Below are 57671 nucleotides of genomic sequence, written 5' to 3'. Positions count from 1 at the left end.
GGCTGTTTGAGATCTCGCTGTTTCACTGCAGCTTCTGCCTCGTGCACAACTTCTGCATCGCAACTAGAAGCAGGCATTCGACTTGCATCAAAAAGTAGCTTTATACCAAAGGCAAAAAATAAAGCTATCTCCGCAAAATGAATATAAACTTTTGGAAGTGCGGAAACTGCGTGTCCTACGACAACAGAAAGTATTGTCATTGCAGCTAAAGCCGCTATCACACCTGTGAATACAAGCACCCGTGAGTTACGCATCGCTAAAATCACGGCGATAAAGAATGTTTTATCTCCTAGTTCCGAAACCGTAATCAGCAACAAAGCTGCAGTAAAACCTGTTAACACTCTCTCAAGCTCCTTTAAGAATCTTTCTCTTGTGTGAGCTTGATGCGAGCAGTGAGACTCCACCAAGCTCACAGTTGTACTGTGTGAACTTAGTGAAAGTCTCACTTCCAAGAAGCTAATTGCTTACTTGTCACCTGAACCAGGCTTATTGCCAGTATGTTGATTCAAGTGTACTGGTCAGTCTTCTGCCAGCAGCTACTCCCTTTCTTTTAAGTAATTATACATCTATCCAGAGTTGTAGTAAAGCAATGGTTCACTTATTCAGTTATCAGTTTCCGTTAACCCACGCCAACTCTGGTACAACGCCGCAGCAGCAACGCCAGGTGCTGCATTTTATGTTGGCTATTTCCATCAGGGGCGCTTTAAACAAGCATTATGCTGGGACTATTGCACCACTATAGATGAGTTGAGGCATAAGTTAAGGCAAATCCTTAATTCCATCTCTGCGGAAGCGATGCTCTGAAGGGAGCAACCATCGGTGATCGCTTCTATTTGTGTAGCTGAACACCTAAAATAGTTATCTCAATTGCCTAGGAACTTGAATAAGTAGCCAATTTTCTGGCGATGATTATGCACCATCAGTTGATGCATTAATTGCAGAAAAAATTGATGAGTAATCTGCATCAGAAAATGACATTTTCATTGCCATATCTATGATGTCGCGTACACCCTCGATGCTGCTGAGATTTAAACTAGTAGATCTCGCCTCTGAGATGAACAAATCTATATCTTTCATCAAGTGTTTTGTCGGAAAATTCGCATTAGCATAATCGCTGTCAAGCATCCGTTGCAATTTTTTGTCAAAGGTGGGTGCGTAAAGAGCACTCTGGCGCAAAACGTACATAAACAAATCCACATTGATACCTTGATGCTGGGCAAAACCAACACTCAGGGCAAAAGCTGTTGTTAGGGAAGCAATGAGTTGATTTAACGCCAGTTTCAGCGCCGAGGCAGATCCTACAGGACCTACAAGTAAAGGTTCTGGACCAAAATGTTTGAATAACTCCAGGTGGCGTTGATATTGTTCTTGGTGTGCGCCTACCATCACAATCAGTTTGCCATCTTTGACCTCTGGAATGCTACCCAAAACAGGTGCTTCTAAATACTCACCACCAGCAGCAACAACTGCATCTCTAATTTCTTTACTTTCTGTGGGAGTAATTGTCCCCATTTGAATAATGCTATGTCCGGGAACAGTTTGCCAAGACCGATCCGAAAGCAAAACACTGTATATAGCTCCAGCATTACTCAGCATAAGAATGCTACAATCAGCAGCATTAATTGCTTGGTAGGGGCGTTTTACCACTTGAGCACCAGCTGCTTTGAGTGGTTCTAACTTTTCTGGGGTGCGGTTGTAAGCAATAACCTCTATATTCGCCTCTAACAACCTTTGAGCCATCGGTAGTCCCATCAATCCAGTCCCCAGAAATGCTACCTTCATTTTTTCACCTTCCTTAATAAGCGATCGCTTTTTCTGATAATTCGTTTTCAGAATTATTTCTTGCAAAAATCCGATTTGGTGGGTATTTACAACCACGCAGAATTTATTTCATTTCTAAAAATGACTTTTGCAAGACGTCTATTCTTTAGAAAGTGGGGAATTGGCTTGAGTGAAGCAGTCACCAAAACAAGACTTGTCTCCCTTGTTGGCTTTCTCACTCCCTCCCTCAAGAGTGTCCCCGCTTTCTCCATCAGCCACCTGCTGCAAAAGTCACCATAATCATCACTGAGAGTAAAAGACCTGGACTCAGTAGCAACACTAACATCAAAAGATCATGAGAACTCATAATTATTACTCTCCAAAAGATATAATTGCGAATGTAATCACTGCTATAGTAGACCAACAATCACCAACACACTGTTAATAGAGCTTAATTTTTCATGATATTTGCATTTGCTCTGGCACACTCAGTCCTTTTAATGGTTGTGTAGCTTCTTGCTTGGTTAGTCCTTTGGCTTGAACCAGGACACCAAATCCACCAATACCCAAAGGATCTAAAAGCTGATGCAGGACATCCCGACGGTGCAGCAACTGTGAGATGGGTTGCTGTGTGTAAGAGAGGGCAGCAATTCGTTCTCCCAAGCCCAAAGCCATCAAAAACAACGCCTGCTGCGTAAAACCAACTTTATCTAATCCGCAGCGATCGCCCCATCTTTCCAAAGCAGTAAAATCTATATGAGCCGTGATATCTTGTTTCCCAAGATTGATGTACGGGTCATTATGGCGTTGATGATTGTAGTAACACTGTAACGTACCTTGCGATCGCATGGGATTATAATAACGACTAGCAGGGTAACCATAATCAATCGTCAACAGAAATCCACGCTGCAAACGCTCTGCCACTAAACTCAACCAATCCAATGCAGCTAAGTTAACCTCACTACGATAACCATCAGCGTAAGAACTGATATTTATTCCTACAAGTTCAAAATATTCCTCAAGTTTGGTTGTTGAAGGTGTATCTGCAACTTCCACAAATGATGCTACAGGAGTAGAAATAGATACGGGAATTTTTGACTGCTCCCTGCTCCCTGCTCCCTGCTTCCTGCTTCCTGCTCCCTGCTCCCTGCTTCCTGCTCCCTGCTCCCTGCTCCCTGCTCCCTGCTTCCTGCTTCCTGCTCCCTGCTCCCTGCTCCCTGCTCCCTGCTCCCTGCTCCCTGCTCCCTGCTCCCTGTTAAGCGTTCCCTCTTCCTGTGTAGTGACAAAAATCTCCTGCAATTGTCCTTCTTGCAAAACAAATTGATGCACAGGTAAAGCATCCACCAACTCATTAGAAAAAAAGCAGCCAGTGACAGAGTGAGTTGGAATCTCCTCCAAATTGAACCAGCGTACAGAAAATTCTCGCAGCTGTTGCTGTTGTTCTTCCCTTAAAACTGAAGATTTTTCAACAATCACATAATCTAGAGCATTGAAAAAATCAGGATACTGCTGCTTAATATACTTAAGAATATCTAAAGCCAACAGTCCTTGACCTGCTCCCATTTCTACCAGAGAAAATGGTACAGGTTGCCCTAAAATTTCCCACATTTGGAAAAATTGTACCGCCAGTAACTCACCAAAGTCAGCACCAAGGTGAACAGAAGTAAAAAAATCACCTTCCTTTCCCAGCTTCAGCGCCTTTGTGGAATAGTAACCAGTTTGCGGATGATATAACACCATGTCCATATACTCAGCGAAAGTGATTCGCTTTTGGGGACTTGTCGTGATCCGGTGTGCGATCGCTTTACATAGTTCTTGATTGGAAGGCATAAGATTTTAAGGGAACAGGGAATAGGGAATAGGGAACAGGGAGTAGGGAGTAGGGAGTAGGGGGCAGGGAGCACCGGAGAGAGGGAGAAAATAATTCACATGGATTAGTCTTCTGCTTGGCACCCTGCCCGCAATCGCAGCGTGCCTCTTTTCTTCTTCTCCCCCTACACCCCTACACCCCTACACCCCTAATACATACAGATAAACGCCAATAGAACAGAAAAATATCTGCGTCCATCGGCGTCCATCTGCGGTTCAAAAGTCCAAATTTTCCTTATCTATCTACAGAACCCATAATGATGTCAATACTACCGAGAATGACGACAACATCCGCCAGCTTCACACCTTTGAGTAGATGAGGCAGAATTTGCAGATTGTTGAAATCTGCTGCACGAATCTTCCACCGCCAAGGAAAGACGTTATCATCACCAATCAGATAAATTCCCACTTCACCTTTACCGCTTTCGATGCGAGAGTAAATTTCACCTTTAGGAATTTTGAAGGTGGGGGAAATTTTCTTGCTGATGTACTGGTAATCAAAGGCATCCCACTCAGATTTTTTGCCTGCTGCTAAGCGCTTAGCTTCCAGGTTTTCGTAGGGACCACCGGGAAGTCCTTTAATGGCTTGTCTAAGAATTTTGACAGATTCGCGCATTTCCCGCATCCGTACGACATAACGGGCAAAGCAGTCACCAGCGGTTTCCCACTGGACGTCCCAGTCGAAATCATCGTAACATTCGTAGTGATCAACTTTGCGTAAGTCCCACTTCACACCAGAAGCACGCAACATTGGACCAGAAAGTCCCCAGTTAATTGCTTCTTCACGAGTGATAGTGCCAATACCTTCAACACGACGTCGGAAGATGGGGTTATCGGTTACTAAGCGCTCGTACTCATCTATTTTAGGCGTGAAGTAGTCGCAGAAGTCGAGACATTTGTCAATCCAACCGTAGGGTAAGTCTACCGCCACGCCACCAATGCGGAAGTAGTTATTGTTGACCATGCGGTAACCTGTGGCGGCTTCCCACAGATCATAAATCAGTTCCCGTTCACGGAATTGGTAGAAGAAGGGAGTTTGAGCGCCCACATCAGCTAGGAATGGACCAAACCACAGTAAGTGGTTAGCGATGCGGTTCAACTCCAGCATGATGACGCGGATGTAGCTGGCGCGTTTGGGGATGGGAATGTTTGCCAGTTTTTCTGGGGCGTTCACAGTCACGGCTTCGTTGAACATCCCCGCTGCGTAGTCCCACCGACTCACGTAGGGGACATACATAATGTTGGTGCGGTTCTCCGCAATCTTTTCCATTCCCCGGTGCAAGTAGCCGAGTACTGGTTCACAATCAATAACATCCTCACCATCCAGAGTTACAATCAGTCTCAGCACCCCGTGCATTGAGGGATGGTGGGGACCCATGTTCAGCACCATGGGTTCAGTGCGGGTTTCTAATCTTGCCATAAAAAGAGTGTTCTCCGGTTTGGGAAAATTTTAAAATGGAACCGCGTAGCAGCAAAGAGCGCGAAGTAAGCAGTAAGTTGGAGAGAGGTTGGCAGTTGAGCGTTTTCGTTTGATGTTTCGTTTTATTGCACTTGTTCAACTATTATTATATGAAGCGTGAGATAGAGAGAATGGAGGTACAAGATTTTTTTCATGTGCCTGTTTTAAGTCGCCAGGTAATTGAGGGTTTGGCTGTCCGTCCCGATGGGCATTATTTGGATGCAACGGTAGGCGGTGGCGGTCACAGTCGCCTGATTTTAGAAGCTGCACCCGATGTGCGAGTAACGGCTATTGACCAGGATGAGGACGCTTTGGCTGCGGCGCAAAAGATATTAGGCGCGTTTGGTGAACGTGTAAAATTTATTCATAGCAACTTTGCGGCGTACGATTTTCCACTGAGCAAGTATACCGGAATCATTGCTGATTTGGGCGTTAGCTCTCATCATCTGGATACATCGGAACGGGGTTTTAGTTTTCGCCAGCAAGCAAATTTGGATATGCGGATGAACAGGCGACAATCTCTAACGGCGGCTGATGTGATTAATGATTGGGATGAAGCTAAATTAGCAAATATTTTCTTTGAATATGGTGAAGAAAGGTTGTCACGGCGCATAGCCAGACGGATTGTTCAACAACGCCCATTTAACACGACAACAGAATTAGCACAGGCGATCGCCTCTTGTGTTCCCCCAAAATACCGCTACGGCAGAATTCACCCAGCTACCCGCGTTTTTCAAGCCTTGCGAATAGTCGTCAATAACGAGTTAAAATCCCTGGAAACTTTTTTGAGCAAAGCACCACAAGCCCTTGTACCAGGTGGCAAAATTGCAATTATTAGCTTTCACAGCTTAGAAGACCGCATTGTCAAGCATAGTTTCAAAGATTCGCCCTTATTGCAGGTTTTGACGAAAAAACCAATAGAAGCACAAGAAGAAGAAATTGTCAATAATCCCCGCGCTCGTTCTGCAAAGTTGAGGATAGCCGAGAGGGTTGAGGAGTAAGGGAGCAGGGAGCACCCTGCTATACTAGTTACACAGATGCCTGCTCCAAACTATTAATAGTAATATGATTAGGCTGGGTTCTAACTAACTCAAGCCAAGTTTTAATAAACCGATAGTTAGTCAAATCAAAGCCACCCTCATCAGCTACATGAGTATAAGCGTAGAGAGCAATATCTGCTATTGTGTAACGGTTTCCTAGAAAAAACTGCCTAGTTGTCAAATGTTTTTCCATGATATCGAGAGCCACGTAACCTAACTCTGTTTTGGCAGTTAAAGTTTGTTGGTATTCGGATGGTGCGCCAAGATAGCGAGTTATGTAGCGAGCGATCGCAAGATTTGGCGCGTGGCTGTACTGCTCAAAGAAAAGCCATTGTAATGTTTGAGCATGTTCGAGTCGGTTATTTGGTAATAAATTAGTGCCTTCACTGAGGTAACATAAAATAGCGTTTGACTCCCAAAGAAATGTTCCTGTCTCAATTTCTAACAAGGGGACTTTTCCATGAGGATTCTTAGCCAGAAAATCAGGAGTGCGATTCTCTTTTTTCAGAATATCAATATTTACCCATTCAAATTGTCTACATAACTGTTTCAATAATAACTTGACCTTGTAACAGTTACCTGATTCGTTAAACCCATAAACCCTAAGCATCTAATTTTCTCCAAAAATTTATTAATCGTCATTGAGATTGAAGCAATGAGACAGTCGTTTACGACTTCAAAACAGGTAAACGTTTAAGCATCTCCTTGTATGAAGTTCTGTCTCAAAAAACTCTATCCTGCGATGGCAATCCGATTTGATTCGGAGAATCGCTCGCGCAGACGCTTAATAGGGAACGCTTAACAGTGAACAGTGAACAATTGATCACTGGTAACTGGTACTGCGGGTACTTGATAACTGATAAAGGTGTACGTAGCTTCGCAAAAACCAAAGAAGAATTCTATCTTTTGGCGCAGTATACTTTAAGATTAACGTACCGCTATTAATCTACCTGCTGCACCTCCGGTATAGGTATTCGTATTTGTTACTTTTGCACCGCTACTTTCTATTAATTGGATAAAATCAGGCATTTTTAACTGATTAATAATGCTTTGGGCTAAGTAGCGATATGGAGTTGTATCGGCAATAAAAGGACGTACAATCTGGGGTACAATCTTACTCATCCAGATAGTATAAATGTTTCTCCACAGCACAGGTTTTTCTGGATAAAAATGGTCGAGTATGAGTAAACGTCCTCCTGGACGTAGGACTCTTAACATTTGTGCAAGTGACACTTCACGATTTGGAAAGTTACGGAAAGTAAACGCCGTTACCACTACGTCATATGTGCAATCGGGGCGAGGAATAGAACACACATCACCTTCAAAATAGTTACTATCAGCGTCCATGCTACGAGCTACGCTCAGCATTCCAGGGGAAAGATCCATTCCCTCAATTTGTATTCCAGGATAGAAGCGATTCAAACATCTGGTAGACTCTCCAGTACCACAACCAACATCTAGTATTTTTTCACCTGGTTGCAGTTGTAAATCGCGTAAAGCTTGTCGATACCATAAACTAGTGTGCCCAAGAAAAACAAGAGTTCTTAAGAAATCATAACGAGTAGCAATATCGTCAAAGAGATTACGAATATAGTTGCGTTTGTCATCTCCTTCTAATTTGGTTGCTTGTGTTGGAGTGACAGAAGAGTAATTTGTGTTTTGGGACATTCTAATTTTCTCACTGATGTTGACTTGGTTGTTAAGTAGTTGGATAAAAATATTATGCGTCCGCCGCGTGAGCGCAGCGGGCAAGGGAGGGCATACGAAGCGTAAGCACTCCGGGCATAGTGAAGTTTATTTATGTCCACTTACTTAATAGTCATTAGACACTCGGAAGTAAAAATCCGATTCCTAATAAGAATCCAAGGCTTAAGTACATGGATATAGCAATAAACTTACAGTTACTCACCTGATTAGGCTGGTCATGATAATTATTGACATGACTAAATAATTTGAGAGCGTAAAAAAGACTTAGAAAACTTAGCAAGCTCAGCGGTGGAAATATTTTTAATAAAACGAAGACAGCAATTAAAAAATATATTCCATATCCCCACCAAGATAAAACTTGCGCAGATTTTGCGGTACCCAAACGTACAACAGGTGAATACTTCCCTCCAGCTAAATCATCTTCAACTTGGTGAAAATGCGAGCAGAACAAAATTAAGCAGGTTACTAATCCTACAATGACTGAAGCAGCTAAAGCAGTTAGGGACCAAGTTGGATTTTGATTGTAATAAGCTGCACTAACAGACAATGGACCATAGGTGATGAAGCAAATTATTTCACCTATACCTTTGTAGCCCAATCGAAAGGGAGGTCCTTGGTAACTGTAACCTAACAAACATGCAAGTAATACTAAGATAAGAAGCGTTACATCTTTTTGCCAAAAAGCTAATAGCGATGTTGTTAATAAACCTAGAATTAAAAAAGAATTACCAAACCACAACCAAAAATTTGATGTTTCTTTGCCTGTCAAATTAATAAGAGAGTGTAGTTTATTGACATCTACCCCTGTTTCAGCATCAAACACATCGTTACTAACATTCACCCAAATCTGAACGCAAATAGATGCAAATAAAAAAATCAAAAAATTTGTGGGATTAAAGTTTCTAGTCTCTGCGATCGCTACAGTTGTACCCACCCACAGAGGTATGAGAGCAACACTGTAAAGAGGAAGCTTAATTGCAGCACGCCAAAGTTTACTTCTAGATGAATTCTCTATTACTGTTGTCATTTGCAAAAAGTTTTATCAAAAGGAACTTAACTAAGTGAACCGGAATAAACCAGGGTAAATTACTTCAGCTAAATTGCTCACTCGTAAATGAAATGAGACTTTTGGGAACTTTTAAAGATATTTCAATAATTTATCCCTAGAGTCGTATTTCTACAATTGTTCTGATGGTAGTTGTTATTTTTTCTTATGATAAGTGAAAATGGTAAATTACAAAAAGAAAATTAACTTAAGTTCAAAAGATGTTTTAAGGGTTCCTTCCAACGAACTCTGGTGGGCACATACTGGGCGATGCTCCCAAAAGGGCAATTGCCGGATGGGCAAACTTATGGCAGGATATCGCATTTGTGCATAATTAGCAACTTGGGTTATTAAGGCAATCAATCAACAACTGTTTTGCATTGTCATATTGGGTTTCATCACCCGCCACAAGACTATCGAGTTGGCGTTTCATCAACTGCAACAGGTAGTCTGGGTTTGGCAACATCTCCACTGCGAACAAAAAGACTTCTCGCCAGCGTTTCTCACTCATATGGCAGACAAGGTTTTGAAAAGCTTCTTCAGCATGTGATGGTGGACTAGCAACAATTTTTCTGGCAGCAAAGTATTTCTGAAAGATGATGTGCGAAAAGGAGTAAATACCTCTTGCTCGCTCAACCAGTAAACCATGCTGAGCTTCTATAGATTTCAAAATATCTTCGCTGTCAACTTGAAGTGTTTCTAAAAAGGTGCTATTCTCAGGGGATGTATGGATATGATGGGATATTGCTTGCTCAATTGCACTTAGCTTGAAGAAGTACTCGCCACGTTCAAAGGTCGTCCAAGCAATTTGACTTAGCATATCTTCTTTATGCTGCCGAGATTGTTTATAAACCTGATTTCGCTCAATACCGCGTTTGGCATCCCATTTTTTCAGTAATAAATCCACTGCTTCTTGATAAAGCTGCAAACAATGAGTTGGAAAATCTGCTGTTTCCTCAAACACCAAGCATAACAGAGTCAGCAGCAAGGGATTACTTGCTAGTTCTTTAAGTGGCTGACTTGCTTGCAGCTTTTGCACAAAGCGTTGTGCTTGTAGCGTATCTTGAGTTTGAAACCATTTGGCGGCAAACTCAGCGATTTGTTGGTCATCAAAATCGGCAACTTCTACTTCGGTGAATTCTTCAAAAGTATATTCCAACGCTGCAATCCGGCAAGTTATAACTATGTAATTGGCACAAAACCGCGTTGAAACGTTGTGAATCTCCTGTAGCACTCGGTTAAGCTCAGTTTTCCTGACTTCATCTAATCCATCTAATAAAAGTAGCGATCGCCCTTGAGTCAAAAGCGTGAGAACTGCTTGAGGTTCAACAACTCCACATTCCTCAAATTGTACTGTGATGTAGTCCAACAAGCTTGGTTGCCCTTTAGTTTCAGCAAAGTCCTTTAGAGTGATAAAAATTGGAACCAAATTTGACAAAAATTGACCGGAATTACATTGAGTTGCTACCCATTTCAAAAACACCGTTTTACCCGAACCTGGTTTTCCCCACATTATCAGCTTGTTGTAGCGTTCTACCCTTTCGAGTCCTGAGATCCGTTTTTGGTAAATGTTGTTCTTGTCACAACTCTCATACAATTGAGCAAGGGAAAGCCGCCTGCGTCCAGTGACTCGCTCTAAAATATTGATATCGGTGTATATACTCTCCAACCTTACTGGCTGCTCTTTATCTAGCAGCCGGATTATGTTACAACGTCTGGCAATACTGTCGTGAACTTTTTCTCGTACAGTCTGCACCAGACTCTCTATCTGGGAAATACTTGCTGTATCATCTACCTCTGGAAGTGAGCAGAAACTCGCAATCTCATCCCATTCCAATCCTAGTTTTTCGCAGATTGTGACAAAAATATAGCGATCAACTGGTTTACCTTGAAAAAACTTGCTAACTGGCTGACGGCTAATACTCAGTTCCTCAGCTAACGCCTGCTGCGTTAGTGAATTACGAATCAGGGCAGCTTGCGCTTTTTTCATACCCTCAGCAGATGCTTGAAGCGAACGCCTGCTCATTATACTTCATCATAAATAGTTATTATACGTATATTAGCTGTTTTTTAGATAAGTCATGCATAAGTCATACAATACTCAATCTATACTCTCACCTTAACTCACTCAGGAACATAGAATACTGGAATTGTAGTTACTTGACATCTCTTACATCAATTCAATTTATCGGATAACAAATGATGAGAATGTCAAACGAGGTGAAATAATGACTGGAATTAACGTGACAATAGATGCCCCTTGTGACAACGACGTAATGCAACCGCTGTTGCGGATAGCAAGGGGGTTTCAAGATTATCTGAATTCACTACACCCGGACGAAATTAAATATTTGGCGGAACAAATGGAAAGCACTTCTAGTAAGGCAAAGTACTCTAAGACTGAAATTGAGTTTGCTGCCAAACTTGGTGCCAATAAAATTAGTGATGAAGAGCGAGGTAAATTAGAATTTGCTGCACTAACTAGGAATTTTCACTGGAGACAAGAGTTACTTAAGTCTTCATTAACTGCTCCTCAAGTCGCCCAAATGCTCAATACAACTCGTCAAACTCCGCACGATCGCCTAAAAAAGAATAGTTTAATTGCAGTTCAAGACAATGGAGTTTGGAAATTTCCCACCTGGCAATTCGATCCTCAAGGACCAGATGGCGTCATTGCTGGACTACCTGACGTTTTAAATGCTCTCAATGTTCCTGCTATGTCCAAAATTAGTTGGTTAACTCGACATAACAAAGCTTTAAACGGGCTTACGCCGATAGAAGCTTTGAAAAGCGGTCAAAAAGAGGAAGTTATTGCTGAGGCATGTTCCGTGGGAGTCTTCTAGCTATGTATTAAAGTTCATTCATCAAATGGCACTAAACTTAGAAACCCAGGTGTTCCCAGCCACCTGGGTTTTCAGTATTTTTATTTATCAAAATGATTATTGAGAAAATTACTGAAGTTATACTAAAAATTTTTCTAGAACTTACAAAAAATTTCCGGAATCACATGGATAGCTTGTGAATCTTCCAGTTGACAGAGTTTATAACTTTGGGTTTTGCAACGTTTCAAGGCTGATGGAACGTTAAATCTCCGAATTCTGTCAATCAACCAGAATAGGAGTAAAAAATGTGGTAAAAATAACACCCCCGCCTCCTTGGTTTGGGAAGCCGAAACCAAAATTTTATACCTTAAATAAAGGTACTGAACTTTTAAGAATTTTTCGTCCTGACGAATTTAATACTGCTGCCCTAACCTTTCGTTTTTGGGGTCCACTTCATCGCTTTGACCATCATCTGGGAGAGTGTCCCTGTGTTGGCGTTGCACAAGAGAATAATAATACTTGTGGGTTGTGGACTCAGGAGGCGTCTTGTGGTGAGGAGATGCCTATCCCACAAAAACATTTTACTGCTCCTGCTTGCTATAAACCATTAGAACGCGAAGCATGGAATGATCCAGAACGTGGGATATACTATGCTGCGCCTGCGCCTCTACTTTCGAGCTGTTTAGTGGAAGTTTTTGGTGACACAGGCTGTATAGAAATTGAGGATCACCAGATTGCTATCATCACTTGCACAAGTCGCATAAAATTATTGGATGTACGCGGTTCTGGTGCAATGCGAGCTGGTGCGAATGACGCAACTTTAGCAAAAACAGACAAACGTGGTATGAGTCAAGCTTGGTCGCGCTACTTTTATGAACAAAAACAAATATACCCTGATATTCAAGGGATTATTTACCACAATGCTCATAATGGTGAAGAGGCGATCGCAATTTATGAACGTGCAAAACATCTGCTCACCTGTCCACCAGAAAACGTTTTGTCACTCAAACATGAATTGTTCAGGGGTTTGATTCTAAAAGCTGCAGACGAAAACAATCTTGAAGTGGAGCGTTATTGGTAATTCTCAGCCTCTACGAAAGCTAAAACAACACAAACAAAAGTATGGATAGTAAATCCGATAATTCTGAGTCTGGTAAAAGTATAATTGCTAGGGAAGCAGTAGATTGGCTACTGCAACGCATCTTCCAACTTCCTAAAAAATGGTTAATTATTAGTATTATTCTTATTCTTCTGAGTACTTGTGAAATCGGTTGGAGCAAGAAAGAATTATTTTCATTTAAATTTAAAGTTACGAATACAACAGCTATTTTTTTGTCGCTGGTTTGGTTACCATCTATATTAAAAGTTTTTGCTTTGAGCGGGGGAGCACTCAAGACACCCTTAGGAGAAATTGGTGGCTCAGGTATGAAGACAATGCTAGAGTCATTAACTGGTGATTCACTCGGATTTCTTATTGAGCAGACTAAGCGAGCAGAAGAAGTTGCTCCACCGAAACAGCAAGAAGAAATGCGTCAAATTCGTCGAGAATGGCAGAAAGTTTACGCCTCAACAGTTCCTGTGTCAGACGCCAGACAAGAAATGGAGCGGTTAGCCGAACGCTATAAGGAACTAAGAACGACAATGCCTTTTGGAGCACAGCGAACATTTGAGATGGAATCTCTGAGTGGACGCATGCGTGCTTTAGCTCCAGAAGTGAAATATACTGTACAGGAAGTAAAAGATCTTCTGCAATCAGATGACCAAGGTAAACGTTTATTAGGACTTTCTGTTGCTGAGTGGTCTAGTGATGCAATATATTTTGATTTGATTTTACATCTAATTAGTCATTCAGAAACAGCGTTTGAGCAAACAAGTGCATTGCGAGCAGTGGGAAAAATGGTGTCTAAATTGGATGCTCACCAGAATAAAAATTTACAAGCAGCAATCATTGAACAGCGTAACTTCAATGAAGAAGAAAAGCGTTGGATTAAGCCTAATTCTAATCGTTGGGTATTGAGCGATCGCATACTATCAGCGCTCAATGAATTAGTGTGACTTGCAGTATTTTAAGGAGACAAATTGGTAATTCATGTAAACACACAAACACTGCCGTGTTGGGATATGAGTGGACTCTATCCCGATGGGGGAGGCGTGGTCGTGGAAGCGATCTGTCAATTTAATTATTGAACAATTCACAGCCTATTCGCCTCAGCTTGGTCAAATGGCTGAGCGAGCATTTCGCGATAAGTGGATAGATGCTCTCCCTCGTGCTGGGAAAGATTCCAATGGCATCTGCTTACCTCAATGCGGCGACGAGTCGCGCATTCTCGTCAACTACACGCCAGTTTTCAAAACTGCTATATATAAGTCCTAATTTCCAAACTCTCAAATTTTCTACCTTTCCTACTTTTTTTATAGAAATAACCTAACTTTCTCACTTTTAATAAATACAGAGACCTGCTAGTATTTAGGGTGATTTGTAAATAAAAGAATACTTTTGAATGTAAAAATCAATTTATATTTTGTCACTTTTCCGAAAAAGTTAGCGCTTTAAGCATTCTTTTTCAGATAAAGTTAGCTTGAGGAGTGCCTACCGTGGACAAAATTCAACTGGCTTTGGTTGTTAGTTACCTACTGATAACCTGCTATTTTTTTGTGAATTGGTTAATTTTTTCTATTCGGCATCCAAACTCTTCTCCAGAAGGAAAGTTTTTAACTTTGGTAATCCTTGTTATAACAACTGGCTTATGGTTTCTGATTATTCCCATGTCTTGTCTGAAAATCTTGAAGACACGGAAACTAGAGGTTAGCATTGTGATACCTGTTATCGTTGCGCTTTTTGCGTTTAGCATGTATCTGTATGCATTTTTGACAAGTTAAGAAAATTGCTTTGACCAACTAACAACTAACAACTCACACATTACAACTTAGGCAGAATCTCCGGCAACAATTGACCAGGAACTTTAGACAAAGCTAAATTTTGCCCCTGTATGCCTAATTCACTGTGGAAAGCACGAATCGTCTTGACCACATAACCAAAAGTTGTTTGATAAGCTTCAGGTTGTTTACTCATACCATTCAAAGCTTGCAAGTGATTATCTAATGCTGCTTCTAAATGTTTAGAACGAGTTGCTTTATCCCCATCAAAATACTGGTCTGTTGCTAATTGAAAATGAGCGAGTCCGAGATTATTGTGAGTGGCCAATACATCAAAATTCAAAGGCATACCGCTCAGTGAATGAGCAAGGGCAAGCGCTTCTTCATATGAACTAATGCACTGTTCTAACAACTTTTGCCGCTCATCTTTGGAAGTTTGTGATTGATTTGCTAGGTGCCAATAGGCAGTTCCAAGGTTATTTTGGGTGGCGGCGCAAGCGGGAGGAACATTAGTAGGAGTTCGATATTTCAGTGCTTCGCGGTAAGCATCAATAGCTAAGTGCAGATTTTCCGCTGGCTGTTCGTACTGTGCAATATTCCAGTATGCCGTGCCTATATTGTTTTGAATCATCCCATATTTAAGCGGTTCTTCCTCGGGATTGTAGTAAGCAAGCGCGAGTTTGTAAGCTGCAATGGCTTTCTTGAGATGCTCAACTGGTTGATTGTATTGTGCTAGATGCCAGTAAGCTGTCCCTAAATTGTTTTGGCAAGCAGCATACTTTAATGGTTCTATTTGAGCCGTACGCAGGGAGAGTGCTTCGCTGTAAGCTAAAACTGCTTGTTGCCAGTTTTCAGCAGGGTTAGTAAAACGAGCCAAATCACCATAAGCTGTCCCTAAATTATTTTGTACACGACCGTATGTTTCAGGGTGGCTTTCTGGTGAAATCAGCTTCAACGCCAAATGATAAAATTCAATTCCTTGCTCTATGTAAGCTTGTCCCTCCTCAGAATTGGGTGGCGTGCGGTAAAGCATCCAGTAGAGTGTACCCAAATCATTTAAGGTATCAGGAACTTGGGGTGAATCGTCATCATGAGTGATTGATTCTTGATAGGTAAGAATTGCCACCATCAAGTTTTCTAAGGTAGGCTGTCCTTGTTCAATACGAAGGCGATATAAGTTTCCTAGGCGATGATAAGCTGCTCCTAGCTTGACGTTTGAGGCTTGTTGGGCGTGTAATTCTTCTATCTCCTCCAGAATTTGCTTCACTTGTAAGCTGTGCTCATCGTCTTGAGCAATTGTCGTGTTCATCGTCGCTAGTACTAGCTCTGCTAACTCTTTGCTAATATGAGATGTCTGCTGAGGCAATGAGCTATCGTTGGTACTGACTTTATCAGTGGATTCCTCTTGAAGAGGTTTGTTTGTTAATTTTTCCGATTTTGACGGAGGAACCTCTTGCGGTTTTTGTCCACTATTCACTAATGTTTGTGTTGGAAAATCGAAATCATCTTGAATGACTGATTCTTCTAAAATAGGTTGCTCAACATTGCCTAACTCCAAACTTCTAGAACCAGAAAAACGTTCTGGTGAGGTTTTGTTTTGAGTTGTCGGTGTGGGTTCTCCAGCGAACACGAAAACACCAGTACGGTAACGCCAAAACTGTGGTGCTGATTGCTGGATAGCATATAACCAAGGACGCGGCACCCACAACAGTAAACTGGATTCAAAGCTAGACAGTTGTTGTTCAGTCAAACGCAGATAGTGCAAAAATAGCCGCTGTACTGCTACTGGTTGCCTAGTGAGATGTTCTACACCTACAATCTGAAACGCTGGTACTGGTAATGATCGCGCTGCATTGTCTTTTGATGCTCCAACAATAGGTGGTGGATAATTAGATAACCACTGATTTATCTGAGCTATAAGATTAGGATCGCTTAAATTCAGCCGTAAGGTGACTAATCGGGGATAGGCTGGTGTGCTAGCTTCCTGTGTATTTGATGGCTGATACAGCACTTGCCCAACAGGATAAGCCAAAGTTGAATGCAAACGCGCTGCCACCTGATTTCTCAGGTTCAAATCGTCACAAACCGCCAAAAAGATTTGTCGTCTTAAACCGAGACTAAGAGCAAGTTTTAGGCGATGATACACTTGCCGATTCCACGCAAAATTATCTGAGTGTGTACTTTCATTTACGCTCATGGCGGCTAGAGAGCCAAAACGCAGTGGATATACCCTCTTGGGGTGCATGCAAACAGCCAGTAAATCTAACCATGACTAGAATTTTCAGGTCATTGTTGCTTTGCTCAGGATAAATCTATTCATGGAAAGATCAAAGAAGCTAAGTATACAATTACACTTTAAACCTAAAAAATATTTGAAATAACTTATTATAAATATTTATTATATATAACAATAACCCAGGCTCCGATAAAACCCTGAGCCTGAGAAAGCTTAAAACATGAAATTACTAAGTTTCTAATATAACTCTTTATCAACCAAGGCTGGAAACAGAGAAAGCGACAAAAATCAAGCCACTAACTAAAATTATAGCAGTAATTCCCAGGATAACGTAGTTTCGCTTTTGACCATCCGTAGGAATTTCTGCTTTATAAATTTTGGGTTCACGGGCAAAGTTATTCAGACGACCACCCTCTTCTGTTGTGTAAGGCATGAGTATAATTCCTTATTATGTTCATTCATTTAATTTAACATAAACGTTACATTCGCTCTTAAACATATGATACAAATCGTTATTTTAGTCATTAGTCAGAAGTAGGGAACAGGGAACAGGGAACAGAGAACAGCGAACAGGGAACAGAACCATCAAAAATCTCACTTTTGCGCATTGGTCTATTAGTTACAAAACACTACTGTTATGAATGAAAGAAACACCTTTTTCCCCCTACACCCCTACACCCCTACACCCCTACACCCCTGTCTTTCTTAAGAGTTTGATTCAGGACTAACTAGTAATCGTCCCAGTCAAGGGTGAACTGGCAATAGCATAACTTTTGAGAGGCATTCTGCCAGCAAGATAAGCCAAACGACCTGCAACTGTTGCCAAATTCATGGCATGAGCCATTGCAGGTGAGTTTTGTGCCAGGGCGATCGCACTATTAATCAACAAAGCATCTGCGCCCATTTCCATTGCTTGCGCCGCCTCTGAGGGTGCTCCAATGCCCGCATCTACCACCACTGGCACCTTAGCATTTTCAATGATGATTTGAATATTTGCAGTCGTTTTCAATCCTTGTCCAGAACCAATAGGTGAGGCTAAAGGCATCACCGTTGCACAGCCAGCGTCTTCCAAATGCTTCGCCAGCATAGGATCTGCATTGATATAAGGCAACACAGCAAAACCTTCTTTAACCAACTGTTCTGCTGCTTGTAAAGTACCAATCGGGTCTGGTAGCAAATACTTGGGGTCAGGAATCACTTCTAATTTTACGAAGTTATTATCTTCCTGTCCTAAAAGTTTTGCCATTTCCCGTCCCAAACGCGCGACACGAATTGCCTCTTCTGCTGTTTGACAACCGGCGGTATTAGGCAACATCCAAATTTTTGTCCAATCTAATGCTTCGGCTAAACCTTCATGTCCAGGGGCATTGGTTTGTACTCGCCTTACCGCAACAGTGACAATTTGACAACCACTTGCAGTCACACTTTGCTGCATATCCTCGATGCTGCGATACTTGCCAGTTCCCGTCATCAAGCGAGATTGGAAAGTTTTTCCGGCTATTTGGAGTGGTGAATCTTCTATAGTACTGAGTTCTAAATTCTGAGTTCTCAGTTCTAAGTTGTGAGTTCTGACTGTGGGGTAAGTAAGCATTGGGGTAGTAGATGACTTAGTGTGGAAGCGTGAGTAGTGGAAATCAGAGAGTAAAGGGTCTATTTTTTGTTCGAGAATCAAATCAGCGAGCAATCTTGCTGTTATGGGTGCTAAAAGAATACCATTGCGATAATGACCTGTGGCAATGGTTAAGTTTTCACAGGGACTGGTGCCAAGAATAGGTAATTCATCTGGAGTTCCAGGACGAAATCCCCACCAGAACTCCTGAATGGGATAATTTTGTATTTGGGGAAATAGACGAATAGCTCTTTGTAGTAAGGTTTGAATTCCTGCTGGCGTGTTGTGGGGAGTCAGACCAACATCTTCAATTGTCGCACCAATAATAATTCGTCCGTCGCGCCTCGGTACGATGTAAATTTCCTCTCCATACAAAACCCGTGTCAAGGGCAAATCTGGCACAAATTCTGGTACTTTCACACTCAAGATTTGACCTTTGACAGGACGCACGGGCAAAGGAAACAATGAATTTGACCAAGCACCTGCTGCCAAAACGTAATGTTGTGCATGAAGGACTCCAGCACTCGTTTGTACGCCAACAACTTGTCGTTGCTGCTGTTGAATTCCTTCAACGACAATACCTTCTTTGAGTTCAACACCAAGAGATTTAGCAGCTGCTAGCAGGGCTTGCGCTAATGCCCTATTATCTACTTGTGCGTCTTCAGGATACCACCAACCTCCAATGACTTCTTCTGCCAATCCTGGCTGATATTGATAAATAACTTCTTTTTCTAACCAGTAAGCAGGGGAAGAGGAGGGAGGTGTAGATTTTAGTTCTACCTTGCTCCCCACCTCAACAGCTCCACTGCTCTGCTGATAAACTGGAGCCAGGATACCGCAGGACCAATAACCAGTATTGATACTAGTAAACTCTTCGAGCTTACGCGTCCAGTCAGAGTATAAATACAGAGAGCGCGTGCATAACTCTTGCATTGGCTCGTTTGAGATTCTTTCAGCACCAGGTGCTAACATCCCAGCAGCAGCATGAGTAGCAGCAGTATGAATATCGCGGCTGACCACTGTTACTTTGGCACCGCGTAACTTTAATTCAATGGCGATCGCCATACTGATGACGCCGCCACCAATAATTAAAACGTCACTAGTCATTAGTCATTAGTCATTAGTCATTAGTGATTAGTCAAGAGTCAATAGTCAATTGTCAATGGACTTTGAACTAATAACTCGTGACTTATAACTCATAACGCATAACTCATAACTTGTAACTCATAAGTTGCAACTTCTAACTTATGAGCTACTACCATAAGGCACGAATTGGTTCGTTGCTCTGATTCTGATTTGTGTCTTTAGGTGATTGATTGTTACCTGATGTGTTACCTGATGATTGACCACCTGTTGGCTGGTTGTTGGCACCGTCTGTGTCATCATCTTGTTTTTGGTTATTATTCGTATCGCTGTTCTGATTTGTCTGAGCAGCAATGTTATTTTTCCTCTCTGCGGGGGCATTCCCAGCCGCAGTGCTATTAACATTAATATTAGCTGGGAGAACTTTTGATTCTTTCCCTGTCTGTGTAGTTGTGGGTGCAGGTGCTTGTGCACTGTTTTGTCCACCCATTGGAAAACTAATGCCTAGCAATGTCCCAAGCAAAATTGCTAAGCCTCCAGCCATAAGAATAAGTGGTGTCCATCTACCCATATCGTTAATTTCTCCGTCTTAAGCTTGTGATGTCCAAAGTCTTTTAGAACCTGGGGTTCCGCCGAAAATTAATCAAATCTTGTCAGTTTCACATTGCCCAAAACCTTGGTTTGACATGGCTTACGCACCCAAGATAACCGAAGAATGGGGAGGTAGTGACCGCCGCGTTTTTTGCGCTTGAGCTATTGACACTTTACCTTCTAGAAGAACTGCACAAGGATCGCAGCTACCAAGGTTCCAATAGTCTACTACCTTAGCATCGTTATTGTAGAGGTCAACACCTTTTTGCAGCAATATTTGCGGCAGATTGGCTCCGCGTTCGCCCGTATAGTGCCAAGGCGTTTCTGAATGAAACTCTTCTGGTTGTCTGACAAGGGCGAGTAGCTCAGCTGTCTTACCTTGAATTTGTGCCTTGGGCATTTGTGATCACTAAATTAGCTTTTTGTTGTATTGTAACAATTCATTTCGATGCCAAAAAATACAGAAACAATATATAATCGATAACCCAAGACTCGAAAAAACTCAAGTCGCTTGTCCATATTTCTGTTGGCACTATACAATTGGCGGTAGGGAGCAGGGGCGCTACACTCAACACCCCACTTTACAATGATGGGGAATCCTGCCAAAACCTGAAAAAAACGATGCTTGACTTACCAGTTCTTCGTTTCAACCAATGAGTCCGGAAGTATTTTCTCTTAATTTTTCTTATTGGACTCAGAACTCTGATTTCGCCTTAGGAAAGGTATTTGTACTCTTGTTAAATCCTCCAAACTGTTTTATTAGGATATTCTAAAGTCTGTGTTCTGAATTATCCTCAATAAAGAAGTGCTCTGCGTAACTTTGATTGTCCTATCCTTAAGTATACTTACACATTACCTTGAAAGTTCTCTCCAAGAGTTCGTATCTTATGACCGCAAATTCCTCACACCAACTTTGGATCTATGACACAACGCTACGGGATGGCACTCAACGTGAAGGGTTATCGGTGTCCATAGAAGATAAGTTACGCATTGCCCGGAGGTTAGATCAACTGGGAATTCCTTTTATAGAAGGAGGTTGGCCTGGGGCAAATCCCAAAGATGTACAATTTTTCTGGCATCTCCAAGAAGAGCCGCTTCAACAAGCAGAGATTGTTGCCTTTTGCTACACTCGACGTCCTCAGAAAACAGCAGCAGATGATCCAATGTTGCAAGCAATTCTTGCTGCTGGGACTCGGTGGGTGACAATTGTTGGTAAGTCTTGGGATTTACACGTCACAGAAGGACTCAGAACAACCCTCACAGAAAATTTGGCGATGATACAGGATACGATTGAGTATCTTCGCTCTCAAGGGCGTCGCGTTATATACGATGCTGAACACTGGTTTGATGGCTATAAGCACAATCCCGATTACGCTTTACAGACCTTACAGACGGCAATTTCTGCTGGTGCTGAATGGATAGCTCTTTGTGATACGAATGGTGGCACTTTACCCCATGAAATGACTCAAATTGTCACAGATGTGGTAAAGTCAGTCCCTGGTGATACTCAGCTAGGAATTCATACTCACAACGATTCTGATACCGCAGTTGCCAACGCCTTGGCTGCTGTCATGGCAGGGGTGAAGATGGTACAAGGTACCATAAACGGGTATGGTGAACGCTGTGGTAATGCCAATCTCTGTTCGTTAATTCCCAATTTACAACTGAAGCTGGGTTACACGTGTATTGAAGATAGTCGATTATCGGAACTGACAGAAACGAGTCGCTTCGTGAGTGAAGTTGTTAATCTTGCTCCTGACGAACATGCTGCCTTTGTAGGACGTTCAGCTTTTGCTCACAAAGGTGGTCTTCATGTATCGGCTGTGGAACGCAATCCTCTGACTTACGAACACATTCAACCAGAACAAGTCGGAAATCATCGCCGCATTGTCATTTCTGAACAGTCTGGAATTAGTAACGTTTTGGCAAAAGCTCGCACTTTTGGTATTGAACTGGATAAGAACAATCCAACAACAGGGCAAATTCTCCAACGCCTCAAAGCTTTAGAGAGCGAAGGATATCAATTTGAAGCAGCAGACGCAAGTTTTGAGTTGTTGATGCGCGAAGCGTTAGGGAGTCGCCAGTCTTTCTTTGAAATCAAAGGTTTTCAAGTTCATTGTGATTTGGTTGAGGGGAAACAAACGACTAACGCTCTTGCCACTATAAAAGTCGCTGTCAAAAATAAGGATATTCTAGAAGCTGCGGATGGAAACGGACCGGTTGCAGCTTTGGATGCAGCTTTACGCAAGGCTTTGAGGAATTTCTATCCCCAGATAGCTGACTTTGAGTTAACAGATTATAAAGTACGGATTCTGAATGGACACACGGGGACTGCAGCGAAAACCCGCGTTTTGGTAGAGTCGCGTAATAGTCATCAACGCTGGACAACAGTGGGTGTTTCCACAAATATTTTGGAAGCTTCTTATCAAGCTGTCGTAGAAGGTTTAGAATACGGTCTTCTGTTACACTCTCAAACTGAGGCAGCTTTGAGTACTTCGAGTGGAAACTGAACCATCATTGATGATCAGTTCTGAGTTTATTGTCAAGATTGCCAATCCCAGACAATTTATTAAAGCTCCCACACCACGAAGGTGATTGGCAATTTGGCTTTGCGAGTTGACTGTATGATTAGTTGTTAGTTGTTTGATCACAACTCACTTCTCGCGCGCAAAGAGTGCGACTGACTAACCACCAAACCTCTGTTACGAGAAATTTTCCCAAGCTTGAGCAACGACTTGGCTAAGCCAGCGTCTTTGTTGTAAATCTAGCAGGCTGTCGTCGGCTAGCACTTGGGCAGTTAAATCTTCTAAGGATTGACCTTGAGCACGAACAATTTTGATGACACCAGCGATCGCAGCAGCAACCATTTCTTCATCAATCGGTTTTTGTCTCAAGGCAACAATTTCTTGTGGGCTGTCTGGAATGGGATAATTCATGGCGTGTGTTTACAAAAACAAAGAATGAACAAGAAATCTGAAAAAGTCTTAATATTTCTTTACTAAACAGGAATGAGACAGATAGGGCGGATATTACTATACTCTATTCCTTTATGAAATCTGTCTCAATACATAGATTTATCGGAGATTTGACAAAAAAATGCAAGAGATTCTTTACCTGGAAATTTCCACTTCTGATACAACCGCTGTGTGTAACTGGTTGCATACTGATTTTGAACCGGGAACTGGTGAAAAAGTCCTAACTGCGCAAGGCTTTCGCCTAAGAGTTTCTAATACTACAACTAGCACGGAAATTATTTCGGAAAAGTTACCTAGTGAACTTTCCGTCTTTATCTGGTCAGTGCAGCGAACTACGTATTTAAAAGTATTCCGTTGGGCAGATAAAACCTTCCCCAGAGAGCAACAAATTTTGCAAAAGCTCACTACTGGGATAAGAAGCCGCTTTCCCCATGAATACCCTGAACCTCCAACGATTAATTTATCTGAGCAATCGATTTTTGAGGCACTTGCTCCATACTATCCTTTAAGTGTCAAATATTTTCAAAAAATGCCCAATGGCGAATATGACCTGAAGCGAGTCTACTGGTGGGAGCAACGATGGCGTGAAGGTGTGCGCAATCCTCAGCAACCGCGTCAGGTAGTGTTCTCCCATAGAAGTAAAGCACAAGAGCAGGGAGAAGACTTTTCTCCCTTGCCTGAGCAATACGACCTCATCTACATCGGTGGGGCGCTTGGCGTTATCCATGCAGCAGTCATGGCAAGACTAGGTTACCGAGTGCTGCTGATCGAACGGATGCCCTTTGGACGAATGAACCGAGAATGGAATATTTCCCGTGATGAGATTCAAAGTTTGATTAACCTAGGTTTGCTAACGACAGCAGAATTGGAATCAATCATTGCGCGGGAGTATAAAGATGGATTTAATAAGTTCTTTGATGCCAATAACCCCAAGAAGCTAAAAGCACCTGTTTTGCATACGCCCACAGTACTAAACGTGGCTTTAGATTCCGAAAAATGGTTGCATATGTGTGGGCAAAAGCTACGAGCAGCAGGCGGTGAAATCTGGGATGAAACAGAGTTTATCCGGGTAGATGTGCATGAAACACAAGTTTTGCTCACTGTCAAGGATTTAACTAGTCAAACACAGAAGCAAGTGAGTGGACGATTGTTAGTGGATGCGATGGGAACCGCTTCACCAATTGCATGGCAATTGAATGGTGGTCGTGCATTTGACAGTGTTTGCCCGACTGTAGGAGCAGTGATTTCGCGTGGATTTGAGCCTGGAGTATGGGATTCTCAGTACGGGGATGTTCTCTACAGTCATGGCGATATTTCGCGAGGACGACAGTTGATTTGGGAGTTGTTTCCTGGAGCTGATCAAGAACTGACGATTTATTTATTTCATTACCACGAAGTTAATCCCAAAAATCCCGGTTCCTTATTGGAGATGTACGAAGACTTTTTCACAATTTTGCCAGAGTATCGGCGCTGCGATATGGATAAGCTGGTGTGGAAAAAGCCGACATTTGGGTATATACCAGGGCATTTTAGTGTGGGGAGTCGCGATCGCACAGTAGCTTTTGACCGCTTAATAGCCATCGGAGATGCAGCATCACTCCAGTCTCCCCTAGTTTTCACTGGCTTTGGTTCTTTAGTTCGCAACTTAGAACGCCTGACAACTCTTTTGGATACAGCTCTCAAACACGACTTGGTGAGTTTCCGGTATTTGAATCAAATTCGCGCCTTTCAAAATAATATTGCCGTCACTTGGATGTTTTCCAAAGGGATGATGGTTCCTACTGGAAAATTTATACCACCGCAGAGAATCAACTCTATGCTCAACAACTTTTTTGGGCTGTTGGCAGATGAACCCCGACAAGTGTCAGATAATTTTATCAAAGATAGATTTGATTGGTTGACCTTCAATCGACTGGCGCTGAAAGCAGCTCGCAATAACCCAGCATTGCTTCTGTGGATTTGGGAACTTGCAGGTGCCAAGGATTTACTGAGATGGACTAGAAACTATCTTGACTTTAGTCGCCATGCTCTTGTCCGCGCTTTGCTCAATGGATGGTTCCCAGGCTTCCTTCGTCGAATTGGTCCAATGCTGGAACAACGATATCCAGCATTATGGTTACAGCTATTAGCGATTAACTATTCTCTCACAGCAGGCATTGCACGTCCGCAAAATCTAGTCCCTCAGGTGACATCGCAAGCCAGACTTGAGAAGCCAGAAGTTATTTAGTCAAAAACTAGGGGTGTAGGGGAGCCAGTACTGAAGGAGGGTTTCCCTCCGTAGGTATCTGGCGTGGGTAAGGGTATAGGGGTGTAGGGGAACAATTCATTAGCAGGGGCACAGAACCCAAATGGCGCAGGGGTAGGGGTGTACAACAATAGAATTTCCGCGCGTTTTCACGCCAGATGCCAACTCCTGCGGAGACGCTCTTGCAACAAGTCGGGGAACCCTTTCGGCAGTCGCCTGGCTGTCGGGAAACCCTCCCGCAGCGCTGCCTCATCCCAGCACTGGCTCCCCTACACCCTTACACCCCTATACCCCTACACCCCTTTCTTGCTAATGACTCTTGTGTTGAAAATTTGGTAGCTCAACAGATGCTAGAGACTTTCGCTTTTTGGATGGACGCTGCGGATAGAGTAGTGGGGAAGGGGCGTTAGTAGCGTAATCGGTGAAGGCTTCTGAAGAGTCAGGAGTTTCTTGCAATTCGAGGGATGATGATGATTGTCCTACCTTTATCCAGTAGTCCTCAGTTTCTTCTGAAGAATTGTTAGTCGTCAATATTTCAGTAGTTTTTGGTTCATCTTTGAGGGGTATTACAGGAGTTTCCCAAATTGCTTCACCTACTTGGATGTTATTTGCATCTTTTTCAACAGGAGGCTCAACAGATGTCGATACAGGAGGATTGGCAACAAAAAACATTTGGATAACGCCATCCAACTGCTCTTCTAAGCCTGTTAATTCCAAAGATGAAACTGTTTGAATTTCTGGTTCTGGTGTGTCAACTGATTGCGTTTGTGTAAGTGTTTCTTCTGTATCTAAATCGCCAGTAGATGATGGATTTGGTGTGGAGTTATCCGATTGATTTATGGGTGACGCTGGAGTTTCTTCATATGCATTCTCCACACTGTTTGTCAAGGATTCTGATTCCACCGACCAAGGTCGAATTGGTTGTGCTTGGCTAAACAAAACGCTCTTGTGTCTAGAAGGTCTTGTTTGACTACTGCTGGTGTCGTTATTCTCAAGGCAGTCGTAGCTAGGAACAGGTGTCTCCAGACACTTTTCCAGAGCAGCTTTGAACTGCAAAGTCTGACGTTGTTGTCGCATGAGCCTTGTTCGTAGCTCCCGACAAGCACTTTCTGATTGCAATAGTTGGTGAGACTGATCGTTGTAGCTAGATTTCATGAAAGCACATTCTCGTTCTAACTGTGCAAGGCGTTGTTGACTTATTTCTAGCTGGGTTTTATAGTTTGAAATCAAACTTTCTTGGTGCTGAACAGTTTGTACAGCAGTTTCCAATTGTTGAAATAAGGAATTTACTTGCTCTTGAGCCCCAGTCAGTTCCTGAGCTTGTTGGTTAAGCATTGACTCTGTCACACTTGAGCGTTTTTTCTGCCACTGCAAAGCCATCTCCGACTCAGTTAAGGCACCTTTTAGCTCCTCTACTTTGTCATATAATTCATTGTTTGCAGAACGTAATTCTTCATTCAATTCCAGCAATTTCTTGAACTCAGCGTCTACGAGTTGTTGTTTTTCGCCCTCAGGTTCTGCAACCCAGTCTTGCTGGGGTGCATTTTCTTCTGATATAATCTGGCTTTCACGCTCCTGATTTTGGGTTGGTGCCAATAGTGGCACTAGTGGCACTTTCACAGTTTCAGTGTTTTCACCTTTGCTAACTGAGTAAAATGGACAACTCACCTGCTCAGGTTGCAGTGAATTGCTATCTAGGGGTTGAACAAAATCCCCATTGTTTGGGGTGTCAGCTTCATTGATCACTCTCTCTTCACCCACCAGCTATAAATAAAGAAGCACTTGAAGTGCTGTAGCATTATATATAAATCCTGTCTTACCAAAATTTACTATAGAAGGCAAGTTTTACTCCTTCTAAATTAGATTAATAAACATGAATGAATTGTAGCTTTTCCTCGCTGCTGTCTGCAAAAGCAGTGGAGGTTGAAAAATATTCCCGTTTTTGATACTGGTATGAAAAAAAATATAAGCATACCTTACTGCAAGCACGGCATCGGATAGAGGGGGGAACAGTAATGTTACCCCTCGTCGACCCTATTTAACGTACAGACTCAAGAATTATTGCGATCGCCATTAAACACAACACTAGAATTCCCAACCGCAAACACCAATCTCCTACTATCGGTAGCAGCATCGCCACAATCTGTGATGCACCGAAACTGACTGACACTAAGTAGACGACTGCAAAACCAAACAGCATCAGCAAAAAGTATTTGAGGAACCGAGACACTAGTCTCATCAAACGACTATCCTGTTTTGTGATCATAAAGTCATTCCTTGCTATTTCATGTTTAAGCGAAGATTTATACAAAAACAGGGTTGATGCAGTAAGATTTACTGCCCAACCCTGTCGTAGCCTATTTCCAGACTCTCCTTGGTTAGAAAATATTAAGATATTTAAATGACTCACTCAGGACGAGAACAGTTTTTCCACTGCTTCTTCATTCCTTGATATTAGATTATTGACTCAGATGAAACCTTAATAAGCTTGCACAATTCAATCAACATCCAACAACTCAGTCACCATCACACCAAAGACTGGTGCTGTTCTTCCCTTTTTAGATTTTGAAAAGTCCAACTGGAGTGAGCCAAATCCCTTTGACAAAACATCTATTAACCCGGAGCGGAAACGGTTGCGATAAATGGACACTTGGTTGTGTGTATCCGGAGGAAACTGCTCTAGGTAGCTTTTTAGATCGTCATAAGGACAGCGGAAGCAACCTCTAAAGGAAGATACACGCACCTCCAATTCTTCAAGACCTATTTTTCTAATACTTACCTCTATTGTTCCATCTCTAAAATCGTGACAAACGTGAATGCCTTCTTCGATAGAAGCAAACAATGCCTCAGCAGAGCTAGGAGAATCTGGTAACAGCATAGTATTGGAAGCCTCAGTGCTGGTTAGTTCAGTTGTCCCCGTTCACACCAAACTTATCAAACAGTTGTCTATTCTTATTTATACTTTTTTTTATCAATATTGTCAAATATTAACATTGCTATTTTGATAAATTGATAAAATTAAGGAAGACGTGTAAAGTATATTGCTTATGTCTAATGGATTTTAGCTATGAATCCGGAAATAATTTTTCGGGTTGCTTGCAGCGTTCTTGGTGATAAGGCTTTTTCTTAATATACCAGGTATTGAGGGTTTATCCCTCTCCACAGCGCATATAGTTAACCAATACATTGCAGAATAGTCTACTTCTACATAGAATAACTAAGGATAACTAGCTTCTCACACTATACCTCACATAATTATCAACTCTCCTTTTGTGGAGTGATTCACTCTTATGACTGATTTTCCCGAAAGTTTTTTGAGAGCAGTGGCGAGCGAACGTAATGTGTCTGAAGCTGAGCTAGGCGCTTTAATCCTGGCTTTAGGTGGTCAGACAGCAGAGTCGATAGCTACCATTCTCAACATTAGTGCGCCAGCAGTGCGTAAGCGGCTTGGCTCGGTTTATCAAAAGTTTGGTCTTGCTGGGGCTGTCCCAGGAAAATTAGAGGTCTTAAGAAATCTCTTACAGGAGAGATACCAGTTATTAGCGGTCTTCAATGCAAAATCCCGACGTGATTTTGGAGAAGCGCCTGATGTCCCCGTTTTTTTTGGACGAAGGTCGGAGTTAGACACGCTAGAACAATGGATTGTCAAACAGCGCTGCCGATTGGTGGCAATATTAGGCATGGGGGGAATAGGCAAAACGACTCTGTGTGTGAAGTTAGTTCAGGAGATTGAGGATCAATTTGAGTATGTTATTTGGCGATCGCTGCGTCATGCTCCTTCTGTGACGGACATTCTTTGTGATCTGCTCAAGTTCCTGTCCAACAACGAAGCAAAAACTGATTGGGACAATCTAGAAGTTGGAATTTCGCAATTAATCGCACGGTTGCGGAAACACCGTTGTTTGCTGGTACTGGATAATGCAGAGTCAATTTTACTTAAAGGCGATCGCGCTGGGCATTATCGTAAAGAATATGAAGGATATGGGGAACTGTTTAGACAAATTGGTGAAGTCCCTCATCAAAGCTGTTTAGTATTGAACAGCCGAGAAAATCCGAAAGAAATTTCGCCGTTGGAAGGAGAAAACCTCAAAGTTCAGGCATTGCAATTAGGTGGTTTGGAGCGACAAGAAGCCAAGAAAATCTTTGTGGGTAAGGGTGATTTTTCCGGAACAGACGAAGATTGGGCAAACTTAATTAATTTCTATACTGGGAATCCCTTGGCATTAAGAATAGTTGCCACTACAATTCAAGAGGTCTTTGGTGGTAATATTTCTGAGTTTCTCAGGCAAGGCGCTGCCGTTTTTATCGGTAATATTCGGGATATTTTAGACCAACAGTATGAGCGCTTGTCAGCCTTAGAGAAGAATATTCTCTACTGGCTCGCAGTCAATGTCAAATCAACTTCTTTATCAGAATTACAAGAAGATATTATTTCCACATTATCAAAGTTAGAAATTATAGAAGCGTTAGAATCTCTGAGGCGGCGCTCACTGATTGATAACGAGAAAGGAACAGCAAAATTTACTCTACAACCTGTGGTTATGGAGTATATCATTAATCTATTTATCCAGCAAGTCTGTGAAGAGATTACCTCAGAAATCGCTATAGAAAATATTGTCGTTTTTAAAAATCATGCACTGATAAAAGCACAAACCGAAGTAAAAATTCGTCAGACCCAAATTCGTTTTATCGTTGAACCCATTGCAGAACAACTTATTAATACATTTGGTAATCAAACTAGAATTAAAGAACATCTCATCCAGATTTTATCAGTATTACGAGAGAGAACTCCTCTAAGATCAGGGTATGCGGGTGGAAATGTTATTAACTTACTTTCTCATCTAGCAATTGATTTAAAAGAATGTGATTTTTCTCATTTAAAGATTTGGCAAGCATACCTTAGAGGCGTGGACTTGCATAATGTGAATTTTACTAACTCTGACTTAGATAAGTCTGTCTTTACTGGAATATTACATAGTATTTTATCAGTGGCATTTCACCCACTACATGGAGAGCTTTTAGCTACGGGTGATGCTGATGGCAGAATTAGCTTGTGGCAAGTCACGTACGGAGAACAGCGTTTTAGCTGGAAGGGACATGCCAACTTGGTAAGATGTGTTGCTTTTAGTCCTGATGGGAAAACACTTGTCAGTAGTAGCGATGATCATACTGTGAAAGTATGGGATGTGGAGAGTCAACAATGCCTCAAAACTTTTGCCGAACATACTAATTGGGTAAGGTCAGTTGCCTTTAGTCCTCAAGGTAATATCTTTGCCAGTGGTAGTAGTGATGCCACGATTAGACTGTGGGATATGCATAGCGACCATAGCCTGAAAATATTCCGGGGACATAGCTACTTTGTACAATCCGTTGCCTTTAGTCCTCAAGGTAATATACTTGCCAGTGGTAGTGCGGACAAAACAGTCAGGCTGTGGGATGTAAACACGGGTGAATGCCTGAAAATCCTTGAGGGACATACCAAGTTAGTGCAGTGTGTTGCCTTTAGTCCACAAAGTAATATACTTGCTAGCGGTAGTGCTGACCAAACTATCCGGTTATGGGATGTGAATACGGGTGAATGCCTGAAAATCCTTGAGGGACATACCAAGTTGGTGCAGTGCATGGCTTTGTGTCCTCCAGGGACAAGTGAGACACCTGTGCTACTAGTCAGTGGTAGTGTTGACCAAACTATCAGATTATGGGATTTGAATACTGGTCAATGCCTAGATGTTTTTGAGGGACATATTAATTCCGTACGATCTGTGGCATTTAGTCCTGATAGTAAAACGCTCGCCAGCAGCGGCTATGACAAAACCGTAAGGTTCTGGGATATTGAGAGCCGTAATTGCACCCAAGTTTTGCAAGGATACAGCAATTGGGTTAACGATATCGCTCTTAGTCCTAATGATAAATTGCTTGCTAGCAGCAATGATGATAAAACGATACGCTTGTGGGATGTCGAAACTGGTCAATGTATCCAAATTTTGGAAGGACAAGCCAGTCGGATATGGTCTATTACTTTCAGTCCAGATGGTCAACTTCTAGCCACCGGCGGCGATGACCAAGCGATTTATCTTTGGGATGTACGTACCGCAAAGCCTGTCAAAACTCTACCTAATACAGAGCGAGTACGATCAATTGCTTTCAGCCCAGACGGTCAAACTTTAGCTACTGGTAATGTTGATCAACGCATCAGGTTCTGGAATATTCGTACTGGTGAATGCTTTGAAACTATAGAGGCGCATAATAATTGGGTGCAGTCCGTTCGCTTTAGTCCGGATGGTGAAACTTTGGCTAGCGGTAGTGATGATAAAACGATACGGCTGTGGAATGTACACACAGGTAAGTGTATCCGCACTTTGGAAGGACATACGATGCGGATATGGTCGATTGATTTTAGTCCAGATGGTCAAACTCTTGCCAGTGGAAGTGATGATAAGACTGTGAGGCTGTGGGATGTACGTAGCGGACAGTGTTTAAAAACTTTCAACAGTCAAGACGGGGTGCGAGCTGTTGCCTACTCTCCAAGAACGCCTGCGGCGTACAGTCCTCAAGGTCAGATGATTGCTAGCGCCAGTCTTGACCAGACCGTTGAAATTTGGGACGTGACTAAAAGTCAACGCTTCAGAACTCTCAAAGGGCATAACAATGGGGTACGCTCTGTTGTTTTCAGTTTCGATGGTCGAAATCTATACAGTGCTTCTCAGGATGGAGCAATTAAACAGTGGGACGTGACAAGCGGTGAATGTTTGAAAACTCTAATAGCAACAAGACCTTACGAAGGAATGAACATAAAGGGCGTTACTGGTTTAACTGAATCACAAAAAAAGACATTGAAAGAGTTGGGTGCAATAGAAAATTAAATTGTTTTAAATTATACTTTTTTTAAGTAAATGCCACAACCTAAACCTAGAAAAATTCGCTTCTATGGAGCTAAAGACATAGATCAGCTCCCCCAACTCCAACAACTGTCACCAGCAAACCGCATGGCAATGAAAGCAGTTGCCCAAGTTCTTCCTTTCCGTGCAAACAACTATGTGGTAGAGGAGCTTATTGATTGGGAGAACCTTCCTGATGACCCAATTTTTCGTCTAACCTTTCCCCAAGGAGAAATGCTGAGTGCCGAACATTTGGACAAGTTAGTTTGGTATCTTAATCATTCTGCACCAGAAGACCTGCATCAGGTTGTGAGTGCAATTCGTTCTCAGCTCAACCCTCATCCAGCAGGGCAGGTTGAATACAATGTTCCTACTCTCAATGGCGATAGCCTTCCAGGGATTCAACACAAATATCCTGAGACAGTCCTGATTTTTCCGACAGCGGGTCAAACCTGTCATGCCTACTGTACATTCTGCTTCCGTTGGCCCCAGTTTGTGGGAATGGACAGCATAAAATTTGCGACTCGTGAATCGGGTCTTTTCCAGGAATATCTCCGCCAACACAAAGAAGTCACAGATGTTTTGATTACCGGAGGAGACCCTATGACTATGAAAGCTAGGCATCTTTCTCTGTATATCGAACCTCTTCTAGGTTCCGGCTTTGAACATATCCAGACTATCCGCATTGGAACTAAATCAGTAGCTTATTGGCCCTACCGGTTTGTTACTGATGAAGATGCTGATGATGTCCTGCGTCTATTTGAGAAGGTAACTCTTGCAGGTAAGCATCTCGCCATTATGGGACACTACGACCACTGGAAAGAAATGGATACCGAGATTGCTCAAGAGGCTATCAAGCGCATCCGCTCAACAGGAGCACAGATTCGCACCCAAGCACCGCTCATGCGTGGGATTAATGATTCAAAAGAAGTATGGATTCGGATGTGGCGGGAACAGGTTCGGCTAGGTTGTGTTCCCTACTATATGTTTATGGAACGAGACACGGGGGCAAAACACTACTTTGAAGTTCCAATCATCCAGGCTTGGGAGATTTTTCAGGAAGCGATTCAAAAAGTGTCTGGGTTAGCTCGAACTGTTAGGGGTCCGGTGATGTCAGCCTTACCAGGTAAAGTCCTTGTGGATGGGGTTGCGGAGATTTTTGGCGAGAAGGTGTTTGTGCTTTCTTTCCTTCAAGGACGCGATCCTAACTGGTGTAAACGTCCATTTTTTGCTCGATATGACGATAAAGCAACCTGGTTAACTCAACTGACTCCAGCGTTGGGAGAGAAAGAGTTTTTTTATGATAAGCAACTAGAAAAAATTCTTAATAAAGTACGGTAGCTTATTGAGATTGACGCGGTAACGCCTAGACGAAGAGAACAAGGGGGATGAGGAAGGCATTTGCTCATACCCCTCTTCTTATTCACGGTAGCCAACGGGGATGAAATCCTACCAAGGGAAGCTGTTGTGGCTTAATCTCGTTTACTGCACTAGGATCTGAGATCGGCAACAAGGGCATTAACCATAAACTACTGGTAGCGATTGGCTGTCCTTCATCAGTTGTCAACATATTCGCTTGTGATGAGTCAGTGGGGGAAGTCTTGGGTACAACTTGGTCAACTAACAACCCCAAACCATCAGGTGCTAAACTCATCTGTACATTCCGTTGGTTAGGGGGCAATACTAGCAGTGGTTTTTGTTGCATGCTTTTGAGGTCAATTGCCACTAAATATGGTTGTTCTTCATAGAGTTTCCCTTGTAAAAGCTGTGTTAGCAAACAGTAAAGCGTGGGTGAAGCAGTATCAAACTGGCAACTGAGAATTGAACCTGTGGTGCGCAACACTGGTTTTTGGGCACCTTGGTTCCTCAGCAAAAACAATTCTCGCGTGGAATCTGGATTAAACTTGACCATTGCTGCTTGCAACCCATCCGGAGAAAAAGCCTCCACCAAGCCAAACTCCGGAAAAAATTCTCGGGGTTTGCTGGCATCTGCTTGCAGAGGTAATAGCCCTATTCCCTGACCTTGGGCGATCGCTACCTCTTGACTATCCGCCGTAATTATAAAGTCTCCTCCTGGTTGACTTTTGAGACGTTGCGGGTTTAGTTTTTCCTGAGAACTTTCGTTGTTTACGGACATAAACCACAGCCCAAAGTCACCCTGTTCATCTTTTTTTCCTCGTTGGACAACAAGAGTTTTTCCATCTGGCGATAAGTCAAATTTCAGATTTTGAAATTCTTTGTTATCCAGAAGTAAATCAACTTTACCCAGTGCTTGTGCTGGTTTTTCAGATTTTGCAGAAATACCTGTTGTCACTGTGTAAAGTTCAGTTGAGAGTAAGTCTTGGCTTCCTACTTTACGAGCAGAAAATAAAATTTTCTCTCCATTTGGAAAGGGCTTAAAATCCATGACAACCAAGTCTTTTGAAGTGAGTACCATTTTTCGTTCTTGGCTTAGGTTGTAAAGAACTAATCGCCCCTTATCTTGTTGATCTGCCCCGATGTAAAGAATAATGCGATCGCGTGTGCGGAAACTTCCTGTAAAAGGTTGTATCTGTCTATGTTTCCCTTCTTTTTGGGAAAATTTATCTCTTGCTGCCTGCAGCTGCACTTTGTACGTTGTTCCATAGGGGGCTGGTGTCATCAGTGTGTAAACCATCCGCCGTCCTGCCCAACTCACTTTACCTGCTAGAGGCGGATCAATTTTTATGTTATCCTCTACGCTTTTTGAGTCCATTGGGCGACTGAAGGTGAGGGTAAAGGATGTGTCATCTGCTGCAATTTGTTGATTTTGCCAGCTAAAATGACGCACACTCGGCTTAACTGCATCACCCTGTAACATCAATAGCCCAATCAGCAGACAGAGGATGAGTATCAGTCCTATAGCAATACGATCTAAAGGTTGGAAAAAAATTTTACTGGTGGTCATTATTATCAGTTATCAGTTATCAGTTATCTCAGTTATCAGTTTCACTGTTGCCTGTTGCCTGTTGCCTGTTGCCTGTTCACTGATAACTAGTAAGTATATGGATCTTTGGGTTGAGGAATTTTCTTCAAGGAAGTTGCATCGATGGTCAGTTGACGTTTATTTGCTAGGTTTTCCGTCACCATTTGTCCTTCGACTTCTAACCAGGTATCCGCTGGGTACTGATCAGCACTCTCTTTCAGTTTTACTGGTAATCCTACGGGATAGGCATCTGCAGCACAACAAGTAATCACAAATCGTGCCAAGAACAAATGTTCTTTTCCTATATCTGGTGGATGGATGACAAATCCTTGCACCTTGACTTTTTGTCCATTATATGCGTCTGGTTCTGGGTAGACATTCAGCGTACGTACCCAACCTACCAGTGTTCGCTCTTCCGGAGGGCTGGAAGCCTGAAATGGTTGGGGTTTGGGGCGTTTTCCTTGGAGTTCGTCGGGTGTTGTTTGGGGTTTAGCGCGTGTTGCTCCCATTAAATCTGTCACACCTCGTTCAAGCGCAGTTTGGCTGGCAAAAACGTGGGGTGTGATTAATAATCCTAAGATTGCTGCTGTTAAGACTAAAGCACTGCTCCAACCTGGTGGAAATAAAGTCAAGTGCTGTACATTTGGGGTGATTTCACGACGTCGCTGCAAAAGCTGTAGTCCCTTGAATAGAGCAATAGCTATTAAGCCAATGGCACCTACAATTGCTAACCAAAAGTAGTCGGGGTGAATTAACAAGTTTAACTTGTTAGTCAGCCAGTATTTCAGAATTAAAAGACCCCAAGCTGTAATAGCTAAAACATCCACCCAAGGCAGTAATTTTTGATAAGGAATTTTAGATTTTCTTTTTGGAATTGAAGTCATTAGTCATTTTTTAAAGGACGTGCAAATTGATGAAGAGTGTGAATAGAAATGTTAACAGCCCTGCTAAAACAAACAAGTAAATAACAGCCCTTGGTTTAAAAATTGATAACAATAAACCAACACCTTTGATGTCAATCATTGGTCCATATACTAAAAAAGCTAACAAAGAACCGCTGGTAAATGTCGAGGCAAAAGACAGGGCAAAGAATGAATCAACTGTAGAACAAATTGACACCACCACAGCTAATATCATCATGGCAGTGATCGAGCTAATTGGACCAGCCCCCAAACCGATGATAAATTCACGGGGGGTTAGTACTTGAATAGCAGCAGCAATGGCGCTTCCTATAACCAATACTGCTCCTAATTCACGCAATTCTTGCACACAATTATCGACTAACAACCGCAGTTTATCTGATAGGGGTTTACTGGGTTTAGAAGCTGGCATCTTTGCTTGCAAAATATCCCCATCCATCCGCATACTTTGTCCTGCTTGTCCTCCTAGCAAATATGTTCCAGACTGTAATAAAGTAGATCCACTCGCCTCCTGCTGTTGAACGAATTGACTTTTAGTGCGGCGTTTGGGTTGTGGCTTTGCAGGCGGATTAAATTTTAGATAACGAGCGATCGCAGGTTGTACCACAGGATCTAAATCTTTTTGAAAACTGAAGATATAGGCGACGATAACTGCGATCAATAAAGAAAGTACGACTCGTAATACGACGATTTCTGGCTGATCGCGAAATGCTGTCCAAGTTGCCCAAATGACGATGGGGTTGACAGTCGGTGCTGCTAGCAGAAAGCCAATTGCTACTGGTATGGGGACTCCTTGCATCAGCAACCGTCGTGCTACTGGTACGTTACCGCATTCACAAACAGGAAATAAAAAGCCCACGAGACTACCAACCAATGCACCCAGAAACGGATTTTTGGGCATTTTTTCTACCAGTTTGCGCTCATCGACAAAAAACAGCAGCAAACTAGAGAACAAAACCCCAAGCAACAAGAAAGGTATCGCCTCAACTAGCAAACTAAGAAAAAGAGTGAAACCATTGTTCAGTTGATTCATGTGTGTCGCTTATCAAAGCGGTGTTGAGTTTTCAGATTTTGCCAAGTCATTTGATGCAAACAAGTATTACTCATAGGTTGTGATTATTCAAGAACACTCAAGTAACAAGATTTTTTTATGTTAATTGCGATTTTTTATCTAGCCAATCTTCGTTAACCATTAGTCATGAGCAATTAGCAGTCCGATATGGCTGTATATACTTGTCTTTGTCCTTTGTGTCCGAATGTGAGCCGTAGTTTCTAGATTGTCAGACTTCAGAATTAGTTCCAATTTGGGAGAGTCAGCACTTATTTGCACAATATGTAATTAGCAAATTTTTCTAGTGAAAGTAATTTTGCATGTTATGTTATTCTTCGCCCATTGTCATAAAGGATTCACAGTTTTTAAACATTTGGCGATCGCTATGGTAATGACTCATTTTGGGGTATGCCTATTTTAGGTAACATCTCATGCGAGTGATGGATAAATTAGTACTACAAAAATTTTAAAACTGCAAGACCAAAATGGAACAAATATGTTCATAAGGGTGTAGAGTATGGAGTGTGGGTGAGCCAGTTCCCACTCTTGCAGTCGCGCCCGAGAGCGGGAGACAAGGACTGCGCTGTCCTGTCTCTCCGTGCGCGGGTTTCCTTATACCCCGTTCTCAGGTCAGTACTGACATCATTACTTTCCTTTCTTCAAAATATCTTCTACCAGTCTTCTAAAGTAACTTCGTCGCCTTTGTAACCAATCGACTTGAGTGCTTGATTGAACCGCTCTAAACCAACTTTCTTAATCTCATCTACCATTTCAGAGAGCATTATGTAACCAAGCTTAGAGCCTTCATCATCTAATTGTTGAGCTTCCATGTAGGAGCGTGCTAATTTTCGAGCTTCAGTCATCATTTCAGCGTCTTTAGCTGATACTCCATTTTTAGCGACACCTTGAGAAATAAGGTACTCAGACGTTTTTTCACGATGCCATAAATAATAAGACTTACCTTCTTTGGGCGTAATTTTTTCAAATAAACCACCATCTTTAGCCATTTGACTAGGTTCACCATCTTTTTCGCGTAATCCATATTGCTTGAGCAGATTACCGAATTAAACGGCTGACACTCCAAACTCTTGACCTAGTTCAGTTAAGGTTTTCCAAACTTTTCGGAAGTTGTTTTTCTTTCCCACGATATAATTCTTTTGGGTAATAGTGTTAACCTTGACACTTGTGATTATTTACTCACATATAGGAATCCGGTTTGATTTGGTGAATCACAAAGTAGAGACGCTTAACAGGGAACAGGGAACAGGGAACTCTTAAGAAGCAATAAAATTGTACTGAGTTTTTTTCAAAAATCAAATACGAGTCCTATATCACCAATTATTAAGATTTGCGTAGATATTACCGAATAGTATTGCACCCTACTCTAGGCGCGGCTGTCGCTAACCTTATGCTATTAAAGAAGATATGGACTAATGTGAAATAGATATTTATCGTATAATATTTTAATTTTAAAATGAGCAAGTCAGTTGTCATCAATCTGGGACATGGTAACTTGTGTGATGGATTTCCAAAAGTGACCATCCAATTGTGGACATTTAGTCAACCGCTTCCAGAGCAATTCATCGGCTCGTTACCCCCTGCACCAAACTTGATTGAATTGTATCAAAAATGGCAGCTAACCTATTATAGTTTATGTAAAACCGTGTATCTACGTTCCAGGTTGGCAGAGGAAGATGATGAACTAGAAATTGATGAAGGCGCTATAACCAACGTCTCTACTGTTGAATTCGAGGATTTATGTCAACAGTTACAAGAAAGTATGAATGCTTGGCTCAAATCCGAGTCAATTCTCAATACTAGCCGACAACTACGCACCTTACTAAACCCAACAGAAGAAATACGGATAATTCTTGAAACTGATAATGAAATAATACGGCGAATACCCTGGTATCGCTGCGATTTATTTAATGATTATCCACACGCAGAAATAGCTCTGTCTCAATCAGAATATAAACGCCCCAAATTGTCACAACCACAAGTTCATAGAAAAATAGTCAGAATCTTGGCAATTTTGGGGAACAGTGAAGGCATAAGTCTGGAAGTAGAAAGTGAGTTTATCAAGAATTTACCAGGTGCAGAACCTGTTTTTATTGTAAATCCAACACGTCAAGAATTCAATACACAGCTTTGGGATTCTGCTGGCTGGGATCTCCTATTTTTTGCTGGTCATAGTCACAGCGAAGGTGAAACAGGTCGGATTTATATTAACGAGAACAAGACAAATAATAGTCTAACAATTGAACAGTTAGAAGAAGCTCTGAAAGCAGCCATTGATAATGGTTTACGCTTGGCAATTTTCAACTCTTGTGATGGTTTAGGATTGGCAAATGCCCTACAGAAATTGAATTTTTCTACAGTGATTGTGATGCGAGAGCCAGTGCCAAATTTCGTAGCACAGGAATTTTTTAAGTATTTTTTGCAAGCTTTTGCGCTGGAACAACTGCCTCTACACCTATCAGTGCAGCAAGCACGCAGAAAGTTACATGGTTTAGAAGATAACTTTCCTGGTGCTTCTTGGTTACCTGTTATTTGTATTAATCCTGCAGCAGAACCACCAACTTGGTTACAACTGAGTGAAAAAACTCTTTATTTCCATTTAGATCAAAATACGAAAACAAGAGCCACCAGCAAATATCAGGATTGGGGAGAGGCGATTGATGCCTCAGTGTTTTATGGACGTACTGAAGAACTCACCACATTAAGGCAATGGATTATTAAGGAAGATTGCCGACTCATTACTTTACTTGGTATGGGTGGGATTGGCAAAACAACTTTGTCTGTGAAGTTAGCACAGCATCTGGAAGATGATTTTGAGTACTTGATTTGGCGAAGTCTCCGTAATGCACCATCAATTCATGAGCTTTTGAGCGACTTAATTAACTTTTTTTCCAATCAACAGCAAACCGTTTTACCAGAAACTTTAGACGGTAAAATCTCTTGCTTAATAAAATATCTGCGCGACTCACGCTGTTTATTAGTGCTAGACAATGGTGAGTCAATTTTATGTAATGACAAACGTGCCGGAGCATATCGACAAGGATATGAAGGATATGAGCAACTTTTCAGATGTTTGGGAGAGAGTAAACATCAGAGTTGCCTGGTGTTAACCAGTCGAGAGAAACCTAGAGGAATTAGCCTTAAAGAAGGTATCAACTCTCCGATTCGTTCACTGAGATTGTTTGGCTTAACACAAGCAGAAGGTCAGGCAATTATGGCAGAAAAAGGCTTTTCTGTATCAGAAGAACAATGTCGATCGCTTGTGGAATATTATGCAGGCAATCCTTTAGCATTAAAGATTGTCGCAACTACTATTGCGGATTTATTTGACGGCGATGCTGCTCAGTTTTTACAACAAGGGACCATTATTTTTGGAGATATTTCAGATTTACTAGAGCAGCAGTTTAATCGGTTGTCAATTTTAGAACAACAGGTGATGTACTGGCTGACAATTAATCGAGAATGGGTGTCGTTTACAGAGTTACAAGCAGACATGATTCCTGCTGTCTCACTACGAGATTTGTTAGAAACATTAGAATCTCTACAATCGCGTTCATTAATTGAGAAAAAATCTGGTAACTTTACCCAACAACCGGTGGTGATGGAGTATGTGATTGACCGATTCATCGAACAGATTTGCCAAGAGATTGAAACTCAAGAAATCACATTGTTAAATCGATGTGCATTAATCAAATCTCAAGCCAAAGATTACGTGCTCAGTGCACAAATCAGGCTAGCCCTAAAACCAGTAGTAGATAAACTCTTAACTCTTTTTGGTCATCGAGAAAATATTCAAATTTCTTTGAATCAGCTTTTGTCAAAACTGAAGTCGTCTACCTTACAAAAACCAGGATATGCTGCTGGTAATATTCTCAATTTACTCTGGCAACTTCATGTAGACCTTAATGGTTATGATTTTTCTAAGTTAACTGTTTGGCAAGCTTACTTACAGGGCATGAATTTGCATCGAGTCAACTTCGCTAACTCCGATTTAAGCAAGTCTGCTTTGACTCGAACATTAGGAGGTATTTTCTCAGCAACTTTTAGCCCAGATGGAAAGTTTTTGGCAACAGGTATTGATAATGAAATTATTTTGTGGGAAGTTGCAAACATTAAACAAATTATCACCTACAGTGGTCATACTGGTTGGGTGAAACCTCTTGCCTTTAGTCCAGATGGACAAATTTTAGCAAGTGGTAGCAATGACCAAACAATTCGGTTATGGAATATCCACACCGGACAATGTCTTAAAACACTGCGAGGTCATACAAGTTGGGTACAATCTCTTGCCTTTAGTCCAGATGGACAAATTTTAGCAAGTGGTAGCAACGACCAAACAATTAGATTATGGAATACCCACACCGGACAATGCTTAAAAATTTTGCCGGGACATACCAGTCGAGTCATGTTTGCTACCTTCAGTCTTAATGGGCAAACATTAATTACTGGTAGTGAAGACCAAACCGTGAGAGTTTGGGATGTAAACACGGGTGAGTGTCTACAAATCCTAGAAACTCATATCAATTGGGTGCTATCTATTGCTCTGAGTCCTGTTAGCGCAGCGTCCCCGCAGGGGTTTAGGCAAACACTAGTCACTGCAAGTGATGGCACAACAGTCAAATTCTGGGATTTAGCCAGTGGTGAGTGCATGGGAATATTACCAGATTACAACAGTTATGTGTGGGCAGTTGCTTTCAGCCCAGACGGCAAAACATTGGCAACGGGGAGTGAAGATAAAACAGTCAAAATATGGGATGCTTTAACAGGAGAGTGTTTGCAAACTTTGCATGAGCATAGCGATTCGCCTTTAGGCGATAGCTACGCTTCACGCGTTTGGTTGGTTGCTTTTAATCCAGATGGACAAACTCTAATCAGCGCCAGTGAAAACCAAACGATGAAGCTGTGGGATGTTCATACAGGACAATGCTTAAGAACAGTGGATGGGTACAGTAATTGGGTGTTATCTGTCGCTTTTAGTCCAGATGGTCAAATGCTGGCAAGTAGTAGCGAAGACCAAAGAGTGAGATTATGGGATGTTGTGACAGGTGAATGTCTACAAACTTTACAAGGACATACTAACTTGGTTTCGTCAGTCACTTTTGCACCACAAAATATAGATGTTCGTACAAGCAAATTCATTACTTCAGATGTTGAAACAAACCAAAAAAGTCAAATTTTAGCAAGTAGTAGTGATGACACAACCATAAAGCTTTGGGATGCAAGTACGGGTGAGTGTGTGAAAACACTTTGGGGACACAGTAGTTGGGTAAATGCAATCAGTTTCAGCTTAGATGGACAAATTTTAGCAAGTGCTAGTCGTGACCAAACCGTAAAGCTTTGGGATTGGCGCACGGGTGAATGTTTGCACACTCTCGAAGGACACACTCATCACGTCAAAACAGTTGCTTTTAATCTTCAAAGTTCAATGCTGGCAAGTGGTAGCGACGATAACACAGTAAAGCTTTGGGATGTGAGTACAGGAATTTGTTTACAAACGTTCCCAGGACACAGTGACTGGGTTTTATCTGTTGTGTTTAGTCCCTGTGCAGGCATCCTTGCAAGTGCTAGTGGAGACCAAACAATTAAGCTGTGGGATGTTAGCACAGGCGGAATTTTTAAAACATTTCAAGGACATACATATCGAGTCAGAACAATCGCCTTTAGTCCAGATGGCAAAACTTTAGCGAGTGGAAGCGACGACCAAACAGTTAAACTGTGGGATGTTACTACAGGTGAAAATTTAAAAACATTTGCAGGACATCATAAAGCAGTACGGTCAATTGCGTTTAGTCCCAATTCTCCCTTATTAGTCAGCTGCAGCGAAGACGAAACTATCAAGCTTTGGAATATTGAAACAGGGGAATGCGTGAAAACGATGAGAATCGATAGACCCTATGAAGGTATGAATATTAAAGATGCCATTGGTTTAACAACTTCTCAGAAAAACACATTAAAAGCTTTGGGGGCAGTAGAAAGATAAATTAGAGGTATGATTTTAGTAGGGTAATATCACTGTTACAAAATTTGGGTGCAATATCGAATATGGAAAATCAAGAATCGAAAAAAGATCCTGAAAGTCAAGTAACATCTGAAACTGAGGATGTTAAGAAAGAGATTGATTTAAAAAAGAAAGAATTGAAAAGAAGTCTGGAAAATGAAGTTGTAGCTGACACAGAACGTGCATGCGATTCACCGGGGAAAGACAGAGGTCCATAGCTCAATACCATTTGGCATTTAGAGACGTTGGATGCAATGTCTCTACTTTTCATTTGGTGAGAAGCGCGATCTGCCTCACGCTCATGCTGAGCGCTTTGCGCGTCAGCCAAGCGAAGCGATCGCTCTTAAAAGTAAGAACTAGTTGTCGCAGAGGTGGCGATCGCTCTCACTGACATTGGGGTTATTCTGGAGATAGTCACGTACCCATCGACAACCACGATCAACCAAAGGTTCTAAATCCAGAAATTTTAAATTCCACAAACGAACAGTTTTATCAGCACCACCAGAAATGAGGTACTTACCGTCGTGGCTAAAGCTTACGCTGTAGACGGGAGCAGTATGTCCTTTAAGGGTGATGAGTTCTTTACCATCTCTATTCCAAAGTTTGATGGTATTATCTTCACTTGCCGAAGCCAGTATCTGACCATCTGGGCTAAAACGCACATCACGCACTGCTTCTGTATGCCCTTTTAGTGTGTTGATTAGCTTATAGTTAGTCATATCCCACAGTTTGATTGTGTGATCAGCATCAGCTGAGGCGAGAATCTTACCATCAGGGCTAAAATTAAGGCTTTTGCTCTCATTTCCTTTTAGTTGCTGAATTTCCTGACCATTCGCCATTTTCCAGAGCTTGATAATGCCATTGTCGTTAGTTGTTGCAACAACATCACTATTAGGACTGAAGTCTAGAGTATACCCCTTAATATCAGAATGAATGGGCTTAATGTCTTTATAGTCATTCCCAGAAATATGCCACAGTTTAATGATACTGCTCTCATAAGTAGCTGCAAGAATATCCCCTTTGAGATTGAAATTGACGTTATAAAGAGTACGTAAATTTTCTTTTGAGTCTTGCGGAAGTGTTTGTTTTAATTTATGGGTAGCCAAATCCCTAAGTTTGATCGTTCCGTCTATACTCCCCGAAGCTAGCATCTTATTCTTGGCATTGAGACTGACACTATTAATTTCTTCTGGGTTTTCCTCAGTTTTCCTATGATCTCGAATCTGATTTTTTTGGCTTTTTTCACTCTTTTCAGGTGCGGCAATATTGTTTTTACGGCTGGAGTTTTTGCTATTGTTTATCTGACTATTATCTGGCAACATCGTGATTTCATCATTTTTTAGACTCCAAAATCGGATTGTTTTGTCACTACTTACAAATGTATACTCATTACCATTGTCCACCGGACTAAAACTAACGCTATTAACGCTATCTTTATGAACTGGAAGCTTTTTCACCACTACGTCGTTTTCTAAATTCCACAGTCGGATGTTCGAGTCAGCGCCTGCGGAGGCGAGACTTTTACCATCTCGACTGAACCTAACGCTAAAGATTGCGTTTTTATGGCCTACTAACGTGGTGATTTCCTTGATTTCTTTTGGTTTTTCAGGGTTATCCAAACTCCAGAGTTTAACGGTGTTGTCACTACCAGCTGAAGCTAGCGTCTTACCGTCACAACTGAAGCTAACGCTATAAACCTGGTTTTGATGCCCCGTGAGTGTCTTAATTAACTTGCCGTCTGGAATACTCCAGAGTTTTACTGTGTTATCAAAGCTTGCTGAAGCTAGTATCTTGCCTCTTGGGCTAAACATGACACCAATCACCTGATCTTCATGTCCCTGCCAAGTTTTGCGAAGCTTAGCATCCTGCTTTTTGTCATCCCAGTCCCACAAGTATATTGTTCCATCCTCAGTGGAAGCAACAATTAGCTTATCATCTTCGCTAAAGTTGACTACGTTAACTGGGTTTTTTTGTTTATCTTTATTTTTCTGGTTCTGCGGTGTAAGTGTTTGAATTAAATCGCCGTTCGATACTCTCCAAAGTTTGATAGTTCCATCCCAACTGGCGGAAGCCAAAATCGTGCCGTTTTGGTTGAAGCTAACACTGTAAACTGGTTCTTTATGACCAATTAGAGAGCGTGGTGTAACTTCCTTAAAATTTGCCAAATTCCAGAGTTTGATTTTTCCATCCCAACTAGCTGAAGCCAACAATTTGCCATCAAAACTAAAGTCAACGCTATTGACTCTCATCTTATGCCCAGTGAACTTATGCCATTCCTTCCCACTCGCCACATTCCAGAGTCTGATAGTATTGTCATCGCCAGCGGAAGCTAGGATCGAGCCGTCGGGGCTGAATCTAACACTACGCACCTGATTCTGCTTGTCATTAGGTTCTTGTAAGATATTACGCTCATTAACCAAAGAGACTGCTTGCATGAGGGCAGTTTTTACATGGCTTTTAGCTTCGGCTGGCACTATTGCACCAATAGGAGATTTTAGTTTTTGCCCTGCCTTTAAACCGTCTCTCAATCCATCTAACTGACGACCTGAAGCAAACAGTGCTTCACTGGATGAAGCTAAGGCTTGAAGTTCAGCAACTTGCCTTTGATACCACTCAATAATACCAAATCCCGACACAGTAATAAGTGCAGCCGCAATTAAGCCCATTCTGATACGGTAGTTGTTTTCTAGACGTTGAATGCTACGCTTGACAAACTCAGTTTCTACCTGGTTTAACCAGTTGTTTTTTGATGAGTTGAGTACCTCCTTCTGTAATACATCCAAATAAGGATCACTGTGCCAAAGATAGTCTTTCTGTTGCTTGCTTTTCCACTCAACAGCTGCAGGTGTTAAACGGCGTTGCAGTCTTAGATTTTTCTCCTGTTTGATCCAATTCTGTAATCTTTGCCAACCCCGCACCAAAGCATCATGGGCAGGTTCCACATAAGATTTATCTTCTGCATCTGTCCCACTAATCAGTAGGCGTGCATCACTAAAGCGCTTAATCACCTCTTCGATTTGCGGTTGTAACGCCTCTGGATACTCCAGTTCTGACCTCGGTACTTGTCTGCGTGCTATTTCCCCACCCCCAAGAGCAACCATCCGCAGCACCACGTGACGTACAGTTTGCTCGTAAGCTGGGTTAACTTTTACTAGTGCTTTATACTCTTGGTCAGCGCGTTGCGTTAGAGATTGGATCACCCCTCCCAATTCTTCATAATCTGCTTGGGTGAAAGCGCGGTCAATAGTTATACCGCTGTTACTAGCCTCCCGCTGTCGCTTTAAATACTTCAAGTACATCTCCCTCAAGGCGAAGGATAGCAACGGCAATGCTCCTGGCATATCCGCTACTTCATCAATCAACTGGTCTACCAGACTATGCGGATAGAAATACATCACCCGTGCTTCTGCTGGTTTCTCAATTGCTTCGCGTAATTCCGTTCGCGACATCGCAGGCACAATAAATCGCGCGACTTTCCACTTATTTTTTATGGCGGTGTTTTCCAACTGAAGGGCATTAGGAAGCAATTGTAAGATAAAGTCTCGCAGCTGGGGTTCAAAATCGGAGCGCAGCGTAATTACTACTCGTAGTTGCTGAGGATAAGTGGCGATCGCCTCACCTAATTGCCTAAAAAACTCCTGACGTTCCTTCTCATCCCGGCACAAGGTAATCAGTTCTTCACTCTGGTCAATACATAGTAGTAGCTTGAAGTTAGGGTTGCTAGTTGCCCAAACTTTTATACTCTCGGCAAGGTTCTTCACAGCTTGCCCAAAAGAAGGATTGGAAACTTCTACTTCTGGCAATTTGGCATTTTTGAGCGCAATATTCAACGCCCGCAACGGAAACTCACCAGGACGTATCGTTGACAAAATGTACCATTGCTCCATATGCTCCATAGTTGACTTTCGCAGTTGAGGAATTAATCCCGCCTTCACCAAGCTGGACTTCCCTGAACCGGAAGCACCCAATACCACGGTGAGGGGATTAGTGGTCACAAACTTGTGCAGTTTGTCTACAAGTGCAGTTCTACCGAAAAACAGGTCACTGTGTTTTTCGTCAAACGACAGCAAACCGCGATAAGGATTTTTCGACTCATCCAAAGGAGGTGCTGGTGGTAAGTTCAGTACGTGTCCTGGAGTCAGGAAAATGTACTCGCCTTTGTCATGTTTGTTCAGTGCCGAAATTCCGGGGGTTTGTCGTAAGCGATTTTCTTGTGTGGCTAATTCGACGTGATCGCGCAAATATAAATACAATTCCGTAGCAGTAATCACCCCATCTCCACAGGGTTTATCATTAGTAGCCGGAGGAAAAGCATCAGCTCTTCCTGTGAGTGCTTCAAGCAACGCACTGGCGAATGGGGAATGATTGCCAATTTCACCGCGATCAATGTTGAAAGTAAACGCATCTAAGGCTTTTTGGTCGGAGGCGGCACTAGTTATCACCTGCCATGCTGGGTCAGTAATAAAGCGATCGTAGCGTTCTTGATGAATCACCTCTGATGCCATTAACAAGTCTCTAGTACTTGACCAACGAAAAGCCCCAGCAAAACAGCAATCGAGGATACCCAGGAAATGACGACAAGGCAAGTTACTCAGGCTTTCATGTACCTGGGTCATCGGTAAGTAGGTTTTGGTATCTCCCAACTTGGCATCTTGGGGAATCAAATAACCACTCGGACCATCCTCACTGTTGAGAGCAATACCATGACCTGCAAAGTAAAACAGCAAGCGGTCATCTGGTTTAACTTGTTGTGCAAGAGTTTTCTCGAATAAATCCTGAAGATTCTTGAGAGTTGCTACTTGGTCTAAACACACCCACACCTGGTATCCATGCTGTTCGCGCAGAATTTCCACTAGCTTTTTGGCATCATTCAGGGCGTTGCGCAGGGGGGGAATGCCGTTGCTATAATTATTTATGCCAATCACAAATGCCATATTGCGTGCAAAGTCTGGCATGGCGGTAGTTCCTTATTTCTGTTTTTACCAGTTCGCTGATATGAGAATATAGGTGACACCATTTGCAACTTATGCAGCTTTCAAAAAAGGTGGCTACTCCCTCACCTATGGCTAACGTACCTGACTTTGAAAACTTTGATTGCTGAGTTGTGTGTCATTTGATTTATGCGGCGAGAACAGCAAGCCAATCATTGCGAATACAGCTAATCCTCCAATAACCCCGCCAATTAACCATTTGGGTTTAGTTGCCTGGGCTTGAGTACTGTTAGTAGTGGTATTAACAACAGGTGTCGAAACAGCAGTTTTTTGGGTAGTAATACGGGGTGTGCTAGAGCGGTTAGCTTCTCCCTTGGGCACCAAAGTTGTCTGTTGAGGGCGCACAGTTGTGATGGTAATTTGACTGCTTACCCAGTCGTCACATAATTCTTCTTCCTCTGGTTTGGCTGTGATGTCACGAGATGGAATCCGGTTCATGAGGCGGTTTAGAGTACCTTTACCACGACGAGGTGTTGGTACTGAGCGAGAAGGTAAATCAAGCTCGCTTTGTTGAAGCAAGGTAGCATCAAATTCGGCGGTACTGACAATCAGTTTGAGAATATCTTTGACTTCGGTAATTCCTTGTTCCTGCCATAGTTTTTCTGGAACTGTGGCAGAAATCGAGTTACCTCCTAATGCCCAAGCTTCTTGTCTTGGTTGTAGCCAGAGTCCTCCGCCGTCAAATAAATCAGCACTGACGGTGTAGCGGTCTGTTAAATCCAGCAGAGCGCAGTACAGTGGTTCATGACTGGTGTTTTTCAGCTTAATTCTCAAAGAAGGTGGGTTCCACTTGCCATTTTCCTGTCGATATTCCAAGCGCAGTTGCACATCTTGCAGTTCTTGTCCGTTTTGTTCAATCACCATTTGCACTGCATCAGGTCGAATATGACTGCTGGCGGGACTGGAGAGTTCAACAATATTTGTCCAACGGGCAATATGTTCTAATCGCTGAATAACCTGTAAAGCTGTTGCGGTTGTGTAATCCGGAATTTGTGCGACTAACAAACGGTCATCAGCGGGTCGTGTTATGAAATATTTACCATCACGAGCAACCAGTTGGAACTCGGCTTCTTGAGGGGTGGTGACTTCACGAATATATAAGGAAGGTTGACTTTGAGGACCGGCTTGCAAGAGTGCAGTGCGAGCAAGTTCTATCCCTGCTTCTTCCCCTGTGATGAAAACTCTTTTAGGTGGTAGGGGCAAACTCGTGACAACTGCTTTAAAAGTTGTGTCGGGGTTTAAGTTGTCTATACCGCTGATCTGAATTTTACTAACTTGCGGTAGGACTTGCAGCACTCTTGCTTGAGCGACTGCCCCTGACAATTGACGCAGTTGTTCAGCAGAACTATCAAAGGGAAACAACGCCAGTAAGGTTGTCTCATCCCCAACAGGTTGAAAAATTCCGTGGACTGCACCGCCATCAATCACCCAGCCGTAGTCTTTGTGATCATAAACAGTAAAGTAAGGAGTGCGTGGGGCGATCGCACCCCCAAGAAAAGGTTGGTCTAAGTCCCCTAAAACTGTTGCTTCTATTTGCGGAGATTGCGCTGTAACTTTACTGCGAACCAAAGCATTAGTATGCTTGAATAAGTCTCGATAACTCAGGTTACCATTCGCTTTCTTTAAAGTGTCGAGCAAAAAGTAAGAAAATGCTCCCCGACGTTGCCCATCCCCGTTATACTCTTTAGCTAATTCGGTGTTTAAGCAAGCGGAAAGAAAAATATGTTTTCCTTGCAGGAACTTCCAGCGACTTAGATTTTCTTCCCGACTCTGGGAAGCTGCTAATTGGTTGACTTCTGCTAAGGAGAAGATGAAGCTGTCTAAAGGTCGCTTTCGTCGGTCACTTTGGGCTTGACGGACTGCTATTTCCCTGTCCAAATCACGAGTACCAGAACCAGAGTGACAGCAGTCCATAATAATAGTAATGTGAGGATTTTTTTCCCCTACTTCAGCGATCAGTTTCGCCAACTCCTTATCCGCCAAGTCCCAACTTCCGGGACTGCGACTGTCGAAACACACAATGGTTTCATCGAGTTGGTCTGGCTCTAAAATCCAAAACTCTTCTGGGGCTTCCTCTTGACTACCATGCCCTGCAAAGTAAAACAATACCACGTCCTCACTACTGGCTTGGCACAGATGTTGCCGGAAACCATCAATGATTGCTTGACGGGTGGCATTTTGATTTAGTAGTGTACGCAGATGTAGCTGATGTCCATCTGTCGCAACCCGTCCTTGCAAATATTCTTGTACAGCCATGATATCGTTGACACAGCCCTGAAGGGCAGAGACAGGACTTAGATATTCGTCAATGCCAACCAGCAGGGCATAGATATTACGAGTCATACTTATCTAACTTTTTATATAGATGCAACGATATTCAGCTACAACAGAACATAGCAACTTTCCAAATTATTTGATAAAAAAGGGGACTTCAAAAAAATAAAGACTCCCAAGTCGTTACGGACTTAGGGTCTATTGAAAAATTATTGGGATGATAGGATTGGGCTTTTACCCTTTTGAGGTGCGGGCAAACCACTCCTTATATGTTTTCTGATGTTCTTCATCTTCCACAATGACTGTGACTCGCACTGCTTTGCATCCATGATTTCGCTCTAGGGCTATCGCATTTAAAAGTAAACTGGCTATTTTTGGAGAGCTAAATTCACCACTTACAGTTAAACCATCATCCAAATGGGCAGTCGTCGATATTTTTGGAGAGCTAACTTCACTATTTACACTCACAGCATCATCCAAATGGGTAGTCGTCGATGCAGATGTTTCCCCTTGAATCAAATCAACACCAGAAATTGCTTCTTCTCCTAAATCTATTTGTGCAAGCTGTTTGTATTCTGGGCTAATTTGTTCGACTATCAGTTTCTCGCGCCGGATTGGCACTTGTACAATTTGGGTTTCAATTTCTTTACGGACAATCACCTCACCAACTTTACGTTTGGTGCGCTCAATTATTAATCGTTCTCCGAGCAAACGAATAACATCTTCTACTGAAGAGACCTGACTATTTGTAGCAGCTGCTACTGCTGCAATCAACTCTGAGTTTTGTGTATTTGCTTCTTGAGTGTTTAAATTATCTTCCATTTCACTATCTTGAGTTTCTCTTTCTATATAGTTAGGTAAATATTGTACTTGCGATTTCTTTAAGTTTATGAAAATAAATTTAATTTTTGAGTCAACTTTCTCGACGAGCTTACTGCTTAATAGAATTAATCGATCATTTTCCTGATTGTCCGATTTCGATACCACAAAATTTAGCTGACGATTGATATCTATTATTAAATCTCTAACTTCACCTACAATCTGACTTTCTCTATCAATAACGGTATATTTTTTGAGTTTTGCCCTTAAATTTTTTAAAAGATTACTAATTCTTGCAATTTTACTTGCCTTTTCATGACTGATATTATATTTTTTTTTGTCAATCATTGTTAAAAAGTCATAACTGCTGAGTTGAAATTTTAAAAAATATTGATGTCATTAACTTTACTAATGATAAGTAGAGACGCGAAATTTCGGGTCTCTACTTGCATCACTTAGGGCAAAATATTTTATTTAGCGCTCATCAATGGGAAGACCGGGAGCGTTTATATCCAATTCTTCACGACGAATTGTGTCTTGAGCCTCAACCGTGTCTTGGTCTACCACTTTGCTGACTCTGACTTCTTCACGTAGAAAAGCTTCTTTGCGAACGTCAGCAGTTTCTTCGTAGATATCTACGCGAGCAACTTCTCCTTGACGGAACGTTGCTTCGCCAGGAGCAACTGCTCTACCAGCATCTGCTGGAGTGACTCGCTCAACAACAACTCGCTCTTTCTCTACTGGAATCGCAACTCGTGCAGTATCAGTTTCAATACGTTTTCCAACCGTGACTTCCCCAGCTTTCTGGCGTCTCTTGTTAGCAACTAGCCGTTCTTCATATAATCTGAGGGTTTGATGATCCTGCTCGTTCATATTGTACAACGGAGCATCTTGATCATATTTATATGTATCCCGGTCATAAGTGGGATAATTTGCCGCAGGTATTGGCTGATATCCTGCTGTGGCAGCTGACAATGTTGGATCTACTAAACCAGCTGACAATGTTGGATCTGCTAAACCAGCTGACAATCTTGGATCTGCTAAACCAGCCGATGCTTCCAAAGGAGTTGTTGTATCTAAGGGAGCGCGAGTTGTATCTAAAGCAGGGCGATATGTATCGCGTACCCGCTCTTCATAGTCGTAATCAAGAACGTCATGCTCGTTGTACTCAGGTAATCTTTCAGCTTGTTCTCTGGTCATTCCAATTGCATAAACGCGATCAACGTTATAGTCAATGCGAGAACGACCAACTGGTAACAAGACTTTCTTGCCAAAAATCCAGAAACCTAGGTCAACAACTAAATAGCGGAAATGACCTTCTTCATCTACTAAAACATCACTTACAGTACCGACTTTCTCATCGCTTCCTTCCCCATAAACACCCATTCCTTTGATGTCATTACCTTGAAAAGTATCTTTGTAGTCTGCATCAAAGTCTGCAATTTTATATAAAGCCATGATAATTTCCTCTTAACCTATTTTCTCATTTCTCATCTATGATGTTAACCAGATTATCAAATATACTCCATCTCCCTAACGACGGAATCAGTTGATGTTACTAGTATTCTAAAGTCATATCTTATTTTTTGTGATTAACTTCTCTTGCTTTTTTTTAAGTTTTATACTTTTTGTTCAGAGCAGAGTTTTAAATAACAAAGACAGGCAAAATATGAGTCCTTTTTATCTTGCCTGTCTTTTTTTAGATTACAACTCTATTCAAAAAGTTTTGAAAAAAGCAATTTAAACAAGATCATTTGGAGTCATATCAGTTTGAGCTATGGGTAAATCTCCTTGAGTACGAACATCTAACTCTTCCCGACGAATTGTTTCTTGTGCTTCAATTGTCTCTGTTTTAACTACTTTTCTAACGCGGACTTCTTCACGTACAAACGTCTCTTTATGAATATCAGGGGTTTCTTCGTAGATTTCTATGCGTGCTATTTCCCCTTCTTGAAACTGAAATTCACTGGGATTTACTGCTCTACCTGCATCTGTAGGATTCACTCGCTCAATAATAACTCGCTCTCTTTCAATTGGTACTGAAACACGTGCTGTTTCTGTTTCAATATGCTTACCAACTGTTACTTCTCCTGTCTTGATACGGTTTTTATTGGCAATAAGCCGCTCTTCGTATAGTTTGAAAGTTTGATGGTTCTGGTCATTCAAGTCGTATAGGGATGCATCCTGTTGGTAATTATAAGTATCTTGCTTGTGATTTAAATCAGTAGAATTCGGACGATAAGACTTACGTACCTGCTCTTCATAATCGTAATCAACAGTCATGTCATCTTTGTAGACAGGCAAACTTTGCACTTGCTCTTTGCTCAGCCCATCGACATAAACACGCCGCTGATTATAATCTGTCCGGGAAAGACCAATTGGTAGCAATATTCTTTTATTATATGAATTATACTCAGTATCTATAACTAAATAACGAAAACGACCATCTGCATCAACTAGAACATCACCGACTGAGCCAACTCTGACTCCACCTTCTGTATATAAGTCCAAAGCTGTGATATCGTCGCCACCTAAAGTTTCTCGATAATTTGGATCAAAGTCTGCAAGTTTATAGAGAGGCATAATATTGTGACCAGATGAATTAAGAATGTCTATCCTTTTTTAATGTAGAAATCGATTGGAGTTGTGTCATCTGGCTGGCGACTTAATTTGTCTAATGAATCATCAGTTATTAGTTATCACTCATGAGTTAGTAGACTATTGATAAAATGATAAATAGGCAGAGATGTCTTCCTAAAGATAGGCGAAGAAGATCAATTTAACTCCTTAGTATTGAAACGAAGTATATCTATGGTAGGATACAAGATACATGTCCTAATCATTAAGACAGAATTTGAAAGATTCAAAAGGTAGAGAACTACAATCTACTATGATCAAAACTGCTATCTAAAATATAAAACTCGATAAAAATGTCTGGTCAAGCTTGGTTATCGCAACTCAAACAACATAAAGTTATTGCAGTTGTCCGCGCCCCAGAAGTGTCCTTGACACGCCAAATGGCTTTGGCTGTGGCATCTGGGGGAATACAGTTAATTGAAATTACCTGGAATAGTGCCGGTGCGACTGAACTGATTGCACAACTAAAAATAGAATTACCTAATTGTACTATTGGAACTGGTACGCTGCTAAATTTACAACAAATGCAAGAAGCAATTGCAGCGGGGGCACAATTTATCTTCACTCCCCACGTTGATCCAAAGATGATTCAAGCAGCAGTGGATATAGGCGTAGCTATCATACCAGGAGCACTCTCCCCAACGGAAATAGTGACTGCTTGGTCTTGTGGAGCAACCTGTGTCAAGGTGTTTCCCACAGAAGCGGTGGGAGGAGTTAGTTATATAAGAAGTTTACGAGGACCTTTGGGTCACATTCCCTTGATTCCGACAGGGGGTGTGACTTTAGAAAATGCCAAAGAATTTTTAGAAGCGGGGGCGATCGCAGTTGGTTTGAGTAGTCAATTGTTTCTTAAAGAGTTTGTCGATACACAAAACTGGGAGGCAATTTCTCAAAATGCAGCAAGCTTGATGCAAAAAATTAGTTAGTCGTGTTATATCCTTGCCAAGGGCTAACTTGGAGTATGCCTTGCTTAGTAAACACCACCCTGAAATGGACAATTGCTTCCCTAGCTGCTGGTTGTCTCTTCACCAGCTTAGAAAGTAAGTCATTTTTCTTCGTGGTTTCTTCAGTTAAGTGACTACCATTTGAATTGACGAGTTGATAACCTAAAATTGCTCCATCACCGCCTGCAGCCAAGCGGTAAACTAAATTTTCCTGACTCCGCCCTCGTTGTTGCCAAGCTTGATTCACTTGGTTGTAAACCTTTTGGTTCAAAGGATAAAACAGGGTGGAGTCTGTGCTTTCTGGTTGTTTAGTCAGAACTGCTGCTAATTCTGCAGCAGAAGGTGGTGTGGCAATACCAGTTTTTGAAGGCACTTGCCAAATCTTGATAGTTTCGTCTGCACTACCACTGGCGAGAGTATGACCTTGAGGATTGAAAGCCACAGACCAAACGGCTTTGTTATGCCCGACAAGAGTGTTAAGCAACTCCCCAGTTTGGACATTCCACAACTTAATTGTCCGGTCATAACTACCACTGGCGATTTGCTTTCCATCAGGACTGAAGCCAACAGACCAAACTGGATTGTCATGTCCTACAAGAGTGTGTAGTAATTCCCCTGTCTGGGAATTCCACAACTTAATAGTCCTGTCATAACTGCCACTAGCAAGAGTTTTGCCATCAGGGCTCAAAGCAATAGACCAAACGGCTTGATCATGTGCTGCTAGGGCGGTTCTCAACTTTCCAGTTTTGAGGTACCAAATCATAATTTTGCCGTCTTCATTACCACTGACAAGAAGCTGCCCATTAGGACTTATCGCTAGGGTTCTGACTGCATCTTGTTGTTTTATAGTGCGTATCACCTCCCCAGTCTCCACATTCCACAGCTTGATAGTCTTATCCCAACTGCCACTTGCGATCTGCTTTCCATCTGGACTAATGGCAACAGATTCAACATCGTCTAAATGTCCTGAGAAAGTGCGGATGAGTTTGCGGGTTTGGAGATTCCACAACTTAACCTCGTTATCCCAACTGCCGGTAACAAGCATACGCCCGTCAGAACTAATGGCTAGGGATTCAACTGCATCGCTATGAGCGTCGATAGTATCGAGTAATTTGCCAGTTTGCAGATTCCAAATCTTAAGAGTGCCATCGTAGGCACCACTGACTAAAGTTTTGCCATCCGGGCTAATTGCTACTGCATAAACCCATACGGAATGAGCTTTGAGAGTGCGAATAGGCCGAGTAGTTAGTAACGATTTAGAGGTTGATGAAGTATTTGGTACTGAAGACAAATTCCACCAACTCAACTCTACAACAGCCGCTGTTGTAGTGATTAAAAATCCTAATAAAATTTTCCAATAGGTGGTTTTTAACAGCATATCAAAATGCTTGTTTTTTGGACTATTTATTGTCATTGCTATTACCTGTTTTTTTATCACAATGGTTTTTTACTTATGTTTTCCTTTTTTTGTTGTTTTTTACCTTTTTCTATCTGAATTCTTAGAAAATATAAAACTATGATTCCGCTTAAACTCACAATTGCAAAGGGCGTTAAATATGTCCAATGACCTAACATTTTGTCCCAAACATGCCAGGTTAAAATAAACATAGCCAAATAAGTGAGTTTATGTAATTGCTTCCAGTTTTTCTTCAGCTTCTTTACACTCCAATCATTAGAAGTTATAGCCAGAAGTGTAAAAATTATGAAAGTTCCTATTCCTTGGATATAAATCCAAGATGTCTCTAAGTCTAAGAAATCAATTTTTCTTTGTTTGACTAATAGAAAGCCATGACAAAAAGCAAAAAAGAACGCCAAAATTCCTATCATACGGCGTTTTTTTAGTAGCCATTGAGGAATACCAGTCTCTTTTGTTTGAGGGAAAACAATTCTTAGTATTGTCGGAAGTAATGTGACAATATAACTAAATAATGCCAAGAATCCCAGAATGTGAGGCAGTGTTGGTATATCTAATTTCAACATAAGAAATTCTAGTTATAGAAGAAATATCTGAGCAGCAGTCAATCTTTGTCCTCTACAGTAAGTAGAACGACTTAAATAATTCACGCTATGTCATTGCGTAAGCGCAAGCGCACGCCAAGGGCTAACGCGTAGCGTGCCCTAAGAGCGCATATGAAACGAAGTGTAATGTAAGCGCAAAGCGCACGAATCGAGCGAAAGTGCAGCGTCTTCCCTTGGAACTGGTGCAATTCGCTTGCGGTTTCACTGATTTTACATTCTGTTACATAGTTTTATTTATTCACACCGACTTACTTAGTACAATGATTGAGGTGAACATCCCCTCAAAGCAAATACAACCTTTTAGGCTGACTTTGCTGTGTGTATATGTAGATGACAAACTGGTTTACTTATGCAGTACTTGAGAGAGTAAAAGTTAAAGAAAGATCTAAAACCTTTACTCAGATTTATACTAGTTTTATGTTTAATCTAAGTAGATCGGCGTAAATAATTCTTGTTGGAATAAGGCAGAGAGCAAAGAGCACTCAAGCAGGGAGAGAAAGAGTTTGAGCCTTTTTTACTTTTCTTCACACAGTTTGGTTTTTTTGCACCGACTTACTTACCTATTAAGGTATATAAAGTATTACTATAGAAAGAAATTTTCGGAAAATTATTTATTTGAGCTTCTGTTTTTCGCGTGTTGTAAAAAGCTCAATTTGCCAACAAAGTCAATATCGTATCCCGAAGCCGAAGGGATAAAGGGACAAGTCAGCGTTTAGCAAGTTTGGTAGCACCAGCGCAACGAGATGTGCTTTCGGGCGATGGTGCACAGCATTTTCCTCTCCCCCACACCCTTACACCCTACCCTCTTATACCATTTCACGAAATCCTTGATACAAATGATTAGTCTCTAATTCTTTCT

General features: G+C 41.9%; 41 protein-coding genes (1 of these 41 running past the window's edge). 13 read left to right on the top strand and 28 right to left on the bottom strand.

Annotated elements, in window-relative coordinates:
• Positions 1-341, bottom strand: the 5' portion of a protein-coding gene (locus AC5JM2_RS02140; protein ID WP_495833266.1) for a TMEM165/GDT1 family protein. The gene continues 280 nt to the left of window position 1, outside the view; the window shows 341 of its 621 coding nt (coding positions 1-341); it begins with the start codon at positions 339-341; its stop codon lies beyond the left edge, outside the window.
• Between the two features lie 248 nt (positions 342-589).
• On the opposite strand from AC5JM2_RS02140, the gene AC5JM2_RS02135 reads away from it, so the two are divergent.
• Entirely contained in the window at positions 590-742 is a 153-nt protein-coding gene (locus AC5JM2_RS02135; protein ID WP_495833265.1) for a hypothetical protein, read from the top strand.
• Positions 743-909: 167 nt separating this feature from the next.
• On the opposite strand, the gene AC5JM2_RS02130 is transcribed toward AC5JM2_RS02135, so the two are convergent.
• From AC5JM2_RS02130 to AC5JM2_RS02120, 3 genes are all read right to left on the bottom strand, one after another.
• The gene (locus AC5JM2_RS02130) at positions 910-1833 is read right to left on the bottom strand and encodes an NAD(P)-dependent oxidoreductase (protein ID WP_495833281.1); all 924 of its coding nucleotides are present in this window, start codon (positions 1831-1833) and stop codon (positions 910-912) included.
• 387 nt (positions 1834-2220) lie between these two features.
• On the bottom strand, positions 2221-3591 hold the full coding sequence (locus tag AC5JM2_RS02125) for a class I SAM-dependent methyltransferase (protein ID WP_495833264.1): 1371 nt from the start codon (positions 3589-3591) through the stop codon (positions 2221-2223).
• 274 nt (positions 3592-3865) lie between these two features.
• Positions 3866-5050 carry an NAD(P)H-quinone oxidoreductase subunit H gene (locus tag AC5JM2_RS02120; protein WP_495833263.1) on the bottom strand — a complete coding sequence of 395 codons (1185 nt, stop codon included), beginning with the start codon at positions 5048-5050 and terminating at the stop codon, positions 3866-3868.
• Positions 5051-5220: 170 nt separating this feature from the next.
• On the opposite strand from AC5JM2_RS02120, the gene rsmH reads away from it, so the two are divergent.
• Positions 5221-6090, top strand: a complete 870-nt coding sequence (rsmH, locus tag AC5JM2_RS02115; RefSeq protein ID WP_495833262.1) for a 16S rRNA (cytosine(1402)-N(4))-methyltransferase RsmH — start codon at positions 5221-5223, stop codon at positions 6088-6090.
• 28 nt (positions 6091-6118) lie between these two features.
• Here rsmH and AC5JM2_RS02110 read toward each other — a convergent pair whose 3' ends face one another.
• The 4 genes from AC5JM2_RS02110 to AC5JM2_RS02095 form a co-directional block, all read right to left on the bottom strand.
• Positions 6119-6739 (bottom strand): glutathione S-transferase family protein, encoded by a 621-nt coding sequence (locus AC5JM2_RS02110; protein WP_495833261.1) that lies wholly within the window; start codon positions 6737-6739, stop codon positions 6119-6121.
• A 317-nt stretch (positions 6740-7056) separates the two neighbouring features.
• Positions 7057-7797: a class I SAM-dependent methyltransferase gene (locus AC5JM2_RS02105; protein WP_495833260.1), complete on the bottom strand. Its 741-nt coding sequence runs from the start codon at positions 7795-7797 to the stop codon at positions 7057-7059.
• A gap of 154 nt (positions 7798-7951) precedes the next feature.
• Positions 7952-8863, bottom strand: coding sequence for a 2-carboxy-1,4-naphthoquinone phytyltransferase (menA, locus tag AC5JM2_RS02100; protein ID WP_495833280.1), 912 nt, complete (start codon positions 8861-8863; stop codon positions 7952-7954).
• Positions 8864-9215: 352 nt separating this feature from the next.
• Complete coding sequence (locus AC5JM2_RS02095) at positions 9216-10907, bottom strand: NACHT domain-containing protein (protein WP_495833259.1); 1692 nt, start codon at positions 10905-10907, stop codon at positions 9216-9218.
• Positions 10908-11109: 202 nt separating this feature from the next.
• Here AC5JM2_RS02095 and AC5JM2_RS02090 point away from each other — a divergent pair, with 202 nt between their 5' ends.
• The 4 genes from AC5JM2_RS02090 to AC5JM2_RS02075 all read left to right on the top strand — a co-directional run bounded on the left by AC5JM2_RS02090 (position 11110) and on the right by AC5JM2_RS02075 (position 14077).
• Positions 11110-11724: a hypothetical protein gene (locus AC5JM2_RS02090; RefSeq protein WP_495833258.1), complete on the top strand. Its 615-nt coding sequence runs from the start codon at positions 11110-11112 to the stop codon at positions 11722-11724.
• Between the two features lie 286 nt (positions 11725-12010).
• The gene (locus AC5JM2_RS02085; protein WP_495833257.1) at positions 12011-12784 is read left to right on the top strand and encodes an RES family NAD+ phosphorylase; all 774 of its coding nucleotides are present in this window, start codon (positions 12011-12013) and stop codon (positions 12782-12784) included.
• A gap of 41 nt (positions 12785-12825) precedes the next feature.
• Positions 12826-13758: a hypothetical protein gene (locus tag AC5JM2_RS02080; RefSeq protein WP_495833256.1), complete on the top strand. Its 933-nt coding sequence runs from the start codon at positions 12826-12828 to the stop codon at positions 13756-13758.
• A gap of 70 nt (positions 13759-13828) precedes the next feature.
• A complete protein-coding gene (locus AC5JM2_RS02075) occupies positions 13829-14077 on the top strand; it encodes a hypothetical protein (RefSeq protein ID WP_495833255.1) in 249 nt (82 codons plus the stop codon).
• Positions 14078-14623: 546 nt separating this feature from the next.
• On the opposite strand, the gene AC5JM2_RS02070 is transcribed toward AC5JM2_RS02075, so the two are convergent.
• From AC5JM2_RS02070 to AC5JM2_RS02050, 5 genes are all read right to left on the bottom strand, one after another.
• On the bottom strand, positions 14624-16777 hold the full coding sequence (locus AC5JM2_RS02070; RefSeq protein WP_495833254.1) for a tetratricopeptide repeat protein: 2154 nt from the start codon (positions 16775-16777) through the stop codon (positions 14624-14626).
• Positions 16778-17069: 292 nt separating this feature from the next.
• Complete coding sequence (gene psb34, locus AC5JM2_RS02065) at positions 17070-17249, bottom strand: photosystem II assembly protein Psb34 (RefSeq protein ID WP_495833253.1); 180 nt, start codon at positions 17247-17249, stop codon at positions 17070-17072.
• Positions 17250-17540: 291 nt separating this feature from the next.
• Positions 17541-19532 carry a glycine oxidase ThiO gene (gene thiO, locus AC5JM2_RS02060; RefSeq protein WP_495833252.1) on the bottom strand — a complete coding sequence of 664 codons (1992 nt, stop codon included), beginning with the start codon at positions 19530-19532 and terminating at the stop codon, positions 17541-17543.
• Between the two features lie 148 nt (positions 19533-19680).
• On the bottom strand, positions 19681-20079 hold the full coding sequence (locus AC5JM2_RS02055) for a hypothetical protein (RefSeq protein ID WP_495833251.1): 399 nt from the start codon (positions 20077-20079) through the stop codon (positions 19681-19683).
• A 120-nt stretch (positions 20080-20199) separates the two neighbouring features.
• A complete protein-coding gene (locus AC5JM2_RS02050; RefSeq protein ID WP_495833250.1) occupies positions 20200-20499 on the bottom strand; it encodes a hypothetical protein in 300 nt (99 codons plus the stop codon).
• A gap of 487 nt (positions 20500-20986) precedes the next feature.
• Here AC5JM2_RS02050 and cimA point away from each other — a divergent pair, with 487 nt between their 5' ends.
• Positions 20987-22609 (top strand): citramalate synthase, encoded by a 1623-nt coding sequence (gene cimA / locus AC5JM2_RS02045; RefSeq protein WP_495833249.1) that lies wholly within the window; start codon positions 20987-20989, stop codon positions 22607-22609.
• 192 nt (positions 22610-22801) lie between these two features.
• Here cimA and AC5JM2_RS02040 read toward each other — a convergent pair whose 3' ends face one another.
• Entirely contained in the window at positions 22802-23035 is a 234-nt protein-coding gene (locus tag AC5JM2_RS02040; protein WP_048866956.1) for a hypothetical protein, read from the bottom strand.
• A 160-nt stretch (positions 23036-23195) separates the two neighbouring features.
• Between AC5JM2_RS02040 and AC5JM2_RS02035 the strand changes: the two genes are divergently transcribed.
• A complete protein-coding gene (locus AC5JM2_RS02035; RefSeq protein WP_495833248.1) occupies positions 23196-25301 on the top strand; it encodes an NAD(P)/FAD-dependent oxidoreductase in 2106 nt (701 codons plus the stop codon).
• Positions 25302-25628: 327 nt separating this feature from the next.
• Here AC5JM2_RS02035 and AC5JM2_RS02030 read toward each other — a convergent pair whose 3' ends face one another.
• The 3 genes from AC5JM2_RS02030 to AC5JM2_RS02020 all read right to left on the bottom strand — a co-directional run bounded on the left by AC5JM2_RS02030 (position 25629) and on the right by AC5JM2_RS02020 (position 28197).
• Positions 25629-27065, bottom strand: coding sequence for a hypothetical protein (locus tag AC5JM2_RS02030; protein WP_495833247.1), 1437 nt, complete (start codon positions 27063-27065; stop codon positions 25629-25631).
• A 292-nt stretch (positions 27066-27357) separates the two neighbouring features.
• On the bottom strand, positions 27358-27585 hold the full coding sequence (locus AC5JM2_RS02025) for a hypothetical protein (RefSeq protein WP_495833246.1): 228 nt from the start codon (positions 27583-27585) through the stop codon (positions 27358-27360).
• 231 nt (positions 27586-27816) lie between these two features.
• Positions 27817-28197: a hypothetical protein gene (locus AC5JM2_RS02020; RefSeq protein WP_495833245.1), complete on the bottom strand. Its 381-nt coding sequence runs from the start codon at positions 28195-28197 to the stop codon at positions 27817-27819.
• A gap of 412 nt (positions 28198-28609) precedes the next feature.
• On the opposite strand from AC5JM2_RS02020, the gene AC5JM2_RS02015 reads away from it, so the two are divergent.
• Positions 28610-32182, top strand: a complete 3573-nt coding sequence (locus AC5JM2_RS02015; protein WP_495833244.1) for a WD40 domain-containing protein — start codon at positions 28610-28612, stop codon at positions 32180-32182.
• Positions 32183-32212: 30 nt separating this feature from the next.
• Positions 32213-33538: a KamA family radical SAM protein gene (locus AC5JM2_RS02010; protein WP_495833243.1), complete on the top strand. Its 1326-nt coding sequence runs from the start codon at positions 32213-32215 to the stop codon at positions 33536-33538.
• 82 nt (positions 33539-33620) lie between these two features.
• Here AC5JM2_RS02010 and AC5JM2_RS02005 read toward each other — a convergent pair whose 3' ends face one another.
• The 4 genes from AC5JM2_RS02005 to AC5JM2_RS01990 all read right to left on the bottom strand — a co-directional run bounded on the left by AC5JM2_RS02005 (position 33621) and on the right by AC5JM2_RS01990 (position 38119).
• Positions 33621-35123, bottom strand: coding sequence for an Ig-like domain-containing domain (locus AC5JM2_RS02005; RefSeq protein ID WP_495833242.1), 1503 nt, complete (start codon positions 35121-35123; stop codon positions 33621-33623).
• 86 nt (positions 35124-35209) lie between these two features.
• Entirely contained in the window at positions 35210-36025 is an 816-nt protein-coding gene (locus AC5JM2_RS02000) for a TIGR03943 family putative permease subunit (RefSeq protein ID WP_495833241.1), read from the bottom strand.
• A gap of 10 nt (positions 36026-36035) precedes the next feature.
• On the bottom strand, positions 36036-37094 hold the full coding sequence (locus AC5JM2_RS01995) for a permease (RefSeq protein ID WP_495833240.1): 1059 nt from the start codon (positions 37092-37094) through the stop codon (positions 36036-36038).
• Positions 37095-37783: 689 nt separating this feature from the next.
• A complete protein-coding gene (locus AC5JM2_RS01990) occupies positions 37784-38119 on the bottom strand; it encodes a hypothetical protein (RefSeq protein WP_495833239.1) in 336 nt (111 codons plus the stop codon).
• Between the two features lie 467 nt (positions 38120-38586).
• Between AC5JM2_RS01990 and AC5JM2_RS01985 the strand changes: the two genes are divergently transcribed.
• Entirely contained in the window at positions 38587-43110 is a 4524-nt protein-coding gene (locus tag AC5JM2_RS01985) for a WD40 domain-containing protein (RefSeq protein ID WP_495833238.1), read from the top strand.
• A gap of 62 nt (positions 43111-43172) precedes the next feature.
• Positions 43173-43346 (top strand): hypothetical protein, encoded by a 174-nt coding sequence (locus tag AC5JM2_RS01980; RefSeq protein WP_495833237.1) that lies wholly within the window; start codon positions 43173-43175, stop codon positions 43344-43346.
• Positions 43347-43484: 138 nt separating this feature from the next.
• Here the strand turns inward: AC5JM2_RS01980 and AC5JM2_RS01975 are convergent, their stop codons facing one another.
• The 5 genes from AC5JM2_RS01975 to AC5JM2_RS01955 all read right to left on the bottom strand — a co-directional run bounded on the left by AC5JM2_RS01975 (position 43485) and on the right by AC5JM2_RS01955 (position 53795).
• Positions 43485-48083: an nSTAND1 domain-containing NTPase gene (locus AC5JM2_RS01975; protein WP_495833236.1), complete on the bottom strand. Its 4599-nt coding sequence runs from the start codon at positions 48081-48083 to the stop codon at positions 43485-43487.
• 111 nt (positions 48084-48194) lie between these two features.
• Positions 48195-50462 carry a caspase family protein gene (locus tag AC5JM2_RS01970; protein ID WP_495833235.1) on the bottom strand — a complete coding sequence of 756 codons (2268 nt, stop codon included), beginning with the start codon at positions 50460-50462 and terminating at the stop codon, positions 48195-48197.
• 165 nt (positions 50463-50627) lie between these two features.
• Complete coding sequence (locus AC5JM2_RS01965) at positions 50628-51560, bottom strand: DUF2382 domain-containing protein (protein WP_495833234.1); 933 nt, start codon at positions 51558-51560, stop codon at positions 50628-50630.
• A 126-nt stretch (positions 51561-51686) separates the two neighbouring features.
• Positions 51687-52670 carry a DUF2382 domain-containing protein gene (locus tag AC5JM2_RS01960; RefSeq protein ID WP_495833233.1) on the bottom strand — a complete coding sequence of 328 codons (984 nt, stop codon included), beginning with the start codon at positions 52668-52670 and terminating at the stop codon, positions 51687-51689.
• 282 nt (positions 52671-52952) lie between these two features.
• The gene (locus AC5JM2_RS01955; RefSeq protein WP_495833232.1) at positions 52953-53795 is read right to left on the bottom strand and encodes a DUF2382 domain-containing protein; all 843 of its coding nucleotides are present in this window, start codon (positions 53793-53795) and stop codon (positions 52953-52955) included.
• Positions 53796-54142: 347 nt separating this feature from the next.
• On the opposite strand from AC5JM2_RS01955, the gene AC5JM2_RS01950 reads away from it, so the two are divergent.
• Positions 54143-54775, top strand: a complete 633-nt coding sequence (locus AC5JM2_RS01950; protein ID WP_495833231.1) for a bifunctional 4-hydroxy-2-oxoglutarate aldolase/2-dehydro-3-deoxy-phosphogluconate aldolase — start codon at positions 54143-54145, stop codon at positions 54773-54775.
• Here the strand turns inward: AC5JM2_RS01950 and AC5JM2_RS01945 are convergent.
• Positions 54768-56207: a WD40 repeat domain-containing protein gene (locus AC5JM2_RS01945; protein ID WP_495833230.1), complete on the bottom strand. Its 1440-nt coding sequence runs from the start codon at positions 56205-56207 to the stop codon at positions 54768-54770. The genes AC5JM2_RS01950 and AC5JM2_RS01945 overlap by 8 nt on opposite strands.
• A 20-nt stretch (positions 56208-56227) precedes the next feature.
• Positions 56228-56773 carry a ferric reductase-like transmembrane domain-containing protein gene (locus AC5JM2_RS01940; RefSeq protein ID WP_495833229.1) on the bottom strand — a complete coding sequence of 182 codons (546 nt, stop codon included), beginning with the start codon at positions 56771-56773 and terminating at the stop codon, positions 56228-56230.
• Positions 56774-57671 lie beyond the last annotated feature (898 nt).

The organism is Brasilonema angustatum (genome assembly GCF_059505445.1).
This window is presented reverse-complemented; position numbering and strand designations above follow the sequence as displayed.

What these genes read in the sequence shown, in the direction of transcription:
- AC5JM2_RS02055 (WP_495833251.1), bottom strand. Translation starts at nt 20,079, where the DNA reads ATGGGTAGATGGACACCACTTATTCTTATGGCTGGAGGCTTAGCAATT.
- AC5JM2_RS01980 (WP_495833237.1), top strand. Translation starts at nt 43,173, where the DNA reads ATGGAAAATCAAGAATCGAAAAAAGATCCTGAAAGTCAAGTAACATCT.
- psb34 (WP_495833253.1), bottom strand. Translation starts at nt 17,249, where the DNA reads ATGCCTTACACAACAGAAGAGGGTGGTCGTCTGAATAACTTTGCCCGT.
- AC5JM2_RS02135 (WP_495833265.1), top strand. Translation starts at nt 590, where the DNA reads ATGGTTCACTTATTCAGTTATCAGTTTCCGTTAACCCACGCCAACTCT.
- AC5JM2_RS02090 (WP_495833258.1), top strand. Translation starts at nt 11,110, where the DNA reads ATGACTGGAATTAACGTGACAATAGATGCCCCTTGTGACAACGACGTA.
- AC5JM2_RS02015 (WP_495833244.1), top strand. Translation starts at nt 28,610, where the DNA reads ATGACTGATTTTCCCGAAAGTTTTTTGAGAGCAGTGGCGAGCGAACGT.
- AC5JM2_RS02110 (WP_495833261.1), bottom strand. Translation starts at nt 6,739, where the DNA reads ATGCTTAGGGTTTATGGGTTTAACGAATCAGGTAACTGTTACAAGGTC.
- AC5JM2_RS01995 (WP_495833240.1), bottom strand. Translation starts at nt 37,094, where the DNA reads ATGAATCAACTGAACAATGGTTTCACTCTTTTTCTTAGTTTGCTAGTT.
- AC5JM2_RS02070 (WP_495833254.1), bottom strand. Translation starts at nt 16,777, where the DNA reads ATGAGCGTAAATGAAAGTACACACTCAGATAATTTTGCGTGGAATCGG.
- cimA (WP_495833249.1), top strand. Translation starts at nt 20,987, where the DNA reads ATGACCGCAAATTCCTCACACCAACTTTGGATCTATGACACAACGCTA.
- AC5JM2_RS02010 (WP_495833243.1), top strand. Translation starts at nt 32,213, where the DNA reads ATGCCACAACCTAAACCTAGAAAAATTCGCTTCTATGGAGCTAAAGAC.
- AC5JM2_RS02050 (WP_495833250.1), bottom strand. Translation starts at nt 20,499, where the DNA reads ATGCCCAAGGCACAAATTCAAGGTAAGACAGCTGAGCTACTCGCCCTT.
- AC5JM2_RS02025 (WP_495833246.1), bottom strand. Translation starts at nt 27,585, where the DNA reads ATGATCACAAAACAGGATAGTCGTTTGATGAGACTAGTGTCTCGGTTC.
- AC5JM2_RS01985 (WP_495833238.1), top strand. Translation starts at nt 38,587, where the DNA reads ATGAGCAAGTCAGTTGTCATCAATCTGGGACATGGTAACTTGTGTGAT.
- AC5JM2_RS01940 (WP_495833229.1), bottom strand. Translation starts at nt 56,773, where the DNA reads ATGTTGAAATTAGATATACCAACACTGCCTCACATTCTGGGATTCTTG.
- AC5JM2_RS02005 (WP_495833242.1), bottom strand. Translation starts at nt 35,123, where the DNA reads ATGACCACCAGTAAAATTTTTTTCCAACCTTTAGATCGTATTGCTATA.
- AC5JM2_RS01990 (WP_495833239.1), bottom strand. Translation starts at nt 38,119, where the DNA reads ATGGCTAAAGATGGTGGTTTATTTGAAAAAATTACGCCCAAAGAAGGT.
- AC5JM2_RS02000 (WP_495833241.1), bottom strand. Translation starts at nt 36,025, where the DNA reads ATGACTTCAATTCCAAAAAGAAAATCTAAAATTCCTTATCAAAAATTA.
- AC5JM2_RS02020 (WP_495833245.1), bottom strand. Translation starts at nt 28,197, where the DNA reads ATGCTGTTACCAGATTCTCCTAGCTCTGCTGAGGCATTGTTTGCTTCT.
- AC5JM2_RS02095 (WP_495833259.1), bottom strand. Translation starts at nt 10,907, where the DNA reads ATGAGCAGGCGTTCGCTTCAAGCATCTGCTGAGGGTATGAAAAAAGCG.
- menA (WP_495833280.1), bottom strand. Translation starts at nt 8,863, where the DNA reads ATGACAACAGTAATAGAGAATTCATCTAGAAGTAAACTTTGGCGTGCT.
- AC5JM2_RS02040 (WP_048866956.1), bottom strand. Translation starts at nt 23,035, where the DNA reads ATGAATTATCCCATTCCAGACAGCCCACAAGAAATTGTTGCCTTGAGA.
- AC5JM2_RS02105 (WP_495833260.1), bottom strand. Translation starts at nt 7,797, where the DNA reads ATGTCCCAAAACACAAATTACTCTTCTGTCACTCCAACACAAGCAACC.
- AC5JM2_RS01975 (WP_495833236.1), bottom strand. Translation starts at nt 48,083, where the DNA reads ATGCCAGACTTTGCACGCAATATGGCATTTGTGATTGGCATAAATAAT.
- AC5JM2_RS01960 (WP_495833233.1), bottom strand. Translation starts at nt 52,670, where the DNA reads ATGGCTTTATATAAAATTGCAGACTTTGATGCAGACTACAAAGATACT.
- AC5JM2_RS02125 (WP_495833264.1), bottom strand. Translation starts at nt 3,591, where the DNA reads ATGCCTTCCAATCAAGAACTATGTAAAGCGATCGCACACCGGATCACG.
- AC5JM2_RS01950 (WP_495833231.1), top strand. Translation starts at nt 54,143, where the DNA reads ATGTCTGGTCAAGCTTGGTTATCGCAACTCAAACAACATAAAGTTATT.
- AC5JM2_RS01955 (WP_495833232.1), bottom strand. Translation starts at nt 53,795, where the DNA reads ATGCCTCTCTATAAACTTGCAGACTTTGATCCAAATTATCGAGAAACT.
- AC5JM2_RS01965 (WP_495833234.1), bottom strand. Translation starts at nt 51,560, where the DNA reads ATGATTGACAAAAAAAAATATAATATCAGTCATGAAAAGGCAAGTAAA.
- AC5JM2_RS02120 (WP_495833263.1), bottom strand. Translation starts at nt 5,050, where the DNA reads ATGGCAAGATTAGAAACCCGCACTGAACCCATGGTGCTGAACATGGGT.
- AC5JM2_RS02035 (WP_495833248.1), top strand. Translation starts at nt 23,196, where the DNA reads ATGCAAGAGATTCTTTACCTGGAAATTTCCACTTCTGATACAACCGCT.
- thiO (WP_495833252.1), bottom strand. Translation starts at nt 19,532, where the DNA reads ATGACTAGTGACGTTTTAATTATTGGTGGCGGCGTCATCAGTATGGCG.
- rsmH (WP_495833262.1), top strand. Translation starts at nt 5,221, where the DNA reads ATGGAGGTACAAGATTTTTTTCATGTGCCTGTTTTAAGTCGCCAGGTA.
- AC5JM2_RS01945 (WP_495833230.1), bottom strand. Translation starts at nt 56,207, where the DNA reads ATGACAATAAATAGTCCAAAAAACAAGCATTTTGATATGCTGTTAAAA.
- AC5JM2_RS01970 (WP_495833235.1), bottom strand. Translation starts at nt 50,462, where the DNA reads ATGACTCGTAATATCTATGCCCTGCTGGTTGGCATTGACGAATATCTA.
- AC5JM2_RS02080 (WP_495833256.1), top strand. Translation starts at nt 12,826, where the DNA reads ATGGATAGTAAATCCGATAATTCTGAGTCTGGTAAAAGTATAATTGCT.